At 61.8% G+C, this 54,119-nt stretch carries 65 protein-coding genes (1 of these 65 running past the window's edge); 28 read left to right on the forward strand and 37 right to left on the reverse strand.

Annotated elements, in window-relative coordinates; translation table 11 throughout:
- Positions 1–379: 379 nt before the first annotated feature.
- From B9A97_RS13950 to B9A97_RS13960, 3 genes are all read right to left on the reverse strand, one after another.
- Positions 380–1,057 (reverse strand): DsbA family protein, encoded by a 678-nt coding sequence (locus tag B9A97_RS13950; protein ID WP_084365964.1) that lies wholly within the window; start codon positions 1,055–1,057, stop codon positions 380–382.
- A 148-nt stretch (positions 1,058–1,205) separates the two neighbouring features.
- Complete coding sequence (locus B9A97_RS13955) at positions 1,206–1,724, reverse strand: DUF721 domain-containing protein (protein ID WP_084365965.1); 519 nt, start codon at positions 1,722–1,724, stop codon at positions 1,206–1,208.
- Complete coding sequence (locus B9A97_RS13960) at positions 1,724–2,938, reverse strand: O-antigen ligase family protein (RefSeq protein ID WP_179145283.1); 1,215 nt, start codon at positions 2,936–2,938, stop codon at positions 1,724–1,726. The genes B9A97_RS13955 and B9A97_RS13960 overlap by 1 nt, the downstream gene beginning before the upstream one ends.
- Before the next feature lie 75 nt (positions 2,939–3,013).
- Between B9A97_RS13960 and mutY the strand changes: the two genes are divergently transcribed.
- From mutY to B9A97_RS13980, 4 genes are read left to right on the forward strand one after another with little or no spacing between them, the layout of a single operon-like run.
- A complete protein-coding gene (gene mutY / locus B9A97_RS13965; RefSeq protein WP_084366126.1) occupies positions 3,014–4,108 on the forward strand; it encodes an A/G-specific adenine glycosylase in 1,095 nt (364 codons plus the stop codon).
- 3 nt (positions 4,109–4,111) lie between these two features.
- Positions 4,112–4,726 (forward strand): HAD family hydrolase, encoded by a 615-nt coding sequence (locus B9A97_RS13970; RefSeq protein ID WP_084365967.1) that lies wholly within the window; start codon positions 4,112–4,114, stop codon positions 4,724–4,726.
- 45 nt (positions 4,727–4,771) lie between these two features.
- Positions 4,772–5,131: a type II toxin-antitoxin system RelE/ParE family toxin gene (locus tag B9A97_RS13975; RefSeq protein ID WP_084365968.1), complete on the forward strand. Its 360-nt coding sequence runs from the start codon at positions 4,772–4,774 to the stop codon at positions 5,129–5,131.
- Entirely contained in the window at positions 5,131–5,466 is a 336-nt protein-coding gene (locus B9A97_RS13980; protein WP_084365969.1) for an XRE family transcriptional regulator, read from the forward strand. Before B9A97_RS13975 ends, B9A97_RS13980 begins: the two co-directional genes overlap by 1 nt.
- A 10-nt stretch (positions 5,467–5,476) precedes the next feature.
- On the opposite strand, the gene B9A97_RS13985 is transcribed toward B9A97_RS13980, so the two are convergent.
- The 3 genes from B9A97_RS13985 to B9A97_RS13995 form a co-directional block, all read right to left on the reverse strand.
- Positions 5,477–7,294, reverse strand: a complete 1,818-nt coding sequence (locus B9A97_RS13985; RefSeq protein WP_084365970.1) for an O-linked N-acetylglucosamine transferase, SPINDLY family protein — start codon at positions 7,292–7,294, stop codon at positions 5,477–5,479.
- Positions 7,295–7,601: 307 nt separating this feature from the next.
- Positions 7,602–8,732: a site-specific DNA-methyltransferase gene (locus tag B9A97_RS13990; protein WP_084365971.1), complete on the reverse strand. Its 1,131-nt coding sequence runs from the start codon at positions 8,730–8,732 to the stop codon at positions 7,602–7,604.
- A gap of 140 nt (positions 8,733–8,872) precedes the next feature.
- Positions 8,873–9,223 (reverse strand): MmcQ/YjbR family DNA-binding protein, encoded by a 351-nt coding sequence (locus tag B9A97_RS13995; RefSeq protein WP_084365972.1) that lies wholly within the window; start codon positions 9,221–9,223, stop codon positions 8,873–8,875.
- A gap of 151 nt (positions 9,224–9,374) precedes the next feature.
- Between B9A97_RS13995 and B9A97_RS14000 the strand changes: the two genes are divergently transcribed.
- On the forward strand, positions 9,375–10,202 hold the full coding sequence (locus B9A97_RS14000) for a carbonic anhydrase (RefSeq protein WP_084365973.1): 828 nt from the start codon (positions 9,375–9,377) through the stop codon (positions 10,200–10,202).
- On the opposite strand, the gene B9A97_RS14005 is transcribed toward B9A97_RS14000, so the two are convergent.
- The 7 genes from B9A97_RS14005 to B9A97_RS14035 form a co-directional block, all read right to left on the reverse strand.
- Positions 10,181–10,669 (reverse strand): DUF1284 domain-containing protein, encoded by a 489-nt coding sequence (locus B9A97_RS14005; protein WP_084365974.1) that lies wholly within the window; start codon positions 10,667–10,669, stop codon positions 10,181–10,183. The genes B9A97_RS14000 and B9A97_RS14005 overlap by 22 nt on opposite strands.
- A 20-nt stretch (positions 10,670–10,689) precedes the next feature.
- Positions 10,690–11,277 (reverse strand): biotin transporter BioY, encoded by a 588-nt coding sequence (locus B9A97_RS14010; protein WP_084365975.1) that lies wholly within the window; start codon positions 11,275–11,277, stop codon positions 10,690–10,692.
- A gap of 259 nt (positions 11,278–11,536) precedes the next feature.
- On the reverse strand, positions 11,537–12,205 hold the full coding sequence (locus B9A97_RS14015) for a GntR family transcriptional regulator (protein ID WP_084365976.1): 669 nt from the start codon (positions 12,203–12,205) through the stop codon (positions 11,537–11,539).
- Between the two features lie 52 nt (positions 12,206–12,257).
- On the reverse strand, positions 12,258–12,545 hold the full coding sequence (locus tag B9A97_RS14020) for a type II toxin-antitoxin system RelE/ParE family toxin (protein WP_084365977.1): 288 nt from the start codon (positions 12,543–12,545) through the stop codon (positions 12,258–12,260).
- A 122-nt stretch (positions 12,546–12,667) separates the two neighbouring features.
- A complete protein-coding gene (locus B9A97_RS14025) occupies positions 12,668–12,913 on the reverse strand; it encodes a type II toxin-antitoxin system ParD family antitoxin (RefSeq protein WP_084365978.1) in 246 nt (81 codons plus the stop codon).
- Between the two features lie 57 nt (positions 12,914–12,970).
- Positions 12,971–13,315: an antibiotic biosynthesis monooxygenase family protein gene (locus B9A97_RS14030; protein WP_084365979.1), complete on the reverse strand. Its 345-nt coding sequence runs from the start codon at positions 13,313–13,315 to the stop codon at positions 12,971–12,973.
- Positions 13,312–13,635 (reverse strand): NIPSNAP family protein, encoded by a 324-nt coding sequence (locus B9A97_RS14035; protein ID WP_084365980.1) that lies wholly within the window; start codon positions 13,633–13,635, stop codon positions 13,312–13,314. Before B9A97_RS14035 ends, B9A97_RS14030 begins: the two co-directional genes overlap by 4 nt.
- 129 nt (positions 13,636–13,764) lie before the next feature.
- On the opposite strand from B9A97_RS14035, the gene B9A97_RS14040 reads away from it, so the two are divergent.
- The 4 genes from B9A97_RS14040 to B9A97_RS14055 all read left to right on the forward strand — a co-directional run bounded on the left by B9A97_RS14040 (position 13,765) and on the right by B9A97_RS14055 (position 16,242).
- Positions 13,765–14,448 carry an ArsR/SmtB family transcription factor gene (locus B9A97_RS14040; RefSeq protein ID WP_084365981.1) on the forward strand — a complete coding sequence of 228 codons (684 nt, stop codon included), beginning with the start codon at positions 13,765–13,767 and terminating at the stop codon, positions 14,446–14,448.
- Positions 14,449–14,548: 100 nt separating this feature from the next.
- Positions 14,549–14,887 carry a DMT family transporter gene (locus B9A97_RS14045; RefSeq protein WP_084365982.1) on the forward strand — a complete coding sequence of 113 codons (339 nt, stop codon included), beginning with the start codon at positions 14,549–14,551 and terminating at the stop codon, positions 14,885–14,887.
- Between the two features lies 1 nt (position 14,888).
- The gene (locus tag B9A97_RS14050; protein WP_084365983.1) at positions 14,889–15,455 is read left to right on the forward strand and encodes a TetR/AcrR family transcriptional regulator; all 567 of its coding nucleotides are present in this window, start codon (positions 14,889–14,891) and stop codon (positions 15,453–15,455) included.
- Between the two features lie 97 nt (positions 15,456–15,552).
- Positions 15,553–16,242 carry an HAD family hydrolase gene (locus B9A97_RS14055; protein WP_084365984.1) on the forward strand — a complete coding sequence of 230 codons (690 nt, stop codon included), beginning with the start codon at positions 15,553–15,555 and terminating at the stop codon, positions 16,240–16,242.
- Between the two features lie 9 nt (positions 16,243–16,251).
- Here the strand turns inward: B9A97_RS14055 and B9A97_RS14060 are convergent, their stop codons facing one another.
- Both B9A97_RS14060 and B9A97_RS14065 read right to left on the reverse strand, forming a co-directional pair.
- Entirely contained in the window at positions 16,252–17,211 is a 960-nt protein-coding gene (locus tag B9A97_RS14060; RefSeq protein ID WP_084365985.1) for a diacylglycerol/lipid kinase family protein, read from the reverse strand.
- 53 nt (positions 17,212–17,264) lie between these two features.
- Entirely contained in the window at positions 17,265–17,840 is a 576-nt protein-coding gene (locus B9A97_RS14065) for a hypothetical protein (RefSeq protein ID WP_143530459.1), read from the reverse strand.
- Positions 17,841–18,156: 316 nt separating this feature from the next.
- Here B9A97_RS14065 and thrC point away from each other — a divergent pair, with 316 nt between their 5' ends.
- From thrC to B9A97_RS14085, 4 genes are all read left to right on the forward strand, one after another.
- Positions 18,157–19,587: a threonine synthase gene (gene thrC / locus B9A97_RS14070; protein ID WP_179145285.1), complete on the forward strand. Its 1,431-nt coding sequence runs from the start codon at positions 18,157–18,159 to the stop codon at positions 19,585–19,587.
- The gene (locus tag B9A97_RS14075) at positions 19,581–20,882 is read left to right on the forward strand and encodes a M16 family metallopeptidase (protein ID WP_084365988.1); all 1,302 of its coding nucleotides are present in this window, start codon (positions 19,581–19,583) and stop codon (positions 20,880–20,882) included. Before thrC ends, B9A97_RS14075 begins: the two co-directional genes overlap by 7 nt.
- 72 nt (positions 20,883–20,954) lie before the next feature.
- Complete coding sequence (locus B9A97_RS14080) at positions 20,955–21,569, forward strand: GNAT family N-acetyltransferase (RefSeq protein ID WP_084365989.1); 615 nt, start codon at positions 20,955–20,957, stop codon at positions 21,567–21,569.
- Positions 21,566–24,505: an EAL domain-containing protein gene (locus B9A97_RS14085; protein ID WP_084365990.1), complete on the forward strand. Its 2,940-nt coding sequence runs from the start codon at positions 21,566–21,568 to the stop codon at positions 24,503–24,505. The genes B9A97_RS14080 and B9A97_RS14085 overlap by 4 nt, the downstream gene beginning before the upstream one ends.
- Positions 24,506–24,539: 34 nt before the next feature.
- Here B9A97_RS14085 and B9A97_RS14090 read toward each other — a convergent pair whose 3' ends face one another.
- From B9A97_RS14090 to B9A97_RS14100, 3 genes are all read right to left on the reverse strand, one after another.
- On the reverse strand, positions 24,540–25,235 hold the full coding sequence (locus B9A97_RS14090) for a hypothetical protein (RefSeq protein WP_084365991.1): 696 nt from the start codon (positions 25,233–25,235) through the stop codon (positions 24,540–24,542).
- A 117-nt stretch (positions 25,236–25,352) separates the two neighbouring features.
- A complete protein-coding gene (locus tag B9A97_RS14095; RefSeq protein ID WP_143530463.1) occupies positions 25,353–25,970 on the reverse strand; it encodes a hypothetical protein in 618 nt (205 codons plus the stop codon).
- A gap of 79 nt (positions 25,971–26,049) precedes the next feature.
- Complete coding sequence (locus tag B9A97_RS14100) at positions 26,050–26,655, reverse strand: YqgE/AlgH family protein (RefSeq protein ID WP_084365993.1); 606 nt, start codon at positions 26,653–26,655, stop codon at positions 26,050–26,052.
- Between the two features lie 159 nt (positions 26,656–26,814).
- On the opposite strand from B9A97_RS14100, the gene B9A97_RS14105 reads away from it, so the two are divergent.
- Together B9A97_RS14105 and B9A97_RS14110 are read left to right on the forward strand one after the other, a co-directional pair.
- Positions 26,815–27,651 carry a protein-disulfide reductase DsbD domain-containing protein gene (locus tag B9A97_RS14105; protein WP_244564226.1) on the forward strand — a complete coding sequence of 279 codons (837 nt, stop codon included), beginning with the start codon at positions 26,815–26,817 and terminating at the stop codon, positions 27,649–27,651.
- A gap of 87 nt (positions 27,652–27,738) precedes the next feature.
- Positions 27,739–28,224 carry a peroxiredoxin gene (locus B9A97_RS14110; protein WP_084365994.1) on the forward strand — a complete coding sequence of 162 codons (486 nt, stop codon included), beginning with the start codon at positions 27,739–27,741 and terminating at the stop codon, positions 28,222–28,224.
- Between the two features lie 41 nt (positions 28,225–28,265).
- Here B9A97_RS14110 and B9A97_RS14115 read toward each other — a convergent pair whose 3' ends face one another.
- The 4 genes from B9A97_RS14115 to B9A97_RS14130 all read right to left on the reverse strand — a co-directional run bounded on the left by B9A97_RS14115 (position 28,266) and on the right by B9A97_RS14130 (position 31,049).
- Positions 28,266–29,102, reverse strand: a complete 837-nt coding sequence (locus B9A97_RS14115; RefSeq protein ID WP_084366128.1) for a DMT family transporter — start codon at positions 29,100–29,102, stop codon at positions 28,266–28,268.
- 66 nt (positions 29,103–29,168) lie between these two features.
- A complete protein-coding gene (locus B9A97_RS14120) occupies positions 29,169–29,477 on the reverse strand; it encodes a Dabb family protein (RefSeq protein WP_084365995.1) in 309 nt (102 codons plus the stop codon).
- Positions 29,478–29,619: 142 nt separating this feature from the next.
- On the reverse strand, positions 29,620–30,087 hold the full coding sequence (rnhA, locus tag B9A97_RS14125; protein ID WP_084365996.1) for a ribonuclease HI: 468 nt from the start codon (positions 30,085–30,087) through the stop codon (positions 29,620–29,622).
- Entirely contained in the window at positions 30,084–31,049 is a 966-nt protein-coding gene (locus B9A97_RS14130; RefSeq protein WP_084365997.1) for a homoserine kinase, read from the reverse strand. The genes rnhA and B9A97_RS14130 overlap by 4 nt, the downstream gene beginning before the upstream one ends.
- A gap of 190 nt (positions 31,050–31,239) precedes the next feature.
- On the opposite strand from B9A97_RS14130, the gene B9A97_RS14135 reads away from it, so the two are divergent.
- Complete coding sequence (locus B9A97_RS14135) at positions 31,240–31,485, forward strand: type II toxin-antitoxin system ParD family antitoxin (RefSeq protein ID WP_084365998.1); 246 nt, start codon at positions 31,240–31,242, stop codon at positions 31,483–31,485.
- Positions 31,475–31,780, forward strand: coding sequence for a type II toxin-antitoxin system RelE/ParE family toxin (locus B9A97_RS14140; RefSeq protein ID WP_084365999.1), 306 nt, complete (start codon positions 31,475–31,477; stop codon positions 31,778–31,780). Before B9A97_RS14135 ends, B9A97_RS14140 begins: the two co-directional genes overlap by 11 nt.
- Positions 31,781–31,810: 30 nt before the next feature.
- Here B9A97_RS14140 and ispH read toward each other — a convergent pair whose 3' ends face one another.
- The 11 genes from ispH to coxB all read right to left on the reverse strand — a co-directional run bounded on the left by ispH (position 31,811) and on the right by coxB (position 40,331).
- Positions 31,811–32,818, reverse strand: a complete 1,008-nt coding sequence (gene ispH, locus B9A97_RS14145) for a 4-hydroxy-3-methylbut-2-enyl diphosphate reductase (RefSeq protein ID WP_084366000.1) — start codon at positions 32,816–32,818, stop codon at positions 31,811–31,813.
- A complete protein-coding gene (locus B9A97_RS14150) occupies positions 32,815–33,183 on the reverse strand; it encodes a DUF1304 domain-containing protein (RefSeq protein WP_084366001.1) in 369 nt (122 codons plus the stop codon). Before B9A97_RS14150 ends, ispH begins: the two co-directional genes overlap by 4 nt.
- 88 nt (positions 33,184–33,271) lie before the next feature.
- Entirely contained in the window at positions 33,272–34,006 is a 735-nt protein-coding gene (locus tag B9A97_RS14155; protein WP_244564227.1) for an SURF1 family protein, read from the reverse strand.
- Complete coding sequence (locus B9A97_RS14160) at positions 33,999–34,382, reverse strand: DUF983 domain-containing protein (RefSeq protein WP_084366129.1); 384 nt, start codon at positions 34,380–34,382, stop codon at positions 33,999–34,001. Before B9A97_RS14160 ends, B9A97_RS14155 begins: the two co-directional genes overlap by 8 nt.
- Before the next feature lie 14 nt (positions 34,383–34,396).
- Entirely contained in the window at positions 34,397–34,909 is a 513-nt protein-coding gene (locus tag B9A97_RS14165) for a L,D-transpeptidase family protein (RefSeq protein ID WP_084366130.1), read from the reverse strand.
- A gap of 87 nt (positions 34,910–34,996) precedes the next feature.
- Positions 34,997–35,887, reverse strand: a complete 891-nt coding sequence (locus B9A97_RS14170; RefSeq protein WP_084366003.1) for a cytochrome c oxidase subunit 3 — start codon at positions 35,885–35,887, stop codon at positions 34,997–34,999.
- A gap of 54 nt (positions 35,888–35,941) precedes the next feature.
- On the reverse strand, positions 35,942–36,550 hold the full coding sequence (locus tag B9A97_RS14175) for a cytochrome c oxidase assembly protein (RefSeq protein WP_084366004.1): 609 nt from the start codon (positions 36,548–36,550) through the stop codon (positions 35,942–35,944).
- A 13-nt stretch (positions 36,551–36,563) separates the two neighbouring features.
- Positions 36,564–36,701 (reverse strand): hypothetical protein, encoded by a 138-nt coding sequence (locus B9A97_RS29795; protein WP_179145287.1) that lies wholly within the window; start codon positions 36,699–36,701, stop codon positions 36,564–36,566.
- A complete protein-coding gene (locus B9A97_RS14180; protein ID WP_084366005.1) occupies positions 36,701–37,648 on the reverse strand; it encodes a heme o synthase in 948 nt (315 codons plus the stop codon). Before B9A97_RS14180 ends, B9A97_RS29795 begins: the two co-directional genes overlap by 1 nt.
- 87 nt (positions 37,649–37,735) lie before the next feature.
- Positions 37,736–39,424 (reverse strand): cytochrome c oxidase subunit I, encoded by a 1,689-nt coding sequence (ctaD, locus tag B9A97_RS14185; RefSeq protein ID WP_084366006.1) that lies wholly within the window; start codon positions 39,422–39,424, stop codon positions 37,736–37,738.
- Positions 39,425–39,440: 16 nt separating this feature from the next.
- Complete coding sequence (gene coxB, locus B9A97_RS14190) at positions 39,441–40,331, reverse strand: cytochrome c oxidase subunit II (RefSeq protein WP_179145288.1); 891 nt, start codon at positions 40,329–40,331, stop codon at positions 39,441–39,443.
- 324 nt (positions 40,332–40,655) lie between these two features.
- Here coxB and B9A97_RS14195 point away from each other — a divergent pair, with 324 nt between their 5' ends.
- The 3 genes from B9A97_RS14195 to B9A97_RS14205 all read left to right on the forward strand — a co-directional run bounded on the left by B9A97_RS14195 (position 40,656) and on the right by B9A97_RS14205 (position 43,047).
- On the forward strand, positions 40,656–41,189 hold the full coding sequence (locus B9A97_RS14195) for an invasion associated locus B family protein (RefSeq protein WP_084366131.1): 534 nt from the start codon (positions 40,656–40,658) through the stop codon (positions 41,187–41,189).
- 101 nt (positions 41,190–41,290) lie between these two features.
- On the forward strand, positions 41,291–42,706 hold the full coding sequence (gene tldD, locus B9A97_RS14200; protein ID WP_084366008.1) for a metalloprotease TldD: 1,416 nt from the start codon (positions 41,291–41,293) through the stop codon (positions 42,704–42,706).
- Between the two features lie 89 nt (positions 42,707–42,795).
- The gene (locus tag B9A97_RS14205) at positions 42,796–43,047 is read left to right on the forward strand and encodes a ribbon-helix-helix domain-containing protein (protein WP_084366009.1); all 252 of its coding nucleotides are present in this window, start codon (positions 42,796–42,798) and stop codon (positions 43,045–43,047) included.
- Positions 43,048–43,091: 44 nt separating this feature from the next.
- Here the strand turns inward: B9A97_RS14205 and B9A97_RS14210 are convergent, their stop codons facing one another.
- The gene (locus tag B9A97_RS14210; RefSeq protein ID WP_084366010.1) at positions 43,092–43,427 is read right to left on the reverse strand and encodes a pyrophosphohydrolase domain-containing protein; all 336 of its coding nucleotides are present in this window, start codon (positions 43,425–43,427) and stop codon (positions 43,092–43,094) included.
- 64 nt (positions 43,428–43,491) lie between these two features.
- Complete coding sequence (locus B9A97_RS14215; RefSeq protein WP_084366011.1) at positions 43,492–44,850, reverse strand: D-alanyl-D-alanine carboxypeptidase; 1,359 nt, start codon at positions 44,848–44,850, stop codon at positions 43,492–43,494.
- A gap of 288 nt (positions 44,851–45,138) precedes the next feature.
- Here B9A97_RS14215 and B9A97_RS14220 point away from each other — a divergent pair, with 288 nt between their 5' ends.
- The 3 genes from B9A97_RS14220 to B9A97_RS14230 all read left to right on the forward strand — a co-directional run bounded on the left by B9A97_RS14220 (position 45,139) and on the right by B9A97_RS14230 (position 48,614).
- Entirely contained in the window at positions 45,139–46,587 is a 1,449-nt protein-coding gene (locus tag B9A97_RS14220; protein WP_084366012.1) for an MFS transporter, read from the forward strand.
- A gap of 80 nt (positions 46,588–46,667) precedes the next feature.
- Positions 46,668–47,459 (forward strand): sulfite exporter TauE/SafE family protein, encoded by a 792-nt coding sequence (locus B9A97_RS14225; RefSeq protein ID WP_084366013.1) that lies wholly within the window; start codon positions 46,668–46,670, stop codon positions 47,457–47,459.
- 111 nt (positions 47,460–47,570) lie between these two features.
- Positions 47,571–48,614: a polysaccharide deacetylase family protein gene (locus tag B9A97_RS14230; RefSeq protein WP_084366014.1), complete on the forward strand. Its 1,044-nt coding sequence runs from the start codon at positions 47,571–47,573 to the stop codon at positions 48,612–48,614.
- A gap of 31 nt (positions 48,615–48,645) precedes the next feature.
- On the opposite strand, the gene pdxH is transcribed toward B9A97_RS14230, so the two are convergent.
- A complete protein-coding gene (pdxH, locus tag B9A97_RS14235; RefSeq protein ID WP_084366015.1) occupies positions 48,646–49,266 on the reverse strand; it encodes a pyridoxamine 5'-phosphate oxidase in 621 nt (206 codons plus the stop codon).
- A 66-nt stretch (positions 49,267–49,332) separates the two neighbouring features.
- Here pdxH and B9A97_RS14240 point away from each other — a divergent pair, with 66 nt between their 5' ends.
- The 4 genes from B9A97_RS14240 to B9A97_RS14255 all read left to right on the forward strand — a co-directional run bounded on the left by B9A97_RS14240 (position 49,333) and on the right by B9A97_RS14255 (position 52,831).
- Positions 49,333–49,788, forward strand: coding sequence for an RT0821/Lpp0805 family surface protein (locus B9A97_RS14240; protein ID WP_084366016.1), 456 nt, complete (start codon positions 49,333–49,335; stop codon positions 49,786–49,788).
- 202 nt (positions 49,789–49,990) lie between these two features.
- Positions 49,991–51,169 carry a DnaJ C-terminal domain-containing protein gene (locus B9A97_RS14245; protein ID WP_084366132.1) on the forward strand — a complete coding sequence of 393 codons (1,179 nt, stop codon included), beginning with the start codon at positions 49,991–49,993 and terminating at the stop codon, positions 51,167–51,169.
- 217 nt (positions 51,170–51,386) lie between these two features.
- Complete coding sequence (fabI, locus tag B9A97_RS14250; RefSeq protein ID WP_084366017.1) at positions 51,387–52,205, forward strand: enoyl-ACP reductase FabI; 819 nt, start codon at positions 51,387–51,389, stop codon at positions 52,203–52,205.
- A gap of 35 nt (positions 52,206–52,240) precedes the next feature.
- Positions 52,241–52,831, forward strand: a complete 591-nt coding sequence (locus B9A97_RS14255; protein WP_084366133.1) for a histidine phosphatase family protein — start codon at positions 52,241–52,243, stop codon at positions 52,829–52,831.
- Between the two features lie 42 nt (positions 52,832–52,873).
- Here B9A97_RS14255 and B9A97_RS14260 read toward each other — a convergent pair whose 3' ends face one another.
- Entirely contained in the window at positions 52,874–53,134 is a 261-nt protein-coding gene (locus B9A97_RS14260) for a DUF1344 domain-containing protein (RefSeq protein WP_084366018.1), read from the reverse strand.
- 394 nt (positions 53,135–53,528) lie between these two features.
- Here B9A97_RS14260 and B9A97_RS14265 point away from each other — a divergent pair, with 394 nt between their 5' ends.
- Positions 53,529–54,119 carry the 5' portion of a bifunctional diguanylate cyclase/phosphodiesterase gene (locus tag B9A97_RS14265; RefSeq protein WP_084366019.1) on the forward strand. It continues 2,559 nt past the right edge of the window, so only the first 591 of its 3,150 coding nucleotides appear in the window; the start codon lies at positions 53,529–53,531; its stop codon lies off the right edge, out of view.

Genomic DNA, 54,119 nt, shown 5'->3' on the forward strand with positions numbered 1-54,119 from the left:
AACACCCCAAATGCCCGGCAAAACAACAGCCGGGCCACAGAACCGCCGTCTGCAAAAACCAAAATCCCAAAAACTCGGCTTTATGCAACGGTCCCTCAAGGGGGGAGATCGGAAGACCGATGCCGCTCGGCCCTCTTTAGCGGCGGCAGTCGTCAGCAGCACTCCTTCCATGATCCCGCTAAGTCCGTCCCGGGTCGTCATGTTATTTGCAGTACGTTTGCCACGAGTCGATCTCCCCCCTTGAGGGGGAGATGCCCGGCAGGGCGGAGGGGGGTAGCCGCGCACCACGCGTCCTTCAACACCACTAGACGTAACTTCCCGAGCACAAAAAACGGGCGCGCGGGTTTCCCCGCCGCCCGTCGCGATGCGGTCGGTCAGATTAAAGCAGGCTGTCGATAAGCGCCGACATGGTCTCAACCGACATGTCTCCAGAATAGCTCTTGCCGTTTATCAGGAAGGTCGGCGTCGACGCAACGCCAAAGTCCTTCGCTCCGCGATCCCTAACGGCATTCACATCAGACGCAAGCTGGGCGTTCGTCAAGCAGGCTTCGAAGCTCTCCTGTGTAAAACCAGCGAGTTTCGACATCTGCAGCATGGCGCCGCGCACGTCGCCATTGGTCGGGGCCGCCCAGGCGCGCTGCTGCTTCAGGAACATCGAGATGAAGGGGAAATACTGCTGCTCGGGTGCGCAACGGGCCAGCATGAAGGCGGCGGTGGCGGCCGGGTCGAACGGGAATTCGCGAACGACGAAATAGACCTTGCCGGTGTCGATGTATTTTTCCTTGATCGGGCCGAGCGTCGTTTCGTGGAAATGGGCGCAGTGTGGGCAGGTCATCGACATGTATTCGACGATCTTGACGGGCGCATTGGCGTCGCCCATGGCCATGTCCTTGAGCGTGCCGGCTTTCAGAACCTCTTCCATGTCCACGTCGCGATCGGCCGTCGGCAGGTCGACAGCGAAGGCAAGCCCTGGGGAAGCGAAGGCGGCTGCGAGCACGCCGGCTGAAACGCCTTGAAGAAGCTGGCGTTTGGTGAGGTTCAATTCGAAAGTCGACATCGATGTACCCTGACTAAGGATTGCTGTTGCAAGTCTCGTATAACGCCAAAAGGCCCCAAACAAGGCATTGATAGCGCTGCGGCATCAAAGAAACGTGACAAGACGTGTAGTCCGATGTGAAGCCCGGCGCAACGCCGGCCGCCACCGCTCAACGTCGCTTTTTCTCCGACATGACGGCCGTGCCGAGCCGCGAGATCGCAGCCCGCAGCCGGTCGCTTTCAATGCCTTCCAGCATGCCATCAAGCTTGGCTGCGGCAGCACCCATCAGTTTCGGCGGGGCGCGGCGGTGGGGCACGTGACGGGAGACGGGCTTTTGCACGATCTTGATCTGGCCGATGGCGTGATAGCCGAAGAAGCCGTTGATGCGGGCGATCAGTTCCCCCTGGGCGTGGCTCAGGAACAGGGCGCGTGCACCTTCGCAGGCAATTGTCAGCACGCCGGGACGGTAGCCACCGATATCGCCCGGATCACCCCGGCGCGGCCAGGCGATCTTTTCCGGCCGCGTGCAATCGGCAAAACGCTCGCCGGCAATCTCATCCCAGGATCCCAGCAGCGCCGTGGTGATGCCGGCGCGACGGGCGAGCACAGGATCGATGATGCCGTTGGCCAGCTCGGCCAGCGGCGCCGCACCGCGACGACGATTGGGAGAGCCCTGCCCGGCAGCCATCAGCCCTGCCCCCGCCCTATGACAAGCGGATTGGCGGCTGAGACCGGAACCGAGACCGAGACGATGATGGCGATCCACAGGAACACGCTGTCATAGATATCCTGCCAGAAGATCAGGTTGGTCATGCCGCCGATGGCATAGGTGCCGAACAGGACCAGGCCGACAAAAATCCGCTGCCGGTACCAATCGCCACGGGCAGCCCTGAGCGCCGTGACAAGCGGCGCGGCCAGCAAGGCGCAAAGCGTGAGGAAGCCGATGGCGCCGGTATCGACCAGGCTGGTCAGGAAGCCGTTGTGGAAATGCGTATAGGGAAAGCCCGCACTGGCAACAAGCGCGCGGCGGTTCTGCACGCCATGGCCGGCGATCGGATGTTCGGCAATCAGCGTGCCGGCATGGCGCCACAAGGCCTCGCGCGCATCGTAAGAACCCTTGTCGCTGTCATGTGCCTTGGAGGAGGTGAAATAGGCAAAGGCACTTTGCAGGCGTTCGTGGAACGGCACCGCCGACACCACCATGACCGCAAGGGCGAGCCCGATAGCCGCAAGGCCCCGCCCGGTGAGACAGCCACGCAAGACCCGGGGAAAGATGACCAGAAAGGCAACAAAGCCCGACAAAGCCACCGGCAGGAGGCCCTTGGACTGGGACAGCATGAGACAGGCGACACCGCCGACGAAGCCCGCCCAGCCCAGTGCCTTGCGCCACGGCTTTTCATGCAGCGTGTTTACCAGCGAAAGCAGGCCGAAGACGCAACAGATCAGCGCAAAGGGCAGCGGATTGCCGGCGCCGCCCTCCGCCCGGATGTTCAGGTAGAGCGCCTGCCACACGGCGACCGGCAGCACCAGAAGCGCGCAGAGCGCGGCTCCCAGGACGAGCATGTCTATCAGGCTTTCGCTTTCCGACATCCGCAGCCGCGGAATCATCAGCCATCCCGCCAGGAAGACGCCGATCGGCAACAGGTCCGGCGAGGTGAACGCCAGGGGGTCGCGCGCCAGCGAGAGCAGCGCGTTTGCGGCGAAATAAGCTGTCGCGGCACCCAGGAAGACCATGTCGCTGCGGGCAATGCGATAGGGAATGGTGCGAAACACCAGCCGGGCCAGGGCCCAGAGCGAAGAGGCCGCCAGCATGATCGTCACGATCGATCCGCCGATGCCCGCGAGCGCGCCGAGCAGAAAAACCGCATTACGGTTATTTTCCTGGATGCTCGGCAATTTCATGAACACACTCTCGCCAACCAATGCTTGCTGCTTTAGTAAACCTTCGACGCTATCGCTACTAAACATGCCAAGGATGTGCCAGATATTTCGAGCAATTCTAACAATGTTTCTTCGCAACTGATCGCCTGGTACGACCGCCACCATAGGGACCTACCCTGGCGTGTCTCCCCCAGCATGGCAAGAAACGGCATCACGCCTGATCCCTATCACGTCTGGCTGTCGGAAGTCATGCTGCAGCAGACCACCGTGCAGGCGGTCAAAAGCTATTTTCGCGCCTTTGTCGAGCGGTGGCCCGAGGTTGCCGATCTGGCCGCCGCCCCAACAGAGGATGTGATGGCCGCCTGGGCGGGGCTTGGCTATTACGCCCGCGCACGCAACCTGAAGGCCTGTGCGGAGACAGTCGTGCGTGACCATGGCGGGATCTTTCCCGACACCGAGGAGGGTTTGCGGACCCTGCCGGGCGTTGGCGACTACACCTCCGCCGCCATCGCCGCCATTGCCTTCGACCGGCCGGCCGCCGTGATGGACGGCAATGTCGAGCGGGTCATATCAAGGCTTTACGCGATCGAAGCGCCGCTTCCCGGCTCCAAGCCGCTGATGCGTGAAAAGGTCAGGGACGTAACGCCGCAATCACGGCCCGGAGACTTTGCCCAGGCGATGATGGATCTCGGCGCCACGATCTGCACGCCGAAGCGGCCCGCCTGCGCGCTCTGTCCGCTGAACAGCGGTTGCCTGGCGCTTGCCCATGACGATCCCGAGCGATTTCCGGTCAAGGCGCCCAAGAAAGAGAAGCCGGTCAGGGTCGGCGCGGCCTTTGTTGCAGTGGATACCGAAGGCCGGCTGCTGCTGCGGCGGCGGGTCGAGAGCGGGCTGCTTGGCGGTATGACCGAGATACCGACGACAGGCTGGACGGCCCGGCTGGACGGCGAAACCGGTGTCAGCGCCGCCCCCTTCCCTGCCGACTGGCAGCCCTGCGGGGTGATCACCCATGTCTTTACCCATTTCGAACTGCGTCTGACGATCTTTCGCGCGGGACCGCTGACCGCCCCCCCGCAAGATCACGGTTTTTGGGTTCCGGTCATCGAACTTGATGGGCAGGCACTGCCGACTGTAATGAAAAAGGCAATTTCACAGGCTATTCCCACGGCGTTTTCAACCCGCAAAGGATAATTCATGTCCGCAGAGATCCGTCACATCGTCTTCGACATCGGCAAGGTTCTGATCCATTACGATCCGAACCTTCCCTTCAGCCGGCTGATCCCCGATGACGAGGAACGCGCCTGGTTTTTCCAGAATGTCTGCACCCATGACTGGAACCTGGAACAGGATCGCGGGCGGACCTGGCAGGAAGCCGAGGCGCTGTTGCTCGAGCAGTTTCCGGATCGCGAACTGCATATCCGCGCCTTCCGCAAGCACTGGGCCGAGATGGTGCCCTATGCCTATCAGGGCAGCGTCGACATCATGACCGGGCTGATCGATGCCGGCCGCGACGTGACCATGCTCACCAACTTCGCGTCGGACACCTTCCGCGAGGCGCAGGTGATCTTTCCATTCCTCACCCTTCCGCGCGGCGTGACGGTCTCGGGCGATATCGGCCTGATCAAGCCTGACGTGAAGATCTACGAGACCCACGCGAAAAGCTTCGACCTCTCACCCGCCCACACCGTCTTCATCGACGACAGCTATCCGAATGTCGAAGGCGCCCGCGCCGCCGGCTGGCAGGCCGTGCATTTCACCAGCGCGGAGAAGCTCAAGGAGGATTTGCGGGGGTTGGGGGTCGCGGTGTGACCAATATGCTCTTGAAATCATATGTGCTCGATGGCATATTGACTCATGAGCTGGACGGTCATCCTGCATGAGGCCTTCGACGCTGAGTTTGATGCCCTACCGGACACGGTCAGGGACGAAATCTTCGTAAGCCTGCCGCTTCTCAAGAGCTATGGCCCACAACTCGGGCGTCCATGGGCTGACACGCTGAAGGGCTCCAGCTTTACGAACATGAAAGAACTGCGCGTTCGGGCCGACAACGGCGTTTGGCGCATCGCCTATGCTTTCGACCCGCAGAGACAAGCGGTGCTGCTGGTGGCGGCGGATAAATCCGGCGTCAACCAGCAACGTTTTTACAAACGCCTGATCGAAAAAGCCGATCAACGTTTCGCCGCCCATTTGAATTCCTTGAAGAGGCAAAGCTGATGGCAAGAACACTGGACCAAGCGCTAGCCGCTCTACCGGAAGACAAGCGCCGAGAACTGGAAAAGCGGGGCCAAGAACGGTTGGACGAGTACAGGACCCTGCAGGAACTGCGCAAATCGCGCCAGTTGACGCAGGAGAACATCGCGCAACTGCTGGGGATCAACCAGGAAAACGTATCACGGCTTGAGCGGCGCAACGACCTGCTTCTGTCCACGCTGCGAGACTATATCGCCGCGATGGGCGGTGACCTTGAAATCGTTGCCCGGTTTCCCGACCAGCAACCCGTCAAGCTCACGTCGCTTCTTATCGAACCGACGGAGATCCAGGCCAAGTAAGGCCTGACAGTCACCCCACGATCGCGGTGAAATGGCCTTCGATCTGGCGCGTCAGCGCTGCCGTGTCGAAGAGCGGCGCGGTTTGGCGCGCATCGAGAAGTTGTTGGCGCAGGCGGGACTGGCGGGCCCCATCCTGCGCCAATTCGACCGCCAGGCGGACGAATCCTGTGATATCATTGGCGACCAATTCCGGCAGCCCGACGGCGCCGAGCAGGCTTTCGGAGACGCGGCCGGCGAAATTGGTGCCCTTTAGCGTCACCACCGGGACGGCAGCCCAGAGTGCATCCGAGGTGGTGGTGTGGCCGTTGCAGGGTGCGCTGTCGAGCGCGATATCGGCTTCGCAAAGCCGCCGCAAATGCTCGTCCATCGGCACCATGGGCGCGAAGACCAGGCGGGACGGCTCGACTTCAGCCTTTTCGGCCGCTTTGCGCAGATTGTCCCGGGCGAGATCCGGCAGGGCCCCCAGCCACAGGACCGAGTTCGGCACCTGCCGCATGACGGCCATCCAAGCGGTGAAAATTTCGCTGCGGATCTTCGGCGCCTGGTGGAAGGCGCTGAAGACGACGGCATCTTGCGGCAGGCCAAGGGCGGCGCGGTTGCCCGTGGGCATGACCGGCTCACGCTTGTTGTCGTTGCACTGGTAGCTGGGCGAAAGGCGCAGCAGCTTTTCCTCGTAATGCGGTTCGCTGGAGGCTGGCGTGACAATGGCATCCGTCAGGGCATAGTCGATGCCGGCACCGGCGACCGAACCGGGAAAACCGAGATAGGTCACCTGCGCCACGGCGGGTCGGCGGGCAAAGATGCCGACGCGGCTCGATTGGGTATAGCCCTTGAGATCGACGAGGATATCGAGTTCCAGCGAGCGGATCAGCTCCGCCGCCTTGGTATCATCAAGGGCGAGAATATCGACGAAATGATCGACGCTTTCCATGAAGCGCTCACGCATCGGTCCTTCGCGGCGCGCTTCCGGCGTATGGCAGATGCCATAGATCTCGAAGAACTGGCGGTCATGGGCCTCCAGCACGCCGGCAAACAGCGACATGGTGGCATGCTCGCAGAAATCGGCCGAGACATAGCCGACGCGGATGCGGCCGGGATTGGCGCGGCGCGTGGGACGATCCGGCGAGACCGCCGGCAGCATGGCGCCTGCTGTGCGTAGCGCGCAGAGCCGGTGATAGGCCTCGTCGCCGGTCCAGAACAGCGCGCGGAAGGCGTTTTCGCGGATGTCGAGCTCCTTGCTGTCAAGGGCATAGCCCTTTTCCAGCTCCGCCTGCAATTGCGGGGCGAGCGTCAGGTCGCAGAGATTGGAGGCGCACCAGAAAAGTTCGCTCAGCGCAAGCCGCTCGTCCGGCTGCTGCACATAGGCCTTCAACAGCGGTTCATAGGCAGCCTCAAAACGGCCGAGGCCCGATAGCACGATGCCCGCGTTCAGGAAATTGCCGAAGGTCGTGCCGATCTGCGCCAGTTGCTCCGCATAGGGCTCGGCATCCGTGTAATTGCCCGCCTCGCGGTAGAGGCTGCAGAGGGAATGGATGACGTCGAGATTGTCGGGCATGTGCCGCTTCAGCATCAGCATGACCGAGAGCGCCGATTCACTGTCGCCGACGGAGAGGAAATGCTGGGCCGAGCGGAAGGCGACTTCGCGCTTCAGATTGGGCGTCAGGTCGATCGCACCGGCAAAATAGGTCGCCGCGGCCACGCGGTCGCCAAGCTGCTCGTGGATGGTGGCGGTGAGGATATAGGCATCGGCATTGGACTTGTTCTGCCGGATCACCTGTTCCAGCGTCTTCAGCGCTGCGGCAAGCTCACCGCGGTTGAACTCATCCATAGCGTGTTCGAGCGATGCCTGCACTGTCCACTACCCCTTTGATCGTGGGCAGAGACTTAAGGAGGGGGACTTGTCCGAAACTGGATGGGTCGCCTGTCGAGGCGGCATGGCATCAGAAGATGCAAACCTGGAGCCAATCAAGGAGAGAATAGGATGACGCCCGAAGCCTGGGGCTTCGGGCGCCTCCCTGCTCACAAAAAGGATGACGCCCGAAGCCTGGGGCTTCGGGCGTCAGGCCCCCTTGACCGGGACTGAAGGTACTTGGACCGGTCAAGAGAATGCGGCTCTGGCAAAGCCGGGTGGATCGTCAGTCGAGCCCTGCCAGACCGTTGCGGATCACGGACCGGAGATCGTCGATGGGGCGCAGGGTTGCCCCATCTTCGAAATGCCAAAAGGTCCATCCGTTGCATGCATCAAGGCCCTGGAGCCTGGCTCCAAGACGATGAATGGAACCGGCGTCGCCGCCGGAAGAGACCGTACCATCCGCACGCACGATGGCGGAATGACGGCGGCGCGCATCGGTCAGAACCTGACCGGGATGCAGGAGACCGCTTTCGACCAGCGTGTTGAAGGCGACGCGCGGTTCTGCCTTCTTGCCGGTCAGGACCGTCAGCTCCGCCTTGCCCAGCGGCTGGACGGAGGCAATGCGGGCGGATGCGACGTCGATATAGTCCTGCTCGCGCTCGATGCCGACGAAATGCCGGCCGAGGCGCTTGGCGACGGCACCCGTGGTGCCCGAGCCGAAGAAGGGATCGAGCACGATATCGCCCGGCTTGGACGAGGCCATCAGCACCCGCGCAAGCAGCGCTTCCGGCTTCTGGGTCGGATGGGCCTTCTTGCCGTCCTCGCCCTTCAGGCGCTCGGCGCCGCCGCAAATCGGAAACAGCCAGTCAGAGCGCATCTGGACATCGTCATTCGACGCCTTCAGCGCATCGTAGTTGAAGGTATAGCCCTTGCCCTTGGGATCCGGCGAGGCCCAGATCATCGTCTCATGGGCATTCTGGAACCGGCGGCCCTTGAAATTCGGCATCGGATTGGTCTTGCGCCAGACGATGTCGTTCAGGATCCAGAAATTCAGGTCCTGCAAGATGGCGCCGACGCGGAAGATATTGTGATAGGAGCCGATGACCCAGATCGAGCCTGTCGGCTTCAACACGCGGCGGCAGGCCAGCAGCCAGGCGCGGGTGAAAGCATCATAGGCTTCGAATGAGGCGAACTGGTCCCATTCGTCATCCACGGCATCGACCAGGGACTGGTCGGGACGGTGCAATGCCCCGCCGAGCTGAAGATTGTACGGGGGATCAGCGAAGATCATATCCACCGACTTGTCGGGAAGCGCTTCGAGCGCGGAGACGCAATCGCCCTTGATGATGGTATCGACCCAGGAATACGGGTCCGTCGAGCGGCGAAGTTCGGCGAGCGAAAAAACAGAAGCCATCGATTACTCACTTTACGCATACGCGGGACACAATCACTTGACGCTTATGGTTACCGATCTTGGTTACCAAAGACTGAATGGCCGAGGGAAAAATGCACTGATTCCAGAAGCCTCCGGAAAACTCGGCCGTGCATCATGGTTTACGCGCCAGCGCGAGCCGCGTCCCAGGCCTTCACCGTGGCCTTTTTCGCCTGGTTCCTCCAGGTGCGCTCGATCGTAGCCCTGACCCAGTCGATATCCACCCGGTCGGGGCGGGCCAGCACCATGGGATAAGGGCGATGGTGGCCCGTGGTGAAGAAGGTGTCCGGATCCATCTCGATCAGATGATCCCTCTCCTCGAAAGGCACCTTGAAGACGGGGCAGTCATGGGTGGGATTCCAGAAGATGATCGCCTTCTTGTTGACCTTGAAAGACGGCGCATCCCAAGATGTCGTTTCTTCCGTTTCGGGAAGGGCCAGAATGATCTGGCGAAGGGTCTCAAGCGTGATCATGCATCGTCTCCCGCAGACATTGTCGAACGGCTCAGATTGCAAGCAGCGCATTTGTTCTTCAATAACTAAATCATGCCAGACTGCCTCGCAAATAGGGCTGGCGATCTTGAAAACATGCGCTGGTCGACCAACACGGACCTGGAGGCACAGGATGTGCGACGCATGTGACACTGTAAAACTCGATCGCCGCGGCCTGATGAAACTGGCGGGCTTCGGCCTTGCCGCCACCGCGCTGGCCTCGTCGGCGCAGGCATCCGATCCCGCGCCGAAGAAGGCCGACGGGCACGGTGCCGATGCGCATGCAGCGGATGCCCATGCGGCAGAGGCTCCGGCGCCTAAGGCCAAGGCTGCCGCTCATGCGGAGGCCAGCTCGCCGATGTCGCCGGACAAGGCGCTGGCCAAGCTGAAGGAAGGCAACAAGCGCTTTATCGCCGATGCCAATGCCTGCGCGGCCGACCTTGTTTCCCGGCGCGAGGAACTGGCTGGCGGGCAGCATCCCTGGGCGATCGTGCTGACGTGTTCCGACAGCCGCGTGACCCCGGAACTGGTCTTCGGCGGCACCACGCTCGGCGAACTCTTCGTCATCCGCAATGCCGGCAACGTGCTGGATACGGGTGCGCTCGGCACGATCGAATACGGCGCCGAACACCTGCATGCACCGCTGATCGTGGTCATGGGCCACAAGAAATGCGGCGCCGTATCGGCTGCCTGCGACGTGGTGAAAGCCGGAACAAAGCTGCCAGGCTCCATCGGCAAGATGGTCGAGCCGATCCTGCCGGTGGCGCTCGCCACGCTCTACAAGTCAGAGGATTTTGTCGGCCAGACGATCCTCGAAAACGCCCGCTCGGGTGCCGCCCGCATCATGGAGGAAAGCCCGATGGTGGCGCATCTCGTGCATGAGGGCAAGGTGAAGATCGTGCCGGCCGTCTACGACATCTCCACCGGAGAGGTGGAGTTCTACAAGCCGGTCATGAGTTGAGGGCTGCAGGCTGATCGTGCCTCCTCCCTGCCCGCGCCTTGCTCGGGCAGCACGATTCGCACATCGGGATAGCCCTGCGCGGCCACGCGGTCGCAGAGATCAGTCCATTCGCAGCCGGCACAGGCCCGACGCAGCGTGCCGGCTGCGAATTTTTGCCTGAGGCGGGCCAGAAGCGGCGCGGTCGGCACCATCAGCGCGCCGGTTTCTAGCGAGACGGCAAATTCTTCCGCGATTGCCCGGCGCGCGGCCTCGTCCCGGGCGATGACGCTTTCTCCGCGACAATGGGCATGGGCATCGCCCAGCAACGGCGCGCAGACGTCGTCCGGCCCGGCCACCAACTCGATCTCCTCGCCCGCCGAAAGACGCGCTGATATCGCGTCGTAGTTTGCGACGAAAGCGGGCGAATAGCCCTTGCCGACATAGGTCAGCATGCAGAGCAGATGGTGGGCACGCAGCCGGACGGTCATGGGTTTACACGTCCGGCCAATCAGCCGCGCGACGGCCTGACGTGGCGGGCAACCGCCATCAGCAAGGCCGCAGCCAGCGCCGACTTCACGACAGCGCCCACGAGGAAGGGCACAACACCGAGCGCAAGGCCCTTTTCCACTCCGAGCAGCACGGCAAGCCACGCTCCGCCAATGGCAAGGCAAGTGAGGTTGGCGAGGAGATGTGAGGAAAAACTCAGCACGACGCGGTCGCCGGTCCAGCCACGCTGCGCCAGCAGACCCGCCATGGCGGCGATAATCGGGAAGGCTGCGAGATAGCCGGCCGTCGGCCCGACAAAGGGCGCAAGGCCGCCGTTGCCGCCGGCCAGCACCGGCAGGCCGAGCATCGCCTCGCCGAGCCAGGCCAGAACCGTCAGCGTGCCGAGCCGCCAGCCATAGAGCACCCCGATCATCGTGATCGCCAACGTCTGCAGCGTGACCGGCACCGGCACCATGGGCACGCTGATCTGCGAGGCAAGCGCCAGCACGGCTGTCCCTACGACTAGAAGCACGGCCTGGGTGAGCAGCGGGCGACCTGAAATGCCCAGGGGATCAAAGCCGCTCTTGGCGGGTACGAGGATCGAGGTCATAGCAATCTCCATTTTATAGATAATCTATTCGACACTGAGTCTTTTATCTATAAAATGAACGGATGCCAAGACGCTTTCGGGATATTGGCGCCGAGAGACGCCATCTCGCCGCCGCAACTTCCCCAGACTGCAGCTAATTTTGCATGCAAAGACGCCGTCGCGCTGCCGCCCGAGCGATTTTATCTATAATTTTCAAAGGGACGCTTTCCGAGCGCCATCGCGGAAATCGGATCACGCTGGCAGCGGCAAAGGCGAGCCGTCAGCCGACGATGGCAAAACCTTCGGTCTCCGAACGGCCCGGCAGCGGCAGCGGAGCGCGGCCGATCCACTGGACGTGGCGTTCGAGAATGCGACAGGCTTCTTCGGTATCGCCGTCACGGAGCGCCTGCAGGATGGCGCGGTGGTCGTGGTCGGTGCGGGCTTCCCAGGTGGCGCGCCAGGCGACGAACAGGAAACGGGCGCTGACGGCATGGAGGTCGTCGATGACGGTGAGGAGCCGCGGCATGCCACAGGTGGAGACGATCAGGCGGTGAAAGCGGCGATTGGCCTCCTCCCATGTCCGCACATCCCGGGCAGCGTCGGCATCACCAGCGGCCTTCTCGGCGGCGGCCAGCACCTCGGGCGTGAGACTGGGCGCCGCATGGCGCAGCGCCAGGACCTCCAGCGCGGCACGCATTTCCGCCACTTCGCGCACCTGCTTTAAGTCAAAACTCGCCACGCGCACCCCGCGCCGGGGCAGGCTGACCACCAGCCCCTGCGCCTCCAGCCGGCGAAACGCCTCCCGCACAGGAACATGGCTTGCGCCGAATTCCTCGGCTAGATGATCCTGGGCGAGACGCGCGCCGGGCACGAGTTCGCCATGGATGATGCGTTCGGCAAGGGCGCGGCTGATGCGGCCGGCTATGGTGTCGTCGTGATCCCTGGACATAGCCATGCATAGTCAGCAGGCGGGCGCTTGTCGAGATGAGGGTGGGCGGGCGTCAGTCCATCGCCTTGAGGATTGCGCGCCAATCCTGCCGGCCGCCCAAAACGCGCAGGATCGCGACCTCTCCATTCAGCTCGGTGTAGACGATCAGGTGGCTGCCATGAGGACTGATCCGCACCGGTGGAACGAACTCGAGGCGTTCGCGATACATCTTAGGGGACCGGGCAATCAGGTCAAACGCGTCGGCCAGTTCATCCAGATAGCGATCGGCCTGATCGACAGACCACCGTTGCGCACCGTAGCCCCATACCTCTTCGATGTCACCTACAGCGCCGTGCGCCAAATATGGCGCACAAAGGTTCGCTGTAGCGCTTTATATCTGCTGCATAATTTGCACCTTAAATCGATTCCGATTTAAGGTGCAAATTATCCAGTGGGGCTTCAGGAACGATGGTGTAGCGCCCTCTAGCGGGCGCCATCGTTATCGCGCATTCGCCGCTTAAAAGCTTCAGGGTCAAAGGGCTCGGGTTTGCCGCTCTCAATGCCTTTGGTTATGGCCGCCTGTAACTGGTCGAACGCCGCGACTCGTTCCTGATCCTTGCGGATCAGGTCTCGGATATAATCACTTGCAGTATCATAACCGCCGTTCTCAGCCTGGCGCTCGACCCAGGCCTTCATCGGATCCGAAAGAGATAGGTTCATGCTGGCCATGGTTCGCCTCCTGCGCTTCACAAAATGACGTGGACGCCCCGCTTTGTCAAAGCGCGCTCACCCATGCCGACCCCGGCTATCGCCGGGCGCCTCCTCCCGTTCGTGCATGCCGTAGTCGCGCAGGACATAGGCCACGCGCAGGCGGTAGTCGGCGAAGATACCGGAGCGGCCTGCCTGTTGAGCGGCGCGGTGGTGCTCAAGATTTCTCCACGCCTTGACCGCCTGTTCATCCCGCCAGAAGGACAGAGACAGGATCTTGCCGGGCAGGTTGAGGCTCTCGAACCGTTCAATGGAAATGAAGCCGTCGATGCGCTGGAGATGCGTTTTCAGGTACGCCGCAAGGTCAAGATAGGCATTTCTCTGCCCCAGAACGGGCGTGACCTCGAAGATGACGGCGATCACGGCTTCACCTTGGGATCGTGGGAAACGCAGGTGAGGAACAGCCGATCTTCCTTCAGGATGAACCGTTCCCGGCGGGCGAAATCGTAATTGGCTTTGCCGGCGGGATCAGCGGCCAGGCGGGCGCGATAGGCCTCATAGGCGGCCAGGCTCTCGACATGATAGATGCCGTAGGCCGTCGTCGCCGACCCTTCGTGCGGGGCGAAATAGCCAACGAGATCGGCGCCGCAGCGCGGGATCGCCTCACCCCAAGCGCGGGCATAGGTTGCGAATTGCTCCCGGGCGAACGGGTCGATTTCGTAGCGGATGATGCAGGTGATCATGTCGGCCTCTCCTTGGCTTTGTGTGCCGCGGTGATGCCATGGACAGCGCAGACGATGCTTCGTCCGGGATCGAAGTGTTGGCGGGGGAATGGCGTTGTCCGCCCTGCCCGCTTCGCCTACAACAGACTCATGGCAGAAGGACCCGACATAGCCCGGATTGCAGCGCTGATCGGCGACCCCGCCCGCGCCAACATGCTGCTCGCCCTGCTGGGCGGCAAGGCGCTGACCGCCACGGAACTGGCGGGCGCAGCAGGGGTGACGTTGCAGACCGCAAGCGCACATCTGGCCAAACTTGGCGACGGCGGGCTGCTTGCCCAGCGCAAACAGGGGCGCCATCGCTATTTCGCGCTGGCGGATGACACCGTCGGCGCGATGGTCGAGGGACTGATGGGGTTCGCCGCCAGTCGCGGCCATCTGCGCCATCGCACCGGCCCGCGAGAACCGGAACTGCGCAAGGCGCGCATCTGTTACGACCACCTGGCCGGTGACTACGGCGTGCGTATGCTGGACAGTCTCGTCGCACGCGGTGCCATCGAGGTTCATGACGAAGCCCTCGTCCTGACCGAGGCGGGTGCTGATGCGGTGATCGGATTTGGCATCGATCTGGCAAGCCTGAAATCCTCGCGCCGACCGCTCTGCCGCTCCTGCCTCGACTGGAGCGAGCGGCGATCGCACATGGCCGGCTCGCTCGGCAAGGCGTTGCTGTCGCTGTTCCTGGATGCGGGGCTTGCCCGACGCGAGGCCGGCAGCCGCGTTGTGCATTTCACGCCGGAAGGCGAGCGCCGATTCGCGCTGATGTTTCCAAGTTCCTGATACTTACGGATCGATCTTTCCCAAAGTGATCATTGCACCTTGAAAAGAAACCGTCCAGACGGTATCTTTTCAAGGTGCATCAATTTGGAAAGCTTTTGTCATGAGCGCCCTCGTCTATACCTCCCTCGCCGCCGCCATCGTTTTCGAGGTGATCGGCACCACCTTCCTGCAGAAATCAGAGCAGTTCAGCCGGCTCGGCCCGACGGCGGCCATGGTGCTGTTTTACATCATGTCGTTCTATCTTCTGTCTCACGCGCTCAAGGGCATGCCCCTCGGCATCGCCTATGCCATGTGGAGCGGTCTCGGCATCGTGCTGACAGCGAGCATCGGCTTCTTCGTCTTCAAGCAGTCTCTGGACTTCGCGGCGATGGCCGGCATCGGTCTGATCATAGCAGGCGTGCTGGTCATGAACCTGTTCTCCAACTCGGTATCGCACTGACATGGCGACGGCCCATCACCGCAAGAAGCAGCCAGAGCAGGTCCGCCGCGCGCTTCTGGATTGCGTGGCGAAGATCGCCGCCGAACAGGGCCCCGTCGCCGTGACAATCCAGGCGGTGGCCGAAGCGGCGGGCGTGACCAAGGGCGGATTGCTGCACCATTTCGCCAGCAAACAGGCGCTGATCGAGGCACTGTTTGCCGATTTGCTGGAGCGCCTGGATCGCGATATCGACCGGCATATGTCGGCCGACCCGGTTCCGGCGGGACGCTTCACCCGGGCATATGTGCGCGCCTGCTTTGCCGATCGCGCTGTCGGCGAGACCAGCCTGTGGGCGGCGGTATCGGTCACGCTCATTTCGGAGCCGGAGCTTCGCCGGATCTGGGGCACCTGGATCGATGGCCATCTCAAGCGCCATCGGGAAACGGACGACACCCCGGCACTCGCCATCGTGCGGCTCGCGACCGACGGCGTGTGGCTGGACGACCTTTTGCGGCAAGATGCCAGGCCGGACCGCGACCTCGGCACGCTGGAGCCAGTACTGCTGGCGATGGCGTCTGCACCAGCATGAGCGCTCTGCATGTCGGCCATGTGGGCTGCTGCATTGTCCTCACCGCCCCAATCGTGTAGTCACGGCGCCTTGCTTCATCTGATACGGACTTCCCCCCATGAGCGGCTTCGACCTTATCCTCTTTGACTGCGACGGCGTGCTGGTCGATTCCGAGATCATCGCGGCGAAGGTGGAATCCAAGCTTTTGACCGAAGCAGGCTACCCGATTTCCGTCGAGGAAATGGGCGAGCGATTCGCGGGCATGACCTGGAAGAACATCCTGCTGACGGTGGAAAAGGAAATCGACGTTCCGCTGTCTGCGAGCCTGCTGGACAAGTCCGAGGCGCTGCTTGACGCGCGGCTTGGGCGCGAGGTCAAGATCATCGACGGCGTGCGCTTTGCCCTGTCGCGGCTGCAAGGTCCGCGCTGCATCTGCTCCAATTCCAGCCTGGAGCGCCTTGATATCATGCTCTCCAAGGTCGGCATCCGCGATGCCTTCGCGCCGCATATCTTCTCAGCGAAAACGCTGGGCGCCGACCGGGTCAAGCCGAAACCGGACATCTATCTGCATGGGGCCGCCCAGTTCAATGCCGACCCCAAGCGCTGCCTCGTGGTGGAAGACTCGGTTCATGGCGTGCATGCGGCACGGGCTGCGGGCATGCGGGTCATCGGCTTCACCGGTGCCTCGCATACCTATCCTTCCCATGCGGACCGGCTGAGCGATGCCGGCGCGGAAACCGTGATCGCGCGCATGAACGACCTGCCGGCGGTGGTTGCCGCCATGGCCGAGTGGAACGCGATTTTCTAAAGAGCCCGCCTACATCCGCAGTTGCAGGGCCGCGGGACGGATGCTGGCGTTGAGGACATGCTCGCCGATCTGCTCGCCATCGGCCTCGACCAGCGCCGGATTCGACCCGATCGACACGATCTCAATGTTGCGCCCCCGGTGGAAGCTGGCATTGGGGTCGGTGAGGTGGGCGGCGCTATAGAACTTCTGCATCAGCCGCACCAGCCCAAGGCGGCTGGTGAACCGCAGGATGCCGCAGTCCATGAGGCCATCGCGGAATTCGGCCATGGGCATGACATGCATGCCCCCACCAAACCAGCCGCCATTGGCGCAGACGACGCAGACGACCGGTCCGCTGAAGACGTCTTTTCCATCCACCTTGACGCGCACCTGGGCCGGCTTGTAGCGGGCAATCTCGCGCAGGGAGTGGAACAGGAAATGCAGCGAACCGCCGGCGAAGCGCGACCAGCCGGGCTGATTGGCAGCGCGCACGATGGTTCCCGAGACGCCGATGCTGGCGATGTTCACGAAGGCCCGCTCCGGCCTGGTTCCGTCGCCGCTCAAGAGGATGCCGGCGTCGACGGGCCGCGCGACGGCCTTGGCGATATGGGCCGCAAGACCTTCGGCATCCCGTGGCAGCGCAAAATTTCGCGAGAAATCTGAACCTGAACCAAGCGGCACGAAGGACAATTCCGTCTGCGGTCGGCTCGACGATAAAATTCCGGCGGCCACTTCACTGATGGTGCCGTCGCCTCCGACGGCGATCACGAGATCGAAGGCGGCATCGGCCAGTTCTCGGCCAAGGCGTATGCCATCCCCACGCTTTTTTGTTTCATGCAGCTCAAGCGCAGGAAAAACCTGCCTCAAGGCCTTCAATGTCGCTCTCCAGCGTCGGCGGGCGGATAGGCCCCCCGCAACCGGATTGCGCACGACACCAGTTTTCACGCCATGCCCCCACTTTGCACGCTTTTGCCAATGCGCTGCAGTCATCGGCGCGGCGTCCCAATCGACACCGCCCTGTCAACTTCATGGCTGGCTCTTGCCTACTTTTTCTTCTTCGGCGCGCTTTCGTCGAAGCCGACATAAACGCGGGCAAAGTTGGACAGGTTGCCGGGCACGACGATGTTGTCCTTGGTGAAGACGAATTGCGTCGGCTGTGCCGGGTCAGTGATCGCGACATCCATCTTGGTCAATTCGGAATAGACCTGATTGTCGCCATCCATCACGGTCACGCGGATCGGCATGCTAATCGTGCCGGCCTTGCCCTGCGGCCCGGAGGCGACACGGCCCTGGGCCATGATGGTCATGCCCAGGTTGACGTCATTCTTGGTGCAGGCCCGCGTCGTATCGGCGATCGAGGCCTGGTAGACGACCTGTGCCGGATCGTCCTTGGCGCCCTTTGCATAGGTCCTGAAGTAGGAGGTGTTTTCACGCAGGCTGATCTGCGGGCAGTTTGCCTGCACCACGGCACCGACGGGGGCTACGGTCGACGCGGCAGGAGCGGCCACTGTCTGGGACTGCCCCAGCCCGAGGGCTGCACCGGGATTGCCCGCATTGCAGCCAGCGAGGAGTGCCAGGAGGGGAACAGCGACAAGACTACGCGACACATTCTCAAGCACGACTACACACCTTCCGCATTCCGTTCGACTGCCGCTAACGGCCATTGAAACTGAGGTCTTTTCATGACCCTTGTCGATGGTCTATATCAGCGGCTCACCGAAAAATCGATTGGGTAGCCGGCAATTTGCTTCAATTTTCATCTCCCTTCCGTCTCGCCGGCGAGATGGCCCGCAAAGACCTGACCCGAAGCCGCGCCGATGCAACTGATAGCGTGAAGCTCTGCGTCGGCAGGTCGACGCAAACGGACAGGCAGGACCGGGCGCGCCACTCTAGAATTCCGGCCGACCAGCCAAACCTGTTCCTCCGCCAGCAAGGATGACGAAGATGGACTATATTTCGACCCGCGGCGAAGCCCCCGTGCTCGGCTTCTGCGACGCTCTGCTGACGGGCCTCGCCCGCGACGGCGGCCTTTATCTGCCGAAGAAGTGGCCGCATATGAAGAAGAAGGAAATCCGTGCCCTGCGCGGCCAGTCCTACCAGGAGGTGGCCTTTGCCGTGCTGGCTCCTTTCGTCGACGGCGAGATCGAGGACGACGTCTTCCGCAAGATGATTGACGAAGCCTATGGCACCTTCCGCCATCCGGCCGTGGCGCCGCTGGTGCAAACAGGTGCCAATTCCTACGTGCTGGAACTCTTCCACGGCACGACGCTCGCCTTCAAGGACGTGGCCATGCAATTGCTGGCGCGGCTGATGGACCATGTGCTGCAGAGCCGCGGCGAGCGGGCGACGATCGTCGGCGCGACCTCGGGCGATACCGGGGGTGCCGCCATCGACGCCTTTGCCGGCCGCGCGGCGACCGACATCTTCATCCTGTTTCCGCATGGCAAGGTTTCTCCAGTCCAGCAGCGGCAGATGACGACGTCAGGCGACAGCAATGTCCATGCGCTGGCGATCAACGGCAATTTCGACGATTGCCAGAACCTCGTGAAGGCGATGTTCAACGACACCGGCTTCCGCGACCGGGTGCAATTGTCCGGGGTCAACTCGATCAACTGGGCCCGCATCATGGCGCAGGTGGTCTATTATTTCACCGCAGCGCTCTCGCTCGGCAGCCCGGACCGCAAGGTCTCGTTCACGGTGCCGACAGGCAATTTCGGCGATATCTTCGCCGGCTATGTCGCCAAGCAGATGGGCCTGCCAATCGACAAGCTCGTGATCGCCACCAACGAGAATGACATCCTGGCGCGGACCCTGAAAACCGGCCGCTACGAGATGCGCGGCGTTCATGCCACCACCTCGCCCTCAATGGACATCCAGATTTCCTCGAATTTCGAACGCCTGCTGTTCGAGGCCTATGATCGCGAGCCCTCGGCGATCCGCTCGGCCATGGCCGGCCTCAAGCAATCCGGCGCCTTCGAGATCAAGGACCCGGCCCTGAAGGCGATCCGCAAGACGTTCAACGCCGGTCGCGCCAGCGAAAAGCAGGTGGCGCAGACCATCAAGCAGACGCTGAAGGAAACCGGCTACCTGTTGGACCCCCATACCGCCGTTGGTGTTTTTGTTGCCAAGAAGCACGAAAAGGCCAATAGTCCGATGATTACGCTTGCCACGGCGCATCCGGCGAAGTTCCCGGCGGCCGTCAAGGCGGCCAGTGGTATTGACCCGGCGCTGCCTTCGTGGCTTGCTGATCTGATGGACAGGGAGGAGCGTTTCGAAATACTGGATGCCGAGCTTAAAGCCGTCGAAACCTTTGTCGGCAATCATGCCCGCGCGACCCAGAAAGAGACGCAGAAAGACGGATCATGAATGTTGAGTGCACCCGGTTGCCATCCGGGCTTACGGTCGTAACCGAGACCATGCCGCATCTCGAGAGCGTGGCTCTCGGCACCTGGATCAAGTCGGGAGCGAGGAACGAGACCGAAACCGAACACGGGATCGCCCATCTTCTGGAACACATGGCGTTCAAGGGCACGCGCAAGCGAACCGCCCGGCAGATCGCCGAGGAGATCGAGAATGTCGGCGGCGAGTTGAACGCCGCCACCTCGACCGAGACGACATCCTATTATGCGCGTGTGCTGAAGGACCATGTGCCGCTGGCAGTGGACATCCTCGCGGATATCCTGACGGAATCCGAGTTCGACGAGGAAGAGCTCTCCCGCGAGAAGCATGTCATCCTGCAGGAAATCGGCGCTGCCAACGACACGCCCGATGACGTGGTGTTCGATACGTTTTCGGAACTTGCCTACCAGAACCAGACGCTCGGACGGCCGATCCTCGGCACGCCGGATACGGTGAATTCCTTCAGCAGCGACGAGATCCGCGCCTATCTCTCGCGTAACTACACCGCCGACCGCATGTTCGTGGTCGCCGCCGGCGCTGTCGATCATGACAGCTTCGTGCGCCAGGTCGAGGAGCGTTTTTCCTCGATCGCCGCCAAGCCCGACGTGGCGCCCGTCATCGAGGCCGCCCGCTATACCGGCGGCGAGCGGCGCGAAAGCCGCGACCTGATGGATGCGCAGGTACTGCTAGGTTTCGAAGGTCGTGCCTATCACGTGCGCGACTTCTATTGTTCGCAGATCCTCGCCAATATCCTTGGCGGCGGCATGTCGTCGCGCCTGTTCCAAGAAGTGCGCGAGCATCGTGGCCTGTGCTACTCGGTCTATGCCTTCCACTGGGGCTTTTCCGACACCGGCATCTTCGGCATTCATGCGGCAACCGGCGGCGAAAACCTGCCGGAACTCGTGCCTGTCATTCTCGATGAACTGCGCAAGGTCGCCGATCATGTCGACCAGCAGGAAATCGAACGCTCACGGGCGCAGATCCGAGCCCAGCTGCTGATGGGCCAGGAAAGCCCGGCCGCGCGTGCGGGCCAGATCGCACGGCAGATGATGCTCTATGGCCGGCCGATCCCGAATGACGAACTGATGGAGCGCCTGTCCGGCATCACCACGCAGCGGCTGACGGACCTTGCCGGCCGGCTGTTCTTTGACACCGCACCGACGCTTTCGGCCATCGGCCCGCTGGAACAGCTTGCTCCCATGGCGCAGATCACCGGCGCCTTGTCGTCCGGCCAGGCGAAGCCGCTCAAAGCGCTCGGTTGAAACAGACGTGGCGGCGGCTTGGTCCATCCTCATGACTAGGGGTCGCCGCCCCATGTCCCCCGGGGGCATTTTATGACCCGGTCCGTGTTCCGTTTCCTCACCCGCCAATCCGACAAGCCGGAGATCGAAAGCGGCGCACATCTGCTGCGGCTGGCGCGCTATTCCGACTTCGAGCAATGGCACAAGCTTCGCTATGAAAGCCGCAGCTTTCTGCAGCCCTGGGAGCCGACCTGGCGCGCGGACGAGCTGACGGAACGGGCGTTTCGCTCCAGGGTCATCCGGGCGGAACAGGAATATCATTCCGGCCTGTCGCTGCAGCTTCTCCTGTTTTCCCGGCCGGAAAAACTGCTGCTGGGTGGCATGACGATCGGCCTGATCCGGCGCGGTGCGGCGCAATGCTGCATGATCGGCTACTGGATGGGCGAGCGGCATTCAGGCCAAGGCCATATGTTTGCCGCACTTCAGCTGGCAATACCCTATATCTTCGGGAAGCTGCAGTTGCACCGGATTGAGGCTGCCTGTATTCCAGACAACGACAGAAGTATCCGGCTGCTCGAAAAAGCTGGCTTTGAGCGGGAAGGTATCTTGCGGGAATATTTGAAAATCAACGGTCAGTGGCGCGACCATGTCATGTTTTCGCGGCTGGCCGACAACATGCCTGCTCCCAAGTTCACGGATTACCTATGACCGGGCCGCGCACAGAGCCATGGCTGACCCGGCTGACGCCGGCGGGACGATTCCGCGCGTTGCTGCTCTGCCTGTCGATGCTGGCGGCCTGGATGATGCTGCAGCCGATGGCAGTACTTGCCGCCGAACCGGTGAAGATCTCTCGCGAGGATACGGCCGTCGATCTTTCCAAGACGGTCGAGATCTACAGCAACCAGGGTGAGGCCTTCCAGGTCTCGACCGCAGCCGGCGCTGACGGCATTCGCCGACGCATCGAGGTTCGCTCCAGCGATGCGAAGCACCAGGGCGACTGGGCGGTTTTCTCACTCGCCAATGTCTCGGAAGAGCAGCTAGAGCGCGTGATCGTCGCCCCGCATTTCCGGCTTGCCAGCTCGCAACTGTTCTGGCCCGATCTCGGCTCGCAGCGCATCTATGCGATTACCCCGTCGGAAGGGTTTGCGCTGGATCGCCAGCCGAGCGAAGAGGCCGACGTGTTCCGCATCACGCTGAACCCGGGCGCCGTCGTCACCTTCGTCGCGGAACTGGCAACCCCGCATCTGCCACAGATCTATCTGTGGGAGCCGGATGCCTATAAGGACACGATCAACGCTTTCACGCTCTATCGCGGCATTGTGCTCGGCATTGCCGGTCTGCTTGCGGTGTTCTTGACGATCCTGTTCGTGGTCAAGGGCACCTCAATGCTGCCGGCGGCAGCGGCTCTGGCCTGGGCGGTTCTGGCCTATATCTGCGTGGATTTCGGCTTCATCGAAAAGCTGATCTCGATTGCCTCAAGTGATGAGCGCATATGGCGGGCGAGCGTGGAGGTGGCGCTGGCCTCCAGCCTTGTCATCTTCCTGTTCACCTATCTCAGCCTCAATCGTTGGCATGCGCATCTGGGCTATGCCACCTTCGCCTGGATCCTCGGCCTCGGCCTCTTGTTCGGCGTCGCGATCTACGATCCATCGATCGCCTCGGGCATTGCGCGCCTGTCATTCGCGCTGACGGCGACCGTGGGCGTGATCCTGATCGTCTATCTCGGCATGCATCGCTATGACCGGGCCATCCTGCTGGTGCCGACCTGGGCGCTGTTCATCGTCTGGCTGTTCGGCGGCTGGCTGACGATCACGGGCCGCCTCGACAACGACATCATCCAGCCGGCACTCGGTGGTGGCCTCGTGCTGATCGTGCTGCTGATCGGCTTCACCGTCATGCAGCACGCCTTTGCCGGCGGCGCCTATCAGCAGGGCCTGTTCTCCGACCTTGAACGCCAGTCGCTGGCGTTGACGGGATCGGGCGATACGGTGTGGGACTGGGACGTGGCGCGTGACCGCGTGGTGACCAGCCCCGACATTTCGGTGCGCCTCGGCCTTGCCGCCGGCACCCTGCACGGCCCGGCGCGCAACTGGCTGCCGCGCCTGCACCCCGATGACCGCGACCGTTTCCGCGCCACGCTCGACGTGCTGCTGGAGCATCGCAAAGGCCGGCTCAACCACGAATTCCGCATTCGTGCCGAAGACGGGCACTTCCACTGGCTGCATATCCGCGCCCGGCCGGTTCTCGGCTCCAATGGCGAGGTGATCCGCTGCGTCGGCACGATCTTCGACGTGACGGAGCAGAAGAACTCCATCGACCGGCTGCTGCAGGACGCGATGCATGACAACCTGACGGGCCTGCCCAACCGGGAAGTCTTTCTCGACCGCCTGCAATCCGTGCTGACGCTGGCGGCGGGCGGCGACAGCGTGCGGCCGACCGTGATGGCGATCGATATCGACCGCTACAAGCAGGTGAACGATTCGCTCGGCATTGCCGCCGGCGACAATATCCTGATCGCGCTGACCCGCCGCCTGCGGCGTCTGCTGAAGCCGCAGGATACGCTGGCGCGGCTATCGGGCGATCTGTTCGGCCTTATCCTCGTTTCAGAGCGGGATCCGGCCAAGGTGGCGGATTTTGCCGATGCGATCTCCAAAGCCATCATGGTGCCGATCAATTTCGCCAATCGCGAGATCATCCTGACAGCCTCGATCGGCCTCTCCACCTTTGTCGACCAGCAGGAAAGCGCGCCGAGCCTGCTGTCGGATGCCGAGCTTGCCATGTATCGCGCCAAGCGGGCGGGTGGGAACCGGGTGGAACCTTTCCGCCCGGCCTTCCGCAGCAACGGCACGGACCGGCTGCAGCTGGAAACCGATCTCCGCCGCGCGCTGGACCGCAAGGAACTCTCCATGGTCTACCAGCCGATCATGCGGCTGGCAGATGGCAGCGTGGCGGGTTTCGAAGCCCTGATGCGCTGGGACCACCCCAAGCGCGGCAGCATTCCACCATCCGAATTCATCCCGATTGCGGAACTCTCCGACCTTATCGAGCCGCTCGGCATGTTCGCGCTGGAACGCGCCAGCACGGAACTGATGGACTGGGAGCGGCAGATCGTCGACCTGCCGATCTTCGTGTCGGTCAACCTGTCGAGCTCGCAGCTTCTCAACAACGAGCTCTACAACGACATCAGGGCGCTGCTTGCCAAGACCCAATGCTCGCCGGCGCGCATCAAGCTGGAGCTCACCGAATCCGTGGTGATGGAAAATCCGGAGCAGGCACGGCTAGTTCTCGCCAAGCTCAAGGAGACCGGCATCAGCCTGGCGCTGGATGATTTCGGCACCGGCTATTCCTCGCTCGCCTATCTCACCCGCTTCCCCTTCGATACGATCAAGCTCGACAAGGCGCTGGTCTGCGACCGCAGCGAAAAGCGCCCCATCCTGTTGCGCTCGATCATCACGATGGCCCGCGACCTTGACATGCAGGTGGTGGCAGAGGGTGTGGAGACCGAAGCGGACGCTGCCGAACTCGCCGAAATGGGCTGCCAGCTCGGCCAGAGCTACCTCTTCGGCGCCCCGATCGGCGCCGATTCGGTTCAGCGACTGCTGAAGGAGCGCTTCCCGCAGGTGAAAAAGGCCGTGGGGGCTTGAGTGGGTTGACGGCTTTGAATGCAACAGTGAACCGCTACTTTTGCCCATGCATGGGAACCTGACACCGGGCCTTCAGGCCAAGAGTCTTGTTTGCGATAATCTGTGCGTCCCAATAGCTCATGCTGTGGGTTTCCGGTTCCCACAGCACGGGGTCCATACAGGTTGCGCGGGGATCAACCCCCAGGCATCCCTCTGCGTCATATCGTTTCAGCATCTCCGAACTCCACGTTTGTTCGAGAAACTGCTGCTTGAACTCTTGAGTCTCTAGTCTTTCCTTGGAACTCTGGATTTTGCGAACGTCCATGGCGAACGCAATGTCGGCGACAAACTGCTGCCAATGCTTCGTCGCAGGGTTACTCTCAATTTCGGACATATCGTTTGCTGTCACCTGAGGCCATGGTGGCCAAAGACCGAGAAAACCTATCGCCAAAAGCATGTTCTGCCCGGCAACGGGTGACCCTTCCTTCACGTGGGGCCAGATTGCTTCCCACGTTTCGTCACATTTCTTCGCTTGGAAAAGCGCAACTACCCTCGCCTGCTCAGCCTCGTCGTAGCGATCTGCGTGAACAGGTTCTGCTATAGCGTCGGACCGTATCAGAAAAATGCATGCGGCCACGAGCGGCAGAATGCACCGACGAAGACGACCGGCAACCGAATTATTCCATCCATACTTACGCTGCAAAATCATCTGCGCCTCAAGCTTTATGCGGGCTTCACGCGTGCCCGTCATCCATGGACAGCATGGCAGGGCTCACACCCATCAGCGCCAGCACGCGGGCTTGTTTGGCCTCAAGCGCGGCGCCAAAGATCAGGTCTTCGCTGGCCGCGCAGTCGGGCCAGCCACCAACTAACGGTCGGTTGCCCCTTCGCTTCCGCTGAGATCGTCATCATTCATCTTGTCCCGATACGCATGCATCGGCTCTACGCATTTCGAAACGATCCCATTCTCCGCGTTTTTTGAAAGTTCCGCGTCCCAATCCCTAAGGCTGCGTATTTCAGGAAACCATTTGGCGGCGTCCCAACAGGAATCTGCCGCTTGAGGGCCAAAACAGCCTGCGGCTTCGTAGCGCCCAATGGCATCAGCACCCCAGCGCTCACGCAGGAAATCATGCCTCAACTGCCGAATGTCCTGAAAATACCGACTGATATTCCGGCCATCAATCGCAAATGCAACGTCGGTAAGGAAATACATCAATTCCCTCGCTGCAGGATCATTTCGCCACTCATCGACGTCCTCGGTCTTGGGAAGGGCCATGGGCGGCGTCAAGTCGATATAGGGGAGCCCGGCAACGAGCTGCCCTCCGGCAATTGCCGAGCCATCAACCACATGCCCCCACAGGACTTTCCAGGCAGCCTCGCATTGTCCACTTGCAACGAGGGAAGACACCCGCTCCATCTCTGCCTCATCGTAGCTGTCGCGTTTGGCTTCCTCTGCTGATGCAGCGCAAAACAAAACAATTACCAAGGTCGATGCGCAGACGGACGTAAGTATCGAACGCTGTGTTCGGATCCATTCGCTTGTTCGCGCTTGCATCCTTGCAGCCTCACGCGTGCCCGGCATCCATGGACAGCATGGCGGGGCTCACACCCATCAGCGCCAGCGCGCGGTCGTATTTAGCGTCGAGCGCGGTGTCGAAGATCAGGTCTTCGCTGGCGGCGCAGTTGAGCCAGCCATTGTTGGAGATTTCGTTTTCCAGCTGGCCCGGTCCCCAGCCGGCATAGCCCAGCAGCATGGTGGCGCGGCGGGGGCCGCGGCCGTCGGAGATGGCCCTGACGATATCGAGCGTGGCGGTGAGCGAGATGTCGTCGCTGACCGGGATCGAGGAGCCGCCGATATAGTCATCCGTATGCAGCACGAAACCGCGGCCGCTTTCCACCGGGCCGCCGGCCTGGATCGGAAACTCACGGGTGTGCTTCGGCAGCATGATCACATCGTTCTTGTCGGCGAGTTCGAGATGCAGCAGCACCTCCGGGAAGGTCACGGATTGCGGCCGGTTGATGATGAAGCCCATGGCGCCGGCATCCGAATGGGCGCAGATATAGACAACGGAACGGGCGAAATTGCTATCGGCCATTCCGGGCATGGCAATGAGGAACTGTCCATCCAGGAAGCCGCGTTCGCGTTCCTTCTTGAGCGTAGAAAAAGCCATCACGCTTCCACCTCATATGTGTCACCGCGTCCCTGCGGCTTTTCAGGTATTGTCCCCGTCAACGAATGTGGGGCATAGACTCATATCAATCAACTGAAAATGATGAGCAGGGCGAATCCGAGGCTGGTTCATCCACGAGCCATGAATTATGGGAAGGGCATGACACTGAAATTTCCGCTCTTCTTGCGTGCGCTGACGCCGATCATGCTGATCTTCTGCCTGTCGGCACCTGTTTGCTCGGCTGCAACTTCAGAATGGACCAGCAATGAGGGCGGTCGCATGCGACTGATTCTCGCTCCACCTGACGCCGAGGGCCGCCGCGCGGGTGCCCTCGAGATCGAGCCCCTGCCCGGCTGGATCACCTATTGGCGCGAGCCGGGTGACAGCGGAATTCCGCCGCAGCTGGCCGCCGATCCCGGCAGCCCCTACATGATCTCTGCGCTTGCCTATCCCGTGCCGCGGCGGATCGATGTCGGCGATGTTAGGGATATCGGCTATGATGGGCCGGTGACCTTCACCTTCACGCTGGAGGCGGCCGCTGACGCGGCAAATGTTCCTCTGAACGCCACCGCCTTCATCGGTATCTGTCGCAATATCTGCATTCCCTTCCAGGCGAGTTTTTCGCTGCCGCTGACTCCCGATGCGACAAAGGATGCGGAGGCGCTTGCGGTGATCGCACGCGCTGCTGCGACCATGCCGCAAGCGCCCTCTGACGATTTCAAGGTCGCGTCCTTCGAGATGACCGCGGACCTCAAGCAATTAACGGTGAACCTGCAACTGCCAAAGACCGCGCGCGGCGAGCCGGAACTCTTCGTAACCGGCCCCAGCGGCTATGTCTTTACCCATTTTGAAGGGCGCCGTGCGCCCGATGGCAACTATCGTGCCGTCTTTCCCATCGAGAAGCTGCCCCGGAATTATACCTTTTCTGGCCAGAGCTGGAGCGTGCTGGCGGTTTCCGGCACGCGGGCGATGGAAAGCCCGCTTGCCTTCGATTGACCGCCAACTATATTCCGCGCAGACGTTTTCCTGACCCAGACCGGCGGACGCTGCCGCTGGCATTTCACAACCAAAGGAGAGACTGCGATGACGATTGCCGTTGGCGAAAAGCTGCCTGCCGCGACCTTCAAGGAAAAGACCGCGGATGGCCCGGTCGAGATCTCGACGTCGGATCTTTTTGCCGGCAAGCGCGTGGTGCTGTTTGCGGTGCCCGGCGCATTCACGCCGACCTGCACGCTAAACCACCTGCCCGGCTACCTGGAAAATCGCGATGCGATCCTGGCCCGCGGCGTAGACGACATCGCCGTGATCTCCGTCAATGACTGGCATGTGATGGGCGCCTGGGCGCAGCATTCCGGCGGCATGGGCAAGATCCACTTCCTGGCCGACTGGGATGCGAGCTTCACCAAGGCGATCGGCCTCGATGCCGATCTCTCCGGCGGTGGCCTCGGCGTTCGCTCCAAGCGCTATTCCATGCTCGTCGATGACGGCGTGGTGAAGTCGATCAATGTCGAGGACAATCCGGGCCAGGCGACCGTCTCCAGCGCCGCCACGATGATCGAGCAGCTCTGATAGCTGCATTTGGGCCGCGGCGGATCCCTGCCGCGGCCTTCCTACCGGAAATAGCCCAGGCAAACGGCGCCCAGCGCCACGATGATGCAGGCCGCAAGGCGACGGGGCGTCAGCACCTCACCCAGGAAAAGCCACCCGATCAGCGCCGCGAAGACGACGCTTGTTTCGCGCAGTGCGGTCACGGGACCTGCCGGGCCGAGCGAAAAGGCGGTGACCACCAGCGCATAGGACACCAGCGCCACCAGGCCGCCAGCGAGCGCCTTCAGCGTATCGGGCGCACGGAAGTCCACACGCATGCCGCGGCGGGCGATGACGAAAGTCAGCGGCAGGAATGTGCCGAAGATGATGACCACCCAGGCGGCATAGGCGCCGGCATGGCCGGCCTCGCGGACCCCGCGGGCATCGACCGTCGCGTAGCTTGCCACGATCATCCCGGTCAGCAGGGCATAGAGCAGCGAGGACAGCGGTGCGCGCCCACGGCCGAGCGCCAGGCTCATGATGCCCATGGCCACGAGTGTCACGCCGACCACCTGCCATGTGGTGAGGCGGTCGCCTGCGACGAGGAAGCCGCCGACGGTCACCAGCATCGGCACGATGCCGCGGACAACGGGATAGACCTGGCCCAACTCGCCCTTGCGATAGGCGGCGACGAGAAAGACGCTGTAGGCGGTCTGAAGCGCCGCTGACAGGACGATGTAGAGCCAGGCGCCGGCCGCCGGCCAAGGATAGATCGCGGCGAAGGGGATGGCGACCAGCGTGCCGGAAAAGCTCATCACCGTCACCGTCCAAAGACGATCACCGCCGCTGCGCAGGAAGGCATTCCAGGTGGCGTGGAGAATGGCCGCGGACAGCGCCAGGACGATGACGATGGAACTCATTTCGGTTGGACGATCCGTTCGCGGCAAGAAGAGTGGGGCCCGGCATGGCGCCAGGCCTTTGGCCAATCAGTATTCCAGATCGAAGACCATGATGCCCGAGAGACCGCCATCGGTGGCCTTGACGATGCGTTCGCCAACGATCTTGTGTTCGGGATGGTTGAGGTAATAGTCGCGCACCACGCTGTCCTCGAAGGTCACGATGAAACCATCGACGAAGCCGCTATCCAGCCCTTCCGGCGAGACATTGTGGCCGTATTTGACATCGACCATGCCCGGAATGAACTCCTTAAGGGCGGCGATGCCTTCGTATAGCGCCTGTTTTTCAGCTTCCTGGATGGCCGCCTTGAAGCGCAGGAATACGCAATGCAGGATCATGCCGAGCCTCCCTCTCTGATTTTCTTGCCGAACAATAGGCGCTGAGCCCCGCTTGGCAAGCCGGCCGCGCGGCACGATGCGCCGCATTCCCGTCGGTGATGGCGCAAACAGATCGCTGGCCGCGAGTTCTCCACAGGAGAAATCAGCCGCCCATCAGGGCGCGGTGGGCATTGCCCTTCTTGAACGGCTCCATGCCGCGGCGCGCCAGTTCGTCAGCCCGTTCGTTTTCCGGATGGCCGGCATGGCCCTTGACCCAGTGCCATTTGACCTTGTGGCGCTGGTTGGCGGCATCGAGCTGCTGCCACAGCTCGCCATTCTTCACCGGCTTCTTGTCCGCCGTCTTCCAGCCGTTCTTCTTCCAGCCAAAGATCCACTTGGAGATGCCATCCATGACATATTTGCTGTCGGTATGAAGATCGACCTCGCAGGGGCTCTTCAGCGCGCTGAGCGCCGATATCGCGGCCAGAAGCTCCATGCGGTTGTTGGTGGTTTCGGCCTCGCCGCCGAACAATTCCTTCTCGGTTTCGCCATAGCGCAGGATTGCGCCCCAGCCGCCCGGGCCGGGATTGCCCGAACAGGCACCGTCGGTGAAGATTTCGACATGCTTCATGAGGTCAATCCGTATTCCGCGCTGTTCTTCACCTGACGGTGGAAGCGCAGCTTCTTGAGATATTCCAGCGGGTCCTTCTTGACCACCAGGGCGCCGGCGGGCGTCGTCAGCCAGTCATAGAGACGCGTCAGGAAGAAGCGCAGCGCGGAGCCGCGCGACAGGATCGGCAGGGCTGCGATCTCCGCCGCGGAGAGCGGCCGCACGGACTGGTAGCCCTCGATCATCGCCATGCCCTTGGTGATGTTGTAGGCGCCGTCCTTCTCAAAGCACCAGGCATTGAGGCAGATCGACAGATCATAGACGAGGAAGTCATTGCAGGCGAAATAGAAGTCGATCAGGCCGGAGAGTTCGTCACCGAGGAAGAAGACGTTATCGGGAAACAGATCGGCATGGATGACGCCGGCTGGCAGGTCGGTCGGCCAGGTCTTGGACAGAAATTCGAGTTCGCCGCGGATCTCCGCCTGCAGGCCCGGCTCCACCTCATCGGCCCGGGCCTCGGACTTGTCCCACAGCACCTGCCAGCCCTGGAGCGATAGGGCATTGGGGCGCTTGATGTCGAAGCCCTCGCCAGCGATGTGCATCTTGGCCAGTGCCGCGCCGACCTCGCGGCAATGACGCGCCTCCGGCTTCCTAAGCCACATACCTTCAAGAAACGTGATGAGCGCGGCGGGACGGCCGGACAGTTCTCCCAGCAGGGCACCGTCCTTGCGCGGCAGCGGCAGGGGGCAGGACAGGCCACGCTCGGAGAGGTGATGCATCAGGCCGAGAAAGAACGGAAGGTCGCCCGGATCGACGCGCTTCTCATAGAGCGTGAGAATCAACGGATGCGTCGATGTGTGCAGCAGGAAATTCGAATTTTCGACGCCCTCGGCAATGCCCTTGTAGGACAGGAGTTCACCCGCCTCATACTGGGCGAGAAAGGCCTTCAGGTCGATTTCGTTGATATCGGTATAGACTGCCACTGCCGGTCCCGCATGCTGGTCAAGGGTTTCATCCTACCGCAACGCATACAGCGGGGGACGGCCAAGTGCCAGCCCCGCCGCGACATGGAAACAGGAAATGGGAGTGGTCGCCGGTGACAGGAGATTTGGTGCGCTTGTCTGCATTACTATATTCTAGTAATCTGGCACGTGTCCTGGAGGATTATCGGATATGAGCAGCACCACCAGCATCAATCTCGGCGATCACTTCACTGCCTTTCTGTCCCGGCTGACAGCCACTGGACGCTACGGCTCAACCAGCGAAGCTGTTCGGGCGGCGTTGCGATTGCTTGAGCAGGAAGAGGCGAAACATGAGGCCTTGCTGAACGCCCTGGATGAGGGGGAAGCCAGCGGTGAAAGCCATCGCTCTATGAAGGACATCCTGGCGGAGGCCAAAGCGCGGCACCATGGCCGGTAGCTATGTCCTGTCGCGGCGCGCAGAGGAGGATATCGGCCAGTTGCTTGCCGCAAGCCTCGCGGGCTTCGGCGAAAGGCAAACGGATATCTATGCAGCGGGCATGGAACAGACATTTGATCTGCTGGCGTCCCATCCAGAGATTGGGTCAACCTTTGTCAATGAGCGCAGCGGGCGCGCCTATCGGCGTCATCGGTATGCAAGCCACATGATCTACTATCGCATTCGGCAAGCCGATATCTTCATCGTCCGGCTTCTGCATGTCCGAATGCTTCCAGAAAGGTATCTGGAGCCATAGACTGACTTCAGCGTCAGAAATTGCGACGCCTCACCCATTCACCCAGGCCATGTCCTGGCGGGTCAGTTCCACATCCCGCAATTCGCGGTTGACGAGGAAATGCTCGTTTTCTTCCGCCGTGATCGCCAGTTCCACCTTGGCGTCGAAGCGCTGGCGGAAGGCTTCGATGATCTCGTCGACGATGACCTCCGGCGCCGAAGCACCGGCGGATATGCCGAGCGTGCCAATGGTGCCAACGTCATCCCAGTCGATTTCGGAGGCACGCTGGACCAACATGGACTTCGTCGCCCCTGCCCTGAGCGCCACTTCGACGAGACGCTTGGAGTTAGATGAATTGGGGGCGCCGACGACAATGAACAGGTCGCAGCCGGGGGCTGCCTGCTTGACCGCTTCCTGGCGGTTTGTCGTGGCGTAGCAGATGCTGTCGGCCGAAGGTGCCGTCAGGTTGGGAAAGCGCTCCTGCAGCCGCTTGATGACGCCGGCGGTATCATCCACCGACAGGGTCGTCTGGGTCACGTAGCCAAGATTATCGGGATCGGCGGGCTCGTAGCGATCGACATCCTCGACCGTTTCGATCAGCGAGACCGTGCCCTCCGGCAATTGCCCCATGGTGCCGACCACTTCGGGATGGCCGGCATGGCCGATCAGGATGACGTGACGACCAAGCCGCTCGTGCCGCATCGCCTGCTTGTGAACCTTCGACACCAGCGGGCATGTGGCATCGAGGTAGAAAAGATTGCGGGTCTGTGCATCCTGCGGCACGGATTTCGGCACGCCATGGGCGGAAAACACGACCGGCTGCTCGCGGTGCTCGGCCGGGATTTCATCGAGCTCCTCAACGAAGACGGCGCCCTTGGCTTCCAGGCCTTCCACGACATAGCGGTTATGCACGATCTCGTGGCGGACATAGACGGGCGCGCCGTAGCGTTTCAGCGCCAGCACCACGATCTGTATCGCACGATCGACACCGGCGCAGAAACCGCGCGGGCCGCAAAGCCTGATCGTCAGGGGTGGTCGAGAAGCGATCGAAGATGTCATGAGCCAGCCAGGAATACCATTATCAGCGCGATCAGGGCCGGCAGCGCCTGGATGTAGATGATCTTCCGCGATGCCGTCATGCCTCCATATAGGCCGGCGACGAGGACACAGCCAAGAAAAAACAGCTTCAACTGAAATGCGAATTGATCGACGGGCTGAACCAGCGACCAGATGAGGCCCGCAGCCAGGAAGCCATTGTACAGGCCCTGATTGGCGGCCATCACCTTGGTGGCTTCCGCCTGGGCCGGCTTCATGCCGAACGCCTTCATGCCGCGCGGCTTGGTCCAGAGAAACATCTCCAGCACGAGAATATAGAGATGTTCGATCGCCACCAGGGCAACCAGGATATTCGCCAGCAAGGCCATGCATTCCCCCCACAACTGGAATTTCTGTCGCTTCCTATCATGGGATCGGCAGCGGCGCACGCGGGTCCGCGGGGAAAAATGCGTGCACTCAACCCTTTCGGCGGCGCAGGAAAACCGTGAGCGACACTGCGACCAGGGCGGCGGCAAGGCCGTACCAGGTCACGGCATATTCCAGGTGGCTGTTGGGCAGGTCGATCTGGGTGACGCCCCCCTCCGGAAGCCCGCCGGGCACCGGCGTCGCATCGGCATCGAGGAAGAAGGGCAGCACGCGATCGGCCGGCAGGCCAGCCGTCGCCACCATGGCGTCCAGGTCCTTCCAGTAGAAGATGTTCTTGCCCAGGTCATTGTCCGGGACGATGGAAGACGGCTTTTCCGAGAGCCGCACCCGCGCCAGGCCCGTGACCGTCACCTCGCCCGGCACCTGGCCCTGGCTGCGCGTCTCCGGCGCCTTGTTGTCATAGGGAACGAAGCCCCGGTTGACGAGCAGATAGCGGCCGTCGGACAGTTCCAGCGGCGTATAGACGTAAAAGCCGGTGCGGCCGCGGAAGGTCGCGAAGAAGTGCCGTTCCTTGTCATGCATGTAGCGGCCGGAGGCGGACATCTTGCGGTAGTCGATGTCGCCGCCTGACGTGCCGATCGATTCGATCGATGTGACATCGGCCGGGGCGGCCGTGGTTCGCTCGGCGATATCGGCGATCAGGGCTTCCTTCCAATGCAGCCGCTGGACCTGCCAGGTACCGAGCGACAGAAGTACGCAAAGCGTCACCGCCAGCAAGAGCAGCGTGGCGACGACCTTGATCCGCCCGGCCTTCGCCTCAGCCATGGTCGATCGTACCCTGGCGCGCATTGTTGCGGAACTGCAGTGCGATCAGCGTCGCCTTGATGGTCCTGAGCAGCCAGATCGACAGCCCGATCGTCAGCGGCCCCCAAAGGAGAATATGCAGCCAGATCGGCGGATGCAGGTTGAACTCGGTCCACAGCGCCAGGCCGAGCATCACGCAATCGGCGATGAGGATGACGAAAATCGCCGGGCCATCGCCGGAATCGGCGAAGCTGTAATCCAGCCCGCAATTGCTGCAGGCCGGCTTGAGCTTCACCACGCCGTCGAATAAGCGCCCCTGGCCGCAGCGCGGGCAGCAAGCGGACAGACCCGCCTTGAGCGGCTCGACGGGGGCAAACATGGCAGCATCGTCACCCAGGGTCTTGTCGTCGCTCATGGCCTGATCTCGATCGGCGTGCCCACAGGCACGGAATTCCATATGATATCCATGTCGGCATTGGTAACCGCGATGCAACCATCAGTCCAATCGAAAAGCTGCGTCAAATAGGCCAGCCAGCCGAGATAGTTTTTCTGCCCGTGGATCATGATCATGCCACCGGGGTCCTCCCCCGCCGCGGCCGCGCGCCAGACATCCTCGGCATTGGGATAGGATACGTGAAGCGCCAGGTGATTGGCGCTATCGGGATTGCGCCAGTCCAGCACATAGCGTCCTTCGGGGGTGCGCTCGTCGCCTTCGCGCTGCTTGTGACCCTCGGGCTGAGCGCCGAGTGCTATCGAAAAGCTGGCCAGTACGGTCTCGCCCTGCATCAGGTCGAGGCGGCGTTCGGACTTGTCGACGATGACGTGGCTGGCAACCGACTGGTCGGCCATCGCCGGGCTCACCGCGCAGGCTGCAGCGGCGATGAATAGGGCGGGCGCAAGCAGAAGACGGAGGTTCGCGATCATGGCGACCATGATGGGAGGGATAGCGGGCAAGAAAAAGGCGGCCGCAATGCGACCGCCCTGATATCAGTGCGAAGATAATCGCTTCGCTCAGCCGTGCGCCAGCGGCGCGCCCCAGCCACCCCAGATGTAGATGGCGAAGAACAGGAACAGCCAGACCACGTCAACGAAGTGCCAGTACCAGGCCGCCGCTTCGAAGCCGAAGTGCTGCTTGGCCGTGAAGTGACCCTTCATGGCGCGCAGCAGGCAGACGATCAGGAAGATCGTACCAACCAGCACGTGGAAGCCGTGGAAGCCGGTCGACATGAAGAAGGTCGCACCGTAGATCGAGTTTTTGAAGTCGAACGGAGCGTGCAGATATTCGTAGTACTGAACGTAGGAGAACAGGACACCGAGCGCGACGGTCAGGGCCAGACCGTTCACCAGACCCTTGCGGTCATTGTGAAGCAGGGCATGGTGCGCCCAGGTCACACAGGTGCCCGACAGCAGCAGGATGACGGTGTTGTAGAGCGGCAGGTGCCAGGGATCGAGAACCTCGATGCCCTTCGGCGGCCAGGTGCCACCGGTAAATTCGACGCGGCTCGCCTGGATCGCTTCATTGGCGAACAGGCTGGCATCGAAGAAGGCCCAGAACCAGGCGACGAAGAACATCACTTCCGAGGCGATGAACATGATCATGCCATAGCGCAGGTGCAGCGATACGACCCGCGTATGATGACCTTCATTGGCTTCCTTGATCGTATCGGCCCACCAGCCGACCATCGTATAAAGCACAAGGGCAAGACCGATATAGAACATCCACGGAGTAGCGACATTGAACTCAATGCCAAACCCGCTGATCTTCATTTCTGCGCCATTCAGCCAGCGCATGTAGCACACGCCGCCGAAGGTCAGGATGAAGGCACCGATAGAGGCGATCAGCGGCCATGGGCTCGGATCTATGATGTGGTAGTCGTGATTTTTCTGATGCGCATCGGCCATGTCAGCAATCCCCGAATTTCAAATTCTCTCCAGAACCGGCATAGCCGATTCGTCTCACATTTTCGTTTCCAAGGCCTCACCTTTCCGCGGCAGTTCAGCGACCGGCTTCGCTGCCTCATGCGGATAGAAGGTGTAGGACAGGGTAATCGTCTTGATGTTCTTCGTTTCGACCGCCTTGGTGATATCAGGATCGACAAAGAAGACCACGGGCATGTCCAGCGTCTCGCCCGGCTTCAACTCCGTTTCGGTGAAGCAGAAGCACTGGATCTTGTTGAAATAGGCTGCGGCCTCCATCGGCGTCACGTTGAAGATCGCCTGGCCGGTGGACGGCGTCGACGACTTGTTGGTCGCCTGGTAGGAAATCTGCACCGTTTCGCCGATCTTCAACTCGACCGACTTCTGCACCGGCTTGAAATCCCAGCCGAGACCGCTCGAGACATTGGCGTCAAAGGTGACCTTCATCGTCTCGTCAAGGATGACGCTCGAGGCCTGTTCGACGCGCTGAGTCGTGCCGTTATAACCGGTAACCTGGCAAAACAGGCGATAGAGCGGAACAGCGGCGTAGCTCATGCCGACCATGCCCGCCACGAAGAACAGGCAGGCCACGCCGATGGCGCCGTTGCTGCGAGACTTGCGCTTGTCGTCGATCGCGTGTTCGCTCATCCGACTGCCTCCCTCAACCGCCCATTCCGCTGATCTTGACCAGCGTCACGATATAGAAAATCACGCAGAGCACCCCCAGCACCACGCCCAGCGCAATATTGCGGCCACGGCGGGACTTTCTCTGCTGCTCGTTGAGCTTCACGGTTTCCATTACAACAGACCTCCGACAAACGCGCCGATGAATCGGTCGGCCAGCAAAGCGGAAAAGATCGCAAACAGATAGACGATGGAATAGGCAAACATCTTCTTGGCTGCCACCATCTTCGTATCGCCGTCGGGCATGCGCCAGACGGCGATGGAACAGTAAATGAAGACAGCGCCGAGAGCAGCGGCGAACAGGCCATAGCCAATGCCTGCCAGCCCGGTTGCAACCGGTGCCAACGTGGAGACCACCGTCAACACGGTATAGAGGAAGATCTGGCGCTTGGTGCTCGCCTCGCCGGCCACGTTGGGCAGCATGGGAACGCCGACAGAGCCATAATCGCGCATCTTGAACAGCGCCAGCGCCCAGAAATGGGCCGGCGTCCAGAAGAAGATGATCAGAAACAGGATGGTGCTATCCAGCGATACGCCGCCGGTGACGCAAGCCCACCCAAGCATGGGCGGGAATGCGCCGGCAGCACCGCCGATGACGATGTTCTGCGGCGTCGAGCGCTTCAGCCACATCGAGTAGACGACGGCATAGAAGAAAATGGTGAAGGCCAGGAGACCGGCGGCGAACCAATTCACCACAAGGCCGAGGATCGAAACCGAAAAGGCCGAGAGGATCAGGCCGAAGGCGAGCGCCTCGTTGGGCGCGATGCGGCCGGCCGGAATGGGGCGGCGCGCGGTGCGGGTCATCACCGCATCGATATCGGCATCGTACCACATGTTAAGGGCACCCGAGGCGCCGGCTCCAACAGCGATGCAGAGAATGGCGATGGCGCCCAGCACGGGGTGGATGTGTCCGGGAGCGAGCACGAGACCGGCAAAGGCGGTGAAAACCACCAGCGACATGACGCGCGGCTTCAAGAGTTCGAAGAAATCGCGGGCTCCGGCTTCAGACAGGTGCAGATCTCCGCCCTGTTTCAACGCGCCGAATTCGTCGATGACTGTCATTTATTCCGTCCCGATCACGCTTTTCTGCGATCTGCGCCGCGCTGGCCTAACCACCGCGGCGCTGATCTTGTTTTCAAGGCGACGCGCTTACTTGATGCGCGGCAGCTGTTCCCACTGGTGGAACGGCGGCGGCGAAGACAGCTGCCATTCCAGGGTGGTTGCACCTTCGCCCCAGGGATTGTCGCCAGCGACGCGCTTCTTCATGAAGGCTTCCAGCACGCAGTACAGGAAGATCAGAACACCGACGGCCGAGATGTAGGAGCCGATGGACGATACGTAGTTCCAGCCGGCGAATGCATCGGGATAGTCGATGTAGCGGCGCGGCATGCCGGCAAGGCCGAGGAAATGCTGCGGGAAGAAGATCAGGTTAACGCCGACGAACATGACCCAGAAATGCAGGTTGCCCAGGAATTCCGAGTACATGAAGCCGCTCATCTTCGGGAACCAGTAGTACCAGGCAGCGAAGATGGCGAAGACGGCGCCGAGCGACAGCACGTAGTGGAAGTGCGCGACGACATAGTAGGTGTCATGCAGCGAGCGGTCGAGACCGGCATTGGCCAGCTGAACGCCGGTGACGCCACCAACGGTGAACAGGAAGATGAAGCCGATCGCCCAGATCATGGGCGTGCGGAAGGTGAGCGAACCGCCCCACATGGTCGCGATCCACGAGAAGATCTTGATGCCGGTGGGCACCGCGATAACCATGGTGGCGAACAGGAAGTAGCGCTGCGCCTGGAGCGACAGGCCGACCGTGTACATATGGTGCGCCCAGACGACGAAGCCGACAGCACCGATCGCGACCATGGCATAGGCCATTCCGAGATAGCCGAAGACCGGCTTGCGCGAGAAGGTCGAGATGATGTGGCTGATGATGCCGAAACCGGGCAGGATCAGGATGTACACTTCCGGGTGACCGAAGAACCAGAACAGGTGCTGGAACAGGATCGGGTCACCACCGGCTTCCGGAGAGAAGAAGGCCGTGCCGAAGTTGCGGTCCGTCAGCAGCATGGTGATGGCGCCAGCCAGAACCGGCAGCGAGAGGAGCAGCAGGAAGGCGGTGACCAGAACAGCCCAGGCAAACAGCGGCATCTTGTGCAGCGTCATGCCCGGAGCGCGCATGTTGAGGATGGTGGTGATGAAGTTGATCGCACCGAGGATCGAGGACGCACCCGAGACGTGCAGCGCGAAGATCGCGAGATCCACCGCCGGTCCGGGCTGGCCCGTCGTTGCCATGGGCGGATACATCGTCCAGCCGCCACCCACGCCATGGGCACCTGCGGGGCCTTCGACGAACATCGACAGCAGCAGCAGGATGAAGGCAGGAACGATCAGCCAGAACGAGATGTTGTTCAGGCGCGGGAAGGCCATGTCAGGCGCCCCGATCATGATCGGGATCATCCAGTTGGCGAAACCGCCGATCAGCGCCGGCATGACCATGAAGAAGATCATGATGAGCGCGTGGGCGGTCGTGAACACATTATACATGTGCTTGCCGGCGTCGATGGCGGCATCGCCTTCAGCCCCATAGACCATGGATGCCAGACCGTGGAAGATCTGAATGCCCGGCTCCGCCAGTTCCCAACGCATGAACACCGACAGCGCACCGCCGACGATGCCTGCCATGATCGCGAAGATCAGGTAGAGGGTGCCGATATCCTTGTGGTTCGTCGAGAGGAACCAGCGGGAGAAAAAGCCAGGCTTGTGAGCGTGGTGGTGGTCGTCGTGATGCGCGCCGTGATCGTGGGCGTGATCGTCGTGGGCAGCATGTCCAGCCATGATGTGCCTCCCTCTCTTACTTCGAAACGTTTTCAGCGACGTCGACGGCCTTGGAGCCGGATTCGACGGATGCCATCAGGGCCTTGTTGGCCTCGCCGAGATTGTTGCCGGCGGCAGCAAGCCAAGCGGTATATTGCGCCTCGGACACGACGCGAATGCCGATCGGCATGAAGGCGTGGTCCTTGCCGCACAGTTCCGAACACTGACCGTAATACATGCCTTCAGCTTCGGCCTTGAACCAGGTTTCATTGAGGCGGCCCGGAACAGCATCGATCTTGACGCCGAAAGCCGGCATCGCGAAGGCGTGGATGACGTCTGTCGGAGCGGCCGTCACAAGCAGGCGAACGGTCTTGCCGACCGGGACGACCATTTCATTGTCCACAGCCAGCAGGCGCGGATAGGCAGCCAGATCGACCTTGCCGGCGGCAGGGCGGTCAGCATCCTTCAGCATATAGCTGTCGAAGGACAGCGGCGATTCGCCACCTTCATATTCGTAGTTCCACTGCCACTGGGTCGCGGTCGCCTTGATCGTGACGTCAGGATTCTGCGGCATGTTGAGCTGCAGGGAGAGCAGCTGGAACGAGGGGATGGCAAGCGCGAGAAGGATCAACACCGGACCGGCGGTCCAGACGATCTCGATCAGCGTGTTGTGGCTGGTCTTGGACGGAACCGGGTTGGCGGAAGCGCGGAACTTCACGACAACGAGGATCAAAAGAACCAGCACGAACAGGGTGATGGGCACGATGAACCAGAGGGTAAAGTCCTCGAACCAGTTGATCTGCTCCATGACTTGGGTAGCAGCCGGCTGAAAATCCATCTGCCAAGGCGTCGGCTGGGCTGCCAATGCCGAGCCAGCGGACAGCAGACAGGCCATCGAGGCCAAGGCTGCATAAGCTCTCTTCATCACAACGTATCTCCCTCGAGCGTTTGACCCACATCAAATCGAAACGCAAAAATCATGCTATTAGAGCCGTTCAAATCACAGTTTGACCGCAATCGCAATATCTTGCCGGAAAAGCCTCTGCGGCATTTTTGCGCAATATCAAGTCGCGTCGTTCTGACGCGGCGGAGGCGCATAGCTCACTGTGGATAACCGGCGACTTCACGACATCGACCTTTCGAATCCACAGTCCCAATTATGCCTTGTTCGCCGGGAAAAGAAAGCTTGGGGCTTTTCAATTGCCGACCCGGCGACAAGAATGCGCCGATGATTCGTTTTCCCGAGGTGCCAATGGGTTTCAACAGTTTCGCCCGCGTCGTCCTGGCCGCTGCGGCCATTGCCGTCAGCGGCAGCCAGGTCAACGCCCAGACTCCGGGCGTGGAACTGCAGAAGGGCACCAACAGATCCGACTACGGCGCGTGGTCGATGATCTGCGAGACGCCGGCAGGCGCTGCGGCAGAGCAATGTGCGCTGACTCAGTTTGCCATTGCCGACGACCGGCCTGAGATGGGCATTGCCATCAGCGTGCTGAAGACGGCCGACCGGCAGAAGCGCCTGATGCGCATTCTGGTGCCGCTCGGCGTATGGCTCTATGACGGCGTGGATCTTTATGTTGATGGCACCAGCATCGGCCGCACCTATTTCACCCGCTGCTATGTCGAAGGCTGCAATGCCGACGTGGTGATTGAAGACGAGTTGCTGAAGATCCTGCGCGCCGGCAAGGATGCCGTGTTTGCCTTCAAGGAATCGCCCGACCAGGAAAACCGCATCGGCATTCCGATCGACCTGTCCGGCTTCGGGTCTGGTTACGACGCGCTGCCCTGACCATAAGTCGACCGAGGTTTCGGATCCGCCCTTTGCCTCAGCGGCCTTGCCGCCTGCCGCCCTGAAGACTACATGGGGTGCATGCGCCCAAGGAGACCGACATGTCATCAGACCTTCTGAACCTTTTCGATTGCGACGAGGAAACGCTTCGTGCCCACGTGGCGCAGGCGCTTGATGGAGCCGATGACGGCGAGCTCTTCATCGAGCATGCCCAGGCGGAATCGCTGATGTTCGACAACGGCCGCCTGAAGGGTGGCAGTTTCAACACCGACCAGGGCTTTGGGCTTCGCGCCGTGGCCGGCGAAGCGGTTGGCTATGCCCATGCCGGCGACCTGTCGGTGGCGGCGCTGAAGCGTGCTGCAGATGCAGTCGGTGCTGTGACGCGGGGGCATTCCGGCTCCTATGCCGCGGCCCCGCAGGGCACCAACAAGAAGCTCTATGGCGACGGCAATCCGATCGGCAGCCCGAGCTTTGAGGAAAAGGTCAAGCTGCTCTCGGAAATCGACGCCTATCTGCGCGACAAGGATCCGGCTGTGCGGCAAGTGACGGCCAGCATCGCCGCTAGCTGGCAGATGGTGGAAATCCTGCGGGCCGACGGCCACCGCGTGCGTGATATCAGGCCGATGACGCGGGTGAACATTTCCGTCGTCGCCGGCAAGGGCGACCGGCAGGAGTCCGGGTCCTTTGGCCAGGGCGGGCGCATCGCGTTTTCCGACTTCCTGACGAGCGATAGCTGGCAGCGCGGCGCGGACGAGGCGCTGCGCCAGGCGCGCGTCAATCTTGAGGCCATCGAGGCGCCGGCCGGAACGATGGACATCGTGCTTGGCAATGGCTGGCCGGGCGTCATGCTGCACGAGGCCGTGGGCCACGGCCTTGAAGGCGATTTCAACCGCAAGAAGACCTCGGCCTTTGCCGGACTGATGGGCGAGATGGTCGCCGCACCCGGCGTGACCGTGGTCGATGACGGCACGATCGACAACCGCCGCGGCTCGATCACCATCGATGACGAAGGCACGCCATCGGCCTATAACGTGCTGATCGAGAACGGCCGGCTGGTGGGCTATATGCAGGATCGCCAGAACGCCCGTCTGATGGGCATGAAGGCCACCGGCAATGGCCGTCGCCAGGGCTATGCCTACAAGCCCATGCCGCGCATGACCAATACCTACATGCTCTCGGGCGACAAGACGCCGGAAGAGATCATCGCCTCGGTGAAGAACGGCATCTATGCTGTTGCCTTCGGCGGCGGCCAGGTCGACATCACCTCGGGCAAGTTCGTGTTCGGCTGCACCGAGGCCTATATGATCGAAAACGGCAAGATCGGCGCACCGGTAAAGGGCGTCATGCTGATCGGCAACGGGCCGGACGCGATGAAGCGTGTCTCGATGATCGGCAACGACATGGCACTCGACACCGGCATCGGCAATTGCGGCAAGGCCGGCCAATGGGTCCCGGTCGGCGTCGGCCAGCCGCATCTGCGGATGGACCAGATCACGGTCGGCGGGACAAAGGCGTAGTGCCAGGGGGCTGTCGGCGGTCTCACGCCGTCATGTTTGACAACTGCGGCCCGGACTCTATGATCTGAGCTGAGCCGAGGGTTTTTCCGATGACGACCGAGCGACTGCATATCGATTTGGATAGCAGCCTTGCAGCCGATGTCCGACGGCGCGTGAGCCAAAACGCGCGCTATCGCGATACAAGCGACTACCTCGAAGATCTGATACGGCGTGACCTTCAAAACCGTGACGCTGACCTGCGCTGGCTTCAGGAGAAGCTGGAGCCCGGCATGAGGTCTGACGATTCCGCATTCGTCACCGTGACGGCGAAAGACGTCATCGAGCGCAACAAGCATCGCTGACATGGTCCGGTATGGACATGCCCGCTCGCCTGGCGGAAGAGCTTTCAAGACCTGACATTCTGGATGGATGAGACAGCGGTCTCGTCGATCTTGAACCGCCACTTGCGTTCAATCGCCGCATCAAGGTCTATGCCGTGATGGCGGGCGAAGAGCAGGATGTGACCGAGAAGGTCGGCTGTTTCATCGGCGAGGGATTGATGCAGATCTGCCGCTGACCGGCCTTTTAGCCTTGCGCGGCCGCTGACGCGATTGGCGGCCTGGGTCAGTTCGCCGGTTTCTTCCAGCAATTTTAGCAGAAACCAGTCGCTGTCGCGCGTCAGCCCATGGCTGTCGGCATAGGCGGCGGAGGCCGCTTCAAACTTCTCCATCAGATCGCGCATCGAAACGTTCTCCTAACGTTCCGATTTCTGTCCGAGTCGGCTCGATCTGTCGAGCGTTTTGACCTCAGCCCTCGCCCGGCATCAGCAGGCACTGGTAGGATTGCTGGGTGAGGCTGTCACAGGCCTTGCGCGCCTCCTGCTCACTGGCAAAACCAACGAAGCGGGCGCGATAGAGTGTCGAGCCGCCGCTCTTGACCGCCTGCGTGAACGGTCGGCTGCCGGCCAGCGCCCGGACCTTGGACTGGGCGGATTGCAGGATAGATTGCGCGGCCTTCTCGCTGGTTGCCGCAGCGATCTGGATCTGCCAGCCGCTTGAGATTGCAGCGGCCTGGGCGTTCAGCGTGTTTGGAGCGGGCGGAGCGACCTGTGCCTCGATTGCAGCCACGCCCTTGGAACGGGGATCGACATAGGCACTGCCGTAGCGGGTGGCGGGAACGGGTGCAACGCTGGCGACGCTGACGGGATCGGACTCGACCTCGGCAACGGCCACCTCGACGCCCTCATCGGCGGCGCGCGGCGCGAAAGCGGGAACCGGGACCTCGGCTATCGCCGCACGGCGGGCGGCCGCAGGCGCAGGCGCCTCAATCTCTGCCGGTGCAGGCTTGGCGGCGGCGATCATCTGGTCGCCCCTGCCCGCCTTGCCGATGGCGCGATCAATCAGTGCCTGCATGGTGCGGTCACGGCTGGCGGCGGTGCGACCGCCGAGCACGACGCCGATCACGCGGCGATCACCCACGCGCACGGCGCTGACGAGGTTGAAGCCCGAAGCATTGGTGTAGCCGGTCTTGATGCCGTCCATGCCTTCATAGCGATACATCAGGTTGTTGTGGCCGCGGATGCGCTTGCCGTTGAAGACGAAGCTTTCGACGGAGAACATCTTGTATTCCCGCGGGAAGTCGCGGATCAGCGCCACGCCGAGGGTCGCCATGTCGCGGGCCGTGGTGACCTGAGCGGAATTCGGCAAGCCAGAAGCGTTCTTGAAGACGGTGCGGTTCATGCCGAGCTGGCGGGCGCGCTTGGTCATGGCCACGGCAAAGGCGCTTTCGCTGCCAGCCAGTTTCTCGGCCATGGCGGCGGCGGCATCATTGGCAGACTTGACGATCATGCCATAGACGGCATCGCGGACGGTGATCGAGCCACCGGCTTTAACGCCCAGTTTTGTGGGCGGACGGCTGGAGGCATATTTCGAGAACGGTACCTTGGTGTCCCATGTGAGCTTGCCGCGCTTGATGGCCTCGAAGGTCATGTAGATCGTCATCATCTTCGTCAATGACGCGGGATGATTAAGAACATCTGCGTTCTCAGACGCAAGCACACGGCCGGTGCGCGCGTCGAACACGAAGTTCGCACTGCCCGCCAAGGCTGCACCGGAATAGCACACAATCGCTACGATGAACGAAATGGCGATCGCTATTATCTTCATTGTCCCTCCGAATGCCGCCAACGCCGAAGCACTCGCCTGTCCGCATTTGTCTCAAAATTGAAATATACGGCATTTCCCTTGCGTGAAGATTTAGACATCAATGCAGCAACACAAAAACTAAATTGGAACAGGGTTAACGCCCCCCCCAATTTCAGGGTGAACGAATCGCAAAGACCGGTCAGCGTTTTCTACCGGGGCGCATTTTTCCGGATACAAGGGCTTTACCTCAAGGATGGTTGAGGTTGTAGCTTCCCGTGCTCATCCGTATGAGCAAGGAAAGAAAGCGAAATGGACATCATGACACAGGCTGCAGATCACGGCGAAATCGCCCCGCCCGCAGAGGGCAAGGGCCAATGGGCGGATCTGCTGGCGCCGCGCTACGCCATGACGACATCGATGTTATGCTTGGGTGTGGCGCTCTATGCCTTCAACGGCTTTCTCGTCACGACATCCTTGCCGACGGCAGTGGAGGAGTTTGGCGGGGCTGCGCTGATTTCCTGGGCGCTCACCCTGTACCTTGCCGCCTCAATCGTGGCCGGCGCCTCTGCCGCGCTGTTGAAGCAGGCGCTGGGCGGCAAGGCAACGCTGCTGCTCGCGGCCCTGCTGTTTCTGGCGGGCACGCTCATTGCCGGCCTTGCCGAGAATATGGCAACCGTGCTTTTGGGACGCATCCTCCAGGGGATTGGTGAGGGCATCGTGGCGGCGGTCTGCTACGCCCTCATCCCCGAAATGTATCCCGAGAAACTGATCGCCAAGGTGTTTGGCGCCGAAGCCGGTGTCTGGGCGGTGGCGGCATTCGGTGCGCCTGTCCTTGCGGGCTGGTTGACCGAGACCATTTCCTGGCGGGCCGCCTTTCTCATCAATGTGCCGATGATCCTGATCTTTCTCGCCCTGGCGCTTGTGATCGCGCCGCGGCGAGCAGGCGGGCCGCGGCCAGCCTTCCGGTTGCCTGGCCTCAGGCTCACGCTGTTGTCGCTCGGCCTGCTGGCGATTCTGTTTGCCGGTGTGTCGGGGCCGCTTTCCGCAGCGCTGCTCTCGGCCGTCGCCGCAGTGCTGCTCATTGCCACCATCCTGTTCGACAAGCGCGCCGAAGAAAGCATCATGCCGGCGGAGGCATTTTCGCTGCGCTCGCCGGTCGGGCTCGGCCTCTGGGTAGTGCTGATGATGCCGGTGGCACAGGCGACCAGTGGCGTCTACCTGGTTTATGGGCTGCAGCATGTCTGGTCGCTGTCGCCAACGGCAGCCGGCGCCCTTTACGCGCTGATGGCGATCAGTTGGAGCACGACCGCGATCCTGGTGGCCAATATCAAGCTGAAGCAGCATACGGACAGGCTGATCTGGCTTGGGCCGCTTTGCCAGATCTTCGGGCTTGGCCTGTTGTTTTCCGCCTTCGCCTCCGGTGAGCTTGCGCCCGTGTTTGCCGGTCAGCTGGTGATCGGCGCGGGGTTCGGCATGAGCTGGGCCTATCTCAGCAAGATGACGATGGAGGAGACGCCGCTTGCCGAACGCGACAAGACCTCCGCCCTCCTGCCGACGCTGCAATCAGCGGGCTTTGCCCTGGGCGGCGGCCTGGCAGGACTGGCCGCCAACAGTGCCGGGCTTGCCGGTGCGGATACGCCGGCCGCCATTCGGCATGCGCTGACGATCGTCTTCCTGATCGCCCTGCTTTGGTCTTTGCCGGCAGTGTTTGCCGCACGCCAGGCGCTGGCAAAGACAAAGCTGCGGGCAAACGAATAAGCGGGCACAGCGCTTCCGCCCGGGCACCGGCTTTGATAGAGCGGTCTTCTTAGCGATCCGAAAGGCGGCGGACTTCAGGCATGGCATCAGGCGGATACGATTTCTCCGAGGTATCGGCCCTGATTGCTGGTCACAGCGTCTCGGAGATGGTCTTCATCGTGCTGGCTGCTCTGACAGCCGGTCTGGCGCGGGGATTTTCCGGCTTTGGCGGCGCGCTGATCTTCATGCCGCTGGCCAGTGCGATCATCGAACCAAAGCTTGCCGCCGCCGTGCTGTTCCTGATCGATGCCTTTCTCTCGCTACCGATGATCCCCGGCTCCTACCGGCAGGCCGACCGGCGCGAAGTGGCTGTCATGGTGGCCGGCGCGGCCTTTGGCGTTCCGGTCGGTACGGCTATCCTCTCCTATGCAGAGCCCCTGACCGTGCGCTGGGCGATCACCGGCTTGGTGACCGTGCTGTTGGCGCTGCTCATGTCAGGCTGGCGATACCGCGGCCAGCCGACGCGCCCTCTGACGGTCGGCACGGGCTTCATTTCAGGCGTGTTCGGCGGCGCGGCGCAGGTGGGCGGGCCGCCAGTGGTGGCCTATTGGCTGGGTGGACCAAAAACGGCCCTGCTGGTGCGCGCCAATATCGTGTTCTACTTCGCGCTCAGCACTGCCTTGACGGGTGTCAATTACGGGCTGGCCGGGCTGTTCACCTGGTCTGCGGCGGCCGTAGCCCTGCTGGCAGGCCCAACCTTTGCGCTTGGCCTGTTCGTCGGCTCGCGGCTGTTCGGGCGCGTGGACGAGGCAGCGTTTCGCCGCATCTGCTTCCTGCTGATCGCGGCGGCTGCCATTATCGGCATGCCCGTTTTGGATGGGGTCTTGCGTTAGCTTCGAACGCCAGCGAGTGTTTAGGAAGGATTAACGCCTTGAACGATAGTTTTCCGCAGGCGTCCACCTGCGGTGGCCGGCCTCAACCCTGAAGCGCACCAGCGGAGGCCGATGGACGTGCTCAAGCAACTGGTCAAGAGAGCGGCGATAACAGGTGGGCTGGAACTGTCCGTCCTGCTCTCCCGTGCCGGTCTCATGGGCGAGGCCCGCGGCCTGGGCGCCATCTTCACGCTGCATCACGTGCGGCAGCACAAGCCGCGACACATCGAGCCCAACCGCCATCTGGAGATCACGCCCGAGTTCCTCGAAGCGGCCATCGTCAGGCTGAAGCAGGACGGCTATCGATTCGTGGCGCTGCAAGACGTCCCGAGGCTCCTGTCGGAAGGCCATCGCAGCGGGCCATTTGCGGCCTTCACGCTGGATGACGGCTATCGCGACAACCGGGACTTTGCGCTGCCGGTGTTCGAGCGGCACGCGGTGCCCTTCACCATCTTCGTCTGCAAGGGATTTTCCGAGCGACGCCATAGCCTTTGGTGGGAGACCGCCGATGCGCTTGCCAATGGCGAGCAGCCCCTTGAAATCGAACTGGCTGGCGTCAGGCGCCGCCTTGCCGTCGGCACCGACCGGGAGCGGCTGGCGCTGTTCGACGCAGCCTGCGACCTGGTCTGCTGCGGCGATGAAACCGACGCGATCCGGCGCCTCGATGACGCGGCGTTGCGTGCCGGCTTCGATCCTCGCTCGATTCCGGAAGCCGAGGTGATGTCTGCCGATGAACTGCGGGCGTTGAGCGCGCATCCTCTCGTTTCCCTCGGCGCCCACACCATCAGCCATCGTGCGCTTGCACGCCTCGATGCCGGCGTGCTGGCGGAGGAAATTTCCCAATCGGTCGACTACGTCGAGGCCATCACCGGCAAGCGGCCCAACAGTTTTGCCTATCCCTATGGCGACTGCCGCAGTGTCTCCAGGGATACCGTGGCTGCCGTGGCGCGCGCCGGCCTTCCCGTGGCCGTCACCACCCGACCCGGCACCCTCAGCATGAAACACGCCGGCCAGCTTTTGGAGCTGCCGCGCATCTCGCTCAATGGCTTCTACCAGAAGGCGCGCTATGTTTCCGCCCTGGCGTCAGGCATCCCGTTCCGGCTGAAGCGGGGCTGACACCGCCCCGCCCTACCCCACGTCTGGCATGTCAGGGATACATGCGCACCTTGCTCCACGGGCCATCGGCCGTTTCCCGCCGAAACTCCATGCGGTCATGCAGGCGGAATTTTCTGTCGTGCCAGAACTCGATGGAGGTCGGCATGATGCGGAAGCCCGACCAATGGGGCGGCCGGGGGATCTCGCCGATGGCATAACGGGCGGTGTATTCGGCCACGGCCTTTTCCAGGGCAAAGCGCCCCTCTAGTGGGCGCGACTGCTGCGAGGCCCATGCGCCGATTCGGCTGCCGCGCGCGCGGGTGGCATAATAGGCGTCCGCTTCGGCATCGGAGACCACCTCGACTGCGCCCCTGAGCCGCACCTGGCGGCGCAGCGATTTCCAGTGAAAGCACATGGCTGCCTTCTTCTGGCCAAGGATTTCCTGTCCCTTCTGGCTTTCGAAGTTGGTGTAGAAGGTGAAACCGCGCTGATCGTAGTCCTTGAGCAACACCATGCGGACATTGGGTAGCCCATCGGCATCGACAGTCGCCAGCGCTACGGCATTGGGGTCATTGATCTCGGATGCTTCAGCGTCCTTGAGCCATTGGGCAAATAATGCGAATGGTTCATTCTCTTCGGTAAAGTCACCGCTTGTTAACCCCGATTCTGACATATTGCTTCAATTGCTCCTAATACACATGATCGACGCCCAGACTCCATCAGCTGGACAGGACCTTAGGTGAAACACATAGCAAAGACCGCCTGCTGCAAAAAGGCTTCGTTACGACCCCTGCGCCTGAGTGTCGCGCCTGTCGTAGCCGCCATGCTGCTGTCGGGCTGCATGGGCAGTTCCTACGATCTGATGGAAAGCGCCAAGGTGGACCGTACCATTTCCACCAGCACGATCGCGCGCGGCAAGCCTGTGGATGCCCGTTCCGATGAAGCCACGGTGCAGAATGCCGTGACCTCAGCCGATCTCGCCAAGCTCGGCCAGGCTCCCTTGCCCTGGGCCAATGCCACGACCGGCAGCGCAGGTGTCGTCACCGCCATTCGCGAAGACAAGTCCGATGGCCTGACCTGCCGCCAGTTCGACACGACAAGGCATTCCTACGAGGGAATAGCGTATTTCAGCGGCAAGACTTGCATTCTGTCAAATGGCAGCTGGCAGCTGCTGGGCTTCGACAAGAAGGGCTGAGACGCCGGGATTCGCTCGCATTCGAGCGATTGCGTCAAGACAATCCACAGACACGTAACCTCTGGTTAGCAAGTTTCCTGCATTCTCTTGCGATAACGCATGTTTCCCGGTGTCCCGATGGAACCTCCGGAAGCATGGAATGTTGTTTGTGGCGCATGCCGGCGCTCCGGGTGCGCGGATCGATGTTAACCGGTGGTTTCAGATGCGTGACCCCTATTCAGTTCTCGGCGTGAAGCGCGACGCAGGCGCCGATGAGATCAAGGCGGCGTGGCGGAGTGCGGCAAAAGCCTCCCATCCAGACCAGAATCGGGACGACCCCGATGCGACCAAACGATTTGCTGAGTTGAGCCGCGCCTTCGACGTGTTGAAGGATCCGGCCAAGCGGAGCCGCTACGACATGCAACGGGAAAAGGCCGACGCCCGCAAGCGGGAGCAGACCATCCAACAGCAGCGCGAGGCAGCGCGCGAAGCCGCCGAACGGGCCAAGGCTGCGAAGGCAAATGCCGAGCGCGTGATGGCCGACCTTGCCAAGGCGGAAGCCGAAAAGGCCAAGGCCGACAAAGCCGCCGCTGCAGCTGCGGCTGCCAAATCTCCTGAGGCGGATAAGGCAAAAGCGGCCGAAAAGCCGGCCGACAAGTCAACCGCCGCCAAGCCTGCGGGCAATGGCCCGAGCCCGGAAGACGTCGTGAGCCGGATTTTTGGCGACACACCCGAGGCCAATGCCGCCGCGCAGACGCTTCGCCGTGAAAGCGAAGCCCAGAATGTCGAGAGCGACGAGACACTGGTTCCGGAAAAGCCGGCCTCCCTGCTTGATCCGATCGAACTGATCAGCGCGCTGTTGCGCCGTATCCGCGGCAAGCAGCCGACCACGGAAAAGGCTCCGGACCTGTTTGTCGATGCCAGCGTGACGATCGAGGACCTGCTGAAGGGCGCATGGGTGACGGTGACGCTGCCGGAAGGGCGCAGTGTCCGATTCGTCCTGGAGCCGGGTGTCAGCGAAGGCCACCTCGTTCGGTTGAAGAACCAGGGTTTGAAGATCCCCGGCATGTTGCGCGGCGACGTGGCGGTGACGGTCAAGGTGGCCAAAGACCCGAGTTTCAGCGTCGACGGCTTCGATATCCACACGATATTGCCCATCACGCTGGAGCATGCAGTGCTCGGCACCACCACCAATGTCAACACGCCGGAAGGCGAAACCGAGATCGTCGTTCCCGCCTGGTCCGGCTCCGACCAATCGATCCGGCTGGCGCAGCGCGGGCTCAGGGACGGGTCGGGCACGCGGGGCGATCTGGTGGTCGAATTGCGCGTGCTTTTGTGGGAAAAGCCCGACGACAAGGTGACAGACCTGATGCGCGTGATGCGCGAGGGGCTGTATCTCTAGAGGTTCGGCTGATGGCGATGGCCGGGCGTTCGTCCGGCCTTGCCGTTACCGCGACAGTCATCTTGGCCAAGCCGGCGCCAGGCTCGTGACCCGCCCTTGGCCATAATGGCACACACCCTTTATTACGCTGCCTAACAGTTGATGATCTCCCCCAAGCTTGAACGCCGGTTCGCGCTATGCCATAGGCTGACCCGAACGAAGTCTTAGGGAGCAGAGTATGGCTCAGAGTTCTGGCCTCATGGCAGGCAAGCGCGGCGTCATCATGGGCGTGGCCAATAACAGGTCCATCGCATGGGGCATTGCCAAGGCCTGTCGCGATGCGGGCGCGGAAGTTGCGCTGACCTGGCAGGGCGATGCCTTGAAAAAGCGCGTCGAACCGCTGGCGCACGAGCTCGACGCCTTCATGGCCGGCGATTGCGACGTGACCAATCTCGAGAGCATTGATGCCGTGTTCAAGAATCTCGAGGAGAAGTGGGGCAAGATCGACTTCGTCGTGCACGCCATCGCTTTCTCCGACAAGGACGAGCTGACCGGCCGCTATATCGAGACGACCCGCAGCAACTTCCAGCGGACGATGGACATCTCCGTCTATTCGTTCACCGCGGTTGCCGCACGGGCCGAGGCCATCATGAACGACGGTGGTTCGATCCTGACGCTGACCTATTACGGCGCGGAAAAGGTCATGCCGCACTACAACGTCATGGGTGTCGCCAAGGCCGCGCTGGAAGCCAGCGTGCGCTATCTCGCCGTTGACATGGGCGGGCGCGGCATTCGCGTCAACGCCATTTCGGCAGGCCCGATCAAGACGCTCGCCGCATCCGGCATCGGCGACTTCCGCTATATCCTGAAGTGGAACGAGTATAACTCGCCCCTCAAGCGCAATGTCTCGACGGATGAAGTCGGCAAGTCCGGCATGTATCTGCTGTCGGACCTCTCCACCGGCGTCACCGGCGAAGTCCACCACGTGGATTCGGGTTATCACGTCGTCGGCATGAAGGCCGTGGACGCGCCCGACATCACCGTCTCCAAGGACTGACTGTCTTAGGGAGGCGGTGGAGCGGAGTGGATGCCTTGATCGTCTACGTCGTGCGCCATGGCCAGACCGACTGGAATGCGGAGTCGCGTTTCCAAGGGCAGAAGGACATTCCTCTCAATGATCTCGGTCGCGCCCAGGCGACCGGCAATGGTGTCGCGCTCAGCCGCATCATCGCGCAAAAGGCGGCGGATTTCGACTTCGTCGCCTCCCCTCTTGGGCGCACGCGCCACACCATGGAACTGTTGCGGGCGGCGATGGGACTGGAGCCCATGGGTTACCGCACGGACAATCGGCTGAAAGAAGTCAGCTTCGGCGACTGGGAAGGCCTGACGATCCCGGAACTTGTGTCCCATTATCCAGAACGGGTGGCCGCACGCGCCGGCGCCAAATGGGATTTCATTCCGCCCGGCGATCATGCGGAAAGCTACGAAATCCTGTCCTGGCGCGTCGGCGCGTGGCTGAACTCGATCGACCGGCCCACCATCTGCGTGAGCCATGGCGGCGTGATCCGAAGCATTTTCAGGCTGGTGGCCGGCACGGACAAGGACGAGGCATGCCAGATGCATGTGCCGCAGGACCGGATTCTCAAGGTTGACCCGCGATTGGGCCGTGTCGACTGGATCTGACGAGAATGCGGAAAGCGGGCCGCGCCTGCGGCCCTTCAAGCGTTATTGAACGACTTCGAGATCATCCACCACGCGGCGGCCATCGACTTCCGTGTAGAACACGATGACCTTCACGCCCGCTTCCAGGCCCTCGAAATTGAACTCTGCCGGCACGGAGTAGGTCTTGCCGTCATCAAGCACGAGGCTCATCTTCTCCGTGCTGACGGACTTGATGGTGGCTTCCACGTCTGCGCTATCTGCAAACGCTGAAATCGGCGAGAAGAAGCCCGCAGTGGCCAGCAGCGTAGCAATCATGAACCGCATGTTTCGAACCCTTGCCGAATGAGATGTAAATTTTACCCGAAACAAGGATAGCCTCCCGATTGTGGCGGAAATTTCTCTGAACCGTGACTTTTTCGTAGAGATACATGACCGGAAATTGACGCTCGATCAAGCCCGGCACGAAGGCGCCCAGGGACCATCCCCGCATTACCGAAAATGCGGTTTGCGTGGCACGGCGGATTAACGCCATCGCAACCCTTCGAATTGCGTGCCCCTGCCTCAGCCTCTTGTTTTCATGCAGGTCTTCGTCCGCCGAGGGATGAGCGATATCCACAGACATGCATTAGCAATTACTGGCTTAGCGTCGACCAACTCAATTTTAAATTAACTCCCGGACGGTAAGACTTGAGGCAGAACTAGCGGGGACTGCGGGGTCTTGAGTATTAAGTCGATTATCAGTCGCCACCTGATCGGGCGGTCGCCGCGCGCCAGCGTTTCGATCCTCACGGCACTGGCCGTTGCCATAACCATCGGGCTTCTGGGTTTTTACCTGGATCGAGAGAACCAGCAGGCGACGAAAACGACCATACAGGAGCAGACGGAGCGGGATGCCCGCCTGATCCAGAATGCCCTGTCGCGGCAGATCCATGCGGACATGGCGGCGGCCGACTATCTGACCGACATGATCGCGGCCAATCCCAATCTCAATATCGGTGTCTTGGAGCGGAGCGCCGACAGCCTGCTGAAGCGCAACCGGCATTTTGCCAGCATCGGGTTTGCGCCGGACTTCACGCTCGTCTCCACCCGATATGCCATATCGACGCCCGAGCCCGCGGCGGGAAGCCTTGCACCTTCGGGGCAGAAGATAACGCCCCTTCTGCAGACCAGGCTGCATCGTGACGGACTCGGAAAACTGCACCTGACCGTGCCGGTGCACGTCTCCGCCGACAACGCGGCAAAGTCGTGGGGCGCGGTGATCTTCACCATCGACGAGGAAAAATTCTTCCAGAAATGCGGGCTGATGCCC

The sequence above is a fragment of the Rhizobium sp. RU36D genome (genome assembly GCF_900176345.1).
In the GTDB taxonomy this organism is placed as follows: Bacteria; Pseudomonadota; Alphaproteobacteria; order Rhizobiales; family Rhizobiaceae; genus Allorhizobium.

Coding starts and splice junctions, on each gene's coding strand:
- B9A97_RS13950 (WP_084365964.1), bottom strand. CDS start 1,057: ATGTCGACTTTCGAATTGAACCTCACCAAACGCCAGCTTCTTCAAGGC.
- B9A97_RS13955 (WP_084365965.1), bottom strand. CDS start 1,724: ATGGCTGCCGGGCAGGGCTCTCCCAATCGTCGTCGCGGTGCGGCGCCG.
- B9A97_RS13960 (WP_179145283.1), bottom strand. CDS start 2,938: ATGAAATTGCCGAGCATCCAGGAAAATAACCGTAATGCGGTTTTTCTG.
- B9A97_RS13970 (WP_084365967.1), top strand. CDS start 4,112: ATGTCCGCAGAGATCCGTCACATCGTCTTCGACATCGGCAAGGTTCTG.
- B9A97_RS13975 (WP_084365968.1), top strand. CDS start 4,772: ATGAGCTGGACGGTCATCCTGCATGAGGCCTTCGACGCTGAGTTTGAT.
- B9A97_RS13980 (WP_084365969.1), top strand. CDS start 5,131: ATGGCAAGAACACTGGACCAAGCGCTAGCCGCTCTACCGGAAGACAAG.
- B9A97_RS13985 (WP_084365970.1), bottom strand. CDS start 7,294: ATGGATGAGTTCAACCGCGGTGAGCTTGCCGCAGCGCTGAAGACGCTG.
- B9A97_RS13990 (WP_084365971.1), bottom strand. CDS start 8,732: ATGGCTTCTGTTTTTTCGCTCGCCGAACTTCGCCGCTCGACGGACCCG.
- B9A97_RS13995 (WP_084365972.1), bottom strand. CDS start 9,223: ATGATCACGCTTGAGACCCTTCGCCAGATCATTCTGGCCCTTCCCGAA.
- B9A97_RS14000 (WP_084365973.1), top strand. CDS start 9,375: ATGTGCGACGCATGTGACACTGTAAAACTCGATCGCCGCGGCCTGATG.
- B9A97_RS14005 (WP_084365974.1), bottom strand. CDS start 10,669: ATGACCGTCCGGCTGCGTGCCCACCATCTGCTCTGCATGCTGACCTAT.
- B9A97_RS14010 (WP_084365975.1), bottom strand. CDS start 11,277: ATGACCTCGATCCTCGTACCCGCCAAGAGCGGCTTTGATCCCCTGGGC.
- B9A97_RS14015 (WP_084365976.1), bottom strand. CDS start 12,205: ATGTCCAGGGATCACGACGACACCATAGCCGGCCGCATCAGCCGCGCC.
- B9A97_RS14025 (WP_084365978.1), bottom strand. CDS start 12,913: ATGGCCAGCATGAACCTATCTCTTTCGGATCCGATGAAGGCCTGGGTC.
- B9A97_RS14035 (WP_084365980.1), bottom strand. CDS start 13,635: ATGATCACCTGCATCATCCGCTACGAAATCGACCCGTTCGCCCGGGAG.
- B9A97_RS14040 (WP_084365981.1), top strand. CDS start 13,765: ATGGCAGAAGGACCCGACATAGCCCGGATTGCAGCGCTGATCGGCGAC.
- B9A97_RS14045 (WP_084365982.1), top strand. CDS start 14,549: ATGAGCGCCCTCGTCTATACCTCCCTCGCCGCCGCCATCGTTTTCGAG.
- B9A97_RS14050 (WP_084365983.1), top strand. CDS start 14,889: ATGGCGACGGCCCATCACCGCAAGAAGCAGCCAGAGCAGGTCCGCCGC.
- B9A97_RS14055 (WP_084365984.1), top strand. CDS start 15,553: ATGAGCGGCTTCGACCTTATCCTCTTTGACTGCGACGGCGTGCTGGTC.
- B9A97_RS14060 (WP_084365985.1), bottom strand. CDS start 17,211: ATGACTGCAGCGCATTGGCAAAAGCGTGCAAAGTGGGGGCATGGCGTG.
- thrC (WP_179145285.1), top strand. CDS start 18,157: ATGACGAAGATGGACTATATTTCGACCCGCGGCGAAGCCCCCGTGCTC.
- B9A97_RS14080 (WP_084365989.1), top strand. CDS start 20,955: ATGACCCGGTCCGTGTTCCGTTTCCTCACCCGCCAATCCGACAAGCCG.
- B9A97_RS14085 (WP_084365990.1), top strand. CDS start 21,566: ATGACCGGGCCGCGCACAGAGCCATGGCTGACCCGGCTGACGCCGGCG.
- B9A97_RS14090 (WP_084365991.1), bottom strand. CDS start 25,235: ATGACGGGCACGCGTGAAGCCCGCATAAAGCTTGAGGCGCAGATGATT.
- B9A97_RS14100 (WP_084365993.1), bottom strand. CDS start 26,655: ATGGCTTTTTCTACGCTCAAGAAGGAACGCGAACGCGGCTTCCTGGAT.
- B9A97_RS14105 (WP_244564226.1), top strand. CDS start 26,815: ATGACACTGAAATTTCCGCTCTTCTTGCGTGCGCTGACGCCGATCATG.
- B9A97_RS14110 (WP_084365994.1), top strand. CDS start 27,739: ATGACGATTGCCGTTGGCGAAAAGCTGCCTGCCGCGACCTTCAAGGAA.
- B9A97_RS14115 (WP_084366128.1), bottom strand. CDS start 29,102: ATGAGTTCCATCGTCATCGTCCTGGCGCTGTCCGCGGCCATTCTCCAC.
- B9A97_RS14120 (WP_084365995.1), bottom strand. CDS start 29,477: ATGATCCTGCATTGCGTATTCCTGCGCTTCAAGGCGGCCATCCAGGAA.
- rnhA (WP_084365996.1), bottom strand. CDS start 30,087: ATGAAGCATGTCGAAATCTTCACCGACGGTGCCTGTTCGGGCAATCCC.
- B9A97_RS14135 (WP_084365998.1), top strand. CDS start 31,240: ATGAGCAGCACCACCAGCATCAATCTCGGCGATCACTTCACTGCCTTT.
- B9A97_RS14140 (WP_084365999.1), top strand. CDS start 31,475: ATGGCCGGTAGCTATGTCCTGTCGCGGCGCGCAGAGGAGGATATCGGC.
- ispH (WP_084366000.1), bottom strand. CDS start 32,818: ATGACATCTTCGATCGCTTCTCGACCACCCCTGACGATCAGGCTTTGC.
- B9A97_RS14150 (WP_084366001.1), bottom strand. CDS start 33,183: ATGGCCTTGCTGGCGAATATCCTGGTTGCCCTGGTGGCGATCGAACAT.
- B9A97_RS14155 (WP_244564227.1), bottom strand. CDS start 34,006: ATGGCTGAGGCGAAGGCCGGGCGGATCAAGGTCGTCGCCACGCTGCTC.
- B9A97_RS14165 (WP_084366130.1), bottom strand. CDS start 34,909: ATGATCGCGAACCTCCGTCTTCTGCTTGCGCCCGCCCTATTCATCGCC.
- B9A97_RS14170 (WP_084366003.1), bottom strand. CDS start 35,887: ATGGCCGATGCGCATCAGAAAAATCACGACTACCACATCATAGATCCG.
- B9A97_RS14175 (WP_084366004.1), bottom strand. CDS start 36,550: ATGAGCGAACACGCGATCGACGACAAGCGCAAGTCTCGCAGCAACGGC.
- B9A97_RS29795 (WP_179145287.1), bottom strand. CDS start 36,701: ATGGAAACCGTGAAGCTCAACGAGCAGCAGAGAAAGTCCCGCCGTGGC.
- B9A97_RS14180 (WP_084366005.1), bottom strand. CDS start 37,648: ATGACAGTCATCGACGAATTCGGCGCGTTGAAACAGGGCGGAGATCTG.
- ctaD (WP_084366006.1), bottom strand. CDS start 39,424: ATGGCTGGACATGCTGCCCACGACGATCACGCCCACGATCACGGCGCG.
- B9A97_RS14195 (WP_084366131.1), top strand. CDS start 40,656: ATGGGTTTCAACAGTTTCGCCCGCGTCGTCCTGGCCGCTGCGGCCATT.
- tldD (WP_084366008.1), top strand. CDS start 41,291: ATGTCATCAGACCTTCTGAACCTTTTCGATTGCGACGAGGAAACGCTT.
- B9A97_RS14205 (WP_084366009.1), top strand. CDS start 42,796: ATGACGACCGAGCGACTGCATATCGATTTGGATAGCAGCCTTGCAGCC.
- B9A97_RS14210 (WP_084366010.1), bottom strand. CDS start 43,427: ATGCGCGATCTGATGGAGAAGTTTGAAGCGGCCTCCGCCGCCTATGCC.
- B9A97_RS14215 (WP_084366011.1), bottom strand. CDS start 44,850: ATGAAGATAATAGCGATCGCCATTTCGTTCATCGTAGCGATTGTGTGC.
- B9A97_RS14220 (WP_084366012.1), top strand. CDS start 45,139: ATGGACATCATGACACAGGCTGCAGATCACGGCGAAATCGCCCCGCCC.
- B9A97_RS14225 (WP_084366013.1), top strand. CDS start 46,668: ATGGCATCAGGCGGATACGATTTCTCCGAGGTATCGGCCCTGATTGCT.
- B9A97_RS14230 (WP_084366014.1), top strand. CDS start 47,571: ATGGACGTGCTCAAGCAACTGGTCAAGAGAGCGGCGATAACAGGTGGG.
- pdxH (WP_084366015.1), bottom strand. CDS start 49,266: ATGTCAGAATCGGGGTTAACAAGCGGTGACTTTACCGAAGAGAATGAA.
- B9A97_RS14245 (WP_084366132.1), top strand. CDS start 49,991: ATGCGTGACCCCTATTCAGTTCTCGGCGTGAAGCGCGACGCAGGCGCC.
- fabI (WP_084366017.1), top strand. CDS start 51,387: ATGGCTCAGAGTTCTGGCCTCATGGCAGGCAAGCGCGGCGTCATCATG.
- B9A97_RS14260 (WP_084366018.1), bottom strand. CDS start 53,134: ATGCGGTTCATGATTGCTACGCTGCTGGCCACTGCGGGCTTCTTCTCG.